Here is a 57671-nt window from a genome sequence, read left to right as displayed (position 1 = left end):
TTTCTTGGTTTTCTTCTCTCCTAGGAAAAGGATTCCACCAATGGTCGAAATGACAACACCCATTTGTGAGAGCGAAAAACCTGTAGCGATTCCAACTAATTTATTTGAGAATAGTAGAGCCAAGTTACCAGTAGCCCACATCACCCCTGGAATCATATTTAACCAGGTTTGCTTTGTAAAACGTTTTTCTTCAGACTTAATAGAAAATAATAATCCTGCGACTACCATCCCAATTGCTTGAGGTAAAATCGCGTCCCACCCACTAATATCAAACCAACGAGTGATAACGACATATCCTACATAACCTACGGATGAAATAAGTAAAGTGATAATTCCTTTTTTCATATTTTGGCCGGAATTTTCGTCTTTATGTTGTTGATAACTTGTTAAGAAAATCCCGATAATAATTAATGCTAATGCGGAAAATCCTAATACTAATTTGGAAGTTGTACCCCATTCATGAAAAGCAAATACACCAAAAAGCGATGTACCTACTAACTGCATTCCTGTCGAAAGTGGCATTGTTTTTGATACGCCTACTTGTGTAAATGCCCGGAACTGATTCATTTGACCTAAGCTCCAAAATGCCCCTGAAATAAAACTAGCAATAATAATGGTTGTTGTATATTCTGGATTTGTAAAAATAAAAACTCCGATTGCGAAAGCTAGTGCGCCGAATGTTGTACCAATGATTTGCTGCCTCGGTTTACCGCCAATTTTTGAAACAACTAATGGCATAATCCCCCACATCACTGCCGGAATTAATGCGATAACTATGTTCATTTTTATTCCCCCTAATTCTTCTGCTTATGGTCTATACCCTTTTCCTCATGAAATCATTCCTATTCCCGTAATTATCTGTTAAAATGAATTAAAATTATCAAGAAGGTGAGAAAATGAAATCAACTGGAATGGTAAGAAAAATCGACGAACTTGGTCGTGTGGTTATACCGATTGAAATAAGAAGAACGATGAACCTAAATGTAAAAGACCCTTTAGAAATATTTACAGATGAAGATGCGATTGTATTGAAAAAGTATTCCGCTGGCTTGGTTTGTGACGTTACCGGAGAATTTTCTGTTGATAACAAGAAATTTGTGGACGGTAAATTGACACTCAGTAAAGAAGGGGCTGCGGAATTAATGGAAGAAATTAAACGCCGCTTTGGTGATACATTATAAAAAAAATCATGCGCGAGTTCCCATTAAAGGATTCGCGCATGATTTTATTTTATTTCATGATAAGCAGAGTAAACTTCTCGTTTTGGTAAATTTCTCGCTTTCATAACCGTTTTAATTGCATCTTTAGAACTAACATTTTCCTGTTCCATTACGGTGCTTACGTGCGTTTTAATATCGAGTTCTTGCCACCAGAGTTGCTCTTCTGCAAGCGGTGGATTGGCATTTCCTTCAATAATCAAGCAAAATTCTCCGCGAACTTCTTCGTCCATTGCCCAGTTTAACGCATCTTCAACCGTTCCACGTAAAAATTCTTCAAATCTTTTTGTGAGCTCTCGACACAAGACAATTTTCCGATCATTTCCAGTGATTTTGATGATTGCTTTTAGTGTTTCTTTTAAACGATGTGGTGATTCATATAAAATCCACGTTTCTTCGCGCGCCGCTAATTTTTCAATCGCTTGAGTACGTTCTTTGTTTTGGCGTGGAAGAAATCCGTAAAAGTAAAACGGCTGCGGGGCAAGACCAGATGCAATCAGTGCAGTTAATGCAGCATTGGCTCCTGGTAGAGGGATGACAGGAATATTAGCATTTAGCGCACTTTGAACAAGTTCGTATCCCGGGTCAGAAATAGATGGCATCCCCGCATCACTAACAAGCGCCACCACTTCACCGTCTAACATCCGCTGAATAATATTATCTTCTTTATTTTCCTTCGTAAACTGATGGTAGCTCGTCATTCGGGTTGTAATTTCAAAATGATTTAAAAGTTTCACGGTGTTCCGCGTATCTTCCGCTGCAATAATATCCGCTTCTTTAAGCATGCGAATTGCACGAAAAGTCATATCTTCTAAATTACCAATCGGCGTTGGCACTAAATATAATGCTCCTTGGCTGGCTCCACTGAAACTCTTTTGACTTTTTATCATTCGGACTCCTCCCGTTGTATTAAATAGGCGTCTTTATTTTTACGTGATAATTTTTTGAACGCAGCTTCTGCTTTTGTAGCTTCACTTCTTGTTTCGAATTTTTCAAAATGAATGACTTTTACCGGGCGACGTGTTTTTGTATATTTACATCTAATTCCCGCATTATGTTCCGCTTCTCGGCGAATAACATCTGTTGTATAGCCACCATAATAGGAATTGTCACTACATTTTAGCACATAAAAGAAATGTTCACTCGCTTTCGCCATATAAAATCTCCTTAATTACTGGTGTATATTCCCCTAGCTCATCATATACGATAACAGGTGGAACATATTTCACGCCAGGTTTCCCGTCTTTGATTCCTTCTACAAGTACCGTATTCGCTTCTCTATCTGAGCGCGGGTGCACGAATTGAATGCGTTTCGGTTCCAAGCGATATTTTCTCATTATATCAATGATGTCTAGTAATCGTTCCGGACGATGAACAAAATTCGCTTTTCCACCTTGTTTTAAAAGGCTTGCGGCTACACGAATAGTATCCTCTAGCGTACACATAACTTCATGGCGAGCAATCCGAAAATGTTCATTGGTATTTTTCAAACTTGTATCCGGGGTTGCAAAATAAGGTGGATTACAGGTAACAATGTCCGCGCGCTCTTTTGGAATAAGATCTGTAATTTTTTTCAAATCATATTCGATTATTTCGATTTGGTCTTCCAGTTGATTATAAGCAACACTTCTTTTCGCCATATCTGCCAGACGTTCTTGAATTTCAACACCAACTATTTTCGCTTTTGTTCGCGTACTAAGTAGTAAAGGAATAATCCCATTTCCGCTACACAAATCAATTATTTTCCCTTTACGGATTGGTAAATAACTAAATTTAGCGAGGAGAACCGCGTCTATAGAGAAAGAAAATACCGATGGGCTTTGAATAATCCGCAAATTTTCTGCTAGTAAATAATCTAGTCTTTCATCACCAATTAATTCGAGTTTTTCCAAATGATTCACCTTTTCTAGCAAAAAGCCCTTCTCTTGAATTGAGAAAGGCCCGTCATGTTATTTTTTATTGAGCAAGGATAAGCAAAATAAACAATCTTCATCATTACCACGCGGGCTGCCGAAATGTACATTGCAAACATGAAATCCTTCCTTGTAAAGTTGGACAAGATTGTCATAACCTTCCCCAAGTTCAATCATTTGCTGCATTGCTTCCTTACGATTAGGCGCCATCACACCGTGTTCCGCCTCTATTTCGGCTTTAGGTTCTGGTGTCGCTTCATCCGTCAAAGAAAGTCTGCGTCGCAAATGTTCGTTTTCAAGGTTTAATCGGTTATTTTCTTCCAACATTTCGCCTAAGTTTGTCTTTAGATCTCCAAGTTGCTGATACAATTCGCCAATTTGCTCCTCCATACTACTGACTGAGTCAAAAATAGCTTTTTTATCCAATTTTTTCACCTCAAGACTTTGCCGGTTGTTTTAGAAATTCGTTATATGGACGTAACTCATCCAACTCGTATTCTATAACCGTCTCTTCTTCGGGCAAACTCACTTGTAGGATTCTAGACAGCAAGTTGATTCCCGAAACACGTGCTTCTATGCCTTCTGGAGTTTTTACTTTTACACCAACATCTGGCATTTCACGTTTAGCTTGCTCATATTCATCGTTCTCATATTTCAAGCAACACATTAATCGTCCACATAAACCAGAAATTTTCGTTGGGTTAAGGGACAGGTTTTGGTCTTTCGCCATTTTGATGGAAACTGGTTCGAAATCACCTAAGAAAGTGGAGCAGCAGAGCATACGACCGCATGGGCCAATCCCACCGAGCAATTTCGCTTCATCACGTACACCAATTTGGCGAAGTTCGATGCGAGTCCGAAAAACAGATGCTAAATCTTTCACGAGCTCCCGGAAATCGACGCGACCTTCTGCGGTGAAATAAAAAATGATTTTATTACGGTCAAATGTGTAATCAACATCAACTAAACTCATTTCAAGTTCGCGCTCGCGGATCTTTTCATCACAAAGTAAAAAGGCTTTCTGACACGAGTCGCCATTCTCAGCAACGCATTTATAATCCGCTTCTGTTGCGATACGCAGTACTTTCTTAAGTGGTAAAACGACATCTTCTTCGTCCACGTAGCGCGGTTCAATGACTGTTTTACCAAATTCAATTCCTTGTGCATTTTCAACAATAACACCTTGGTTTTCTGTGATTTCCAGTTCGCCAGGTGAGAAATAATATATTTTACCAACGTCTTTAAAACGGACGCCTACAATTTTAAGCATAGCGATTACCTCCCTTGGATTTCCAGAACTAACTGCTCCATTAGAAGTTGCGTGTTCATATTGGAATCCAGTTTTGATTTCGCAGCGAGAATCTTCTCGATTTCCCCTGTGGTTTCGGACAGTGATTTACGCAGCGCATCTTGTCCGAGCATTTCTTTTTGCGCAGTACAAATAGGTTCGTAGTTCTCGTCAAGTGTAAGGTGTAGCCGGTCGCGGTACAGCAGTAACAATAATTCGAGCCCAAGCGCCATCTTATCTTTCTCTTTAAAAAGTGGCATCCATGATTCTTGAATGATAATTAATGGGCTGGTTCCTTGATGGTGAATTCCTTCATATAACTTGATGACAACATTTCTTGCCTCACTAAACCACTCACTCTCTTCAAAAGCCTTCGCTTCTTCCACACTCCCAGTAATGCTAGCATAAATCCGCGCTTTTTGTTCGGAAATGCCTGCTGCTGTTAGTGATGCGAGTAAACTATCAAAAGTCAGTGATTTGAATGTGACAGGTTGCAGTCTTGATTGAATCGTTGGCAAAATTTGCCCGGGGTTTGTTGTTAAAAATAATAATAACAAACCGCCTTCTGGTTCTTCTATAAATTTCAGCAGACTATTGGCTGATTGAACAGTCATTTTTTCTGCATCGTAAATGATAACTACTTTTTGATCCGATTCCATTCCGCGTTTACTAAGTTCTTGCTTCAGCGCGCGAACCTGATCAATCTTAATACTAGCTCCATCTGGCTCTAGCAAATGAACATCCGGATGATTATGACTTGCTATTCTCGTGCAATTGGCACACTTCCCACAAGCAAGCTCGGTTTCAGTGCTTTCTAAACAAAAAAGACTCTGAGCTAACCAAAGTGCTGTGCGTTTCTTACCTGTACCTCTTGCTCCTTCGAATAAATAGCCGTGAGATAATCGATTTTCGCGGACACTTTTTGAAAAAATCTTCATGACCACTGGTTGCATCACTGTAAGTTCATCCTGTAATCCCACAAAAAACTTCCTTTCTATCCATATTGTAATATTATACCATGACCAAGCTTAAATAGCTTCGGAATTTTAACAAAAAAATAACGTTGGATTGGTTAACTAATATTACAATTTCAATAAATTAGTTATTTTTCTAAAATTTAATTGGACAGTACAACGTTTTGAGCATAGAATAAAGAAAAGTAGTTATTATACTTAGACTTAAAGGGGTTGTCTGGTATGAATGAATCGAATGGAAGTATGGAGCTATATTTAAGAGAACATACCGAAGAAATTATTAATAAGTGGCTATCCAAAATTTATGAAAACGAAAACACGTATACTAGTTTTGTTTACTCGCCGCGTTACAAAGATGAACTGCGCGCTGACAGTGAACAAACAGCGGACTTAATCATTTCTTATTTCGCTGGTAAAAAAGCATTTTTTGAGAAACTCGACAAATGGCTGGATAACATGTACGCGCGTCGCATGGAAAATGAAGTACCATTACCTGAAGTTATTACCACCCTTGATAAACTACGCCGTGAATTTGTTTCTGCTGTTGGTGATTTTTGTATTCATAATGATGAAGTGTCTAAATGTGATTTCTCATCAAGTCTGTCCATGGTTAATCACGGGTTTGACCGGATAAACGAAGCCTTCTCCGCCATGTATTACAATGATATCGTCAAACATTTAGAACAACAACATCGTTTAATAGAAGAAATTAGCACACCCGTCATTTCTATCACGGACAAATTAGCGATCCTTCCTTTGATGGGGAGCGTCGACCGTGAAAGAGCAGAAAAGTTATCCGAAATCACGGCAAACAAATGCGTACACTTAGGCGTGGAACAATTGTGTATTGATTTATCAGGAATTACTTATTTTGATGATGCACTTGGAGAAATGCTTACCAACTTAGTGACGATGCTTAAACTTCTTGGTGTCGAGGCATTTATTTCTGGCATCCAACCAAAAATGGCACAACAAATTAATCGTGTTGAATTAAACTTATCTATTCCTGCCTATCATTCGTTAAAGGCTGTCTTACAAGATCAAACTAGAACTATATAAGAAAAACCGTAAGCGATTGTATTATCGCTTACGGTTTTTTGATTATTTTCTTCTAAGTGCAATTAATCCACTCGCTGAAATGGCTACGAGCAGTATTCCCCAACCATTAACAAGTGGTGTATCCCCTGTTTTTGGTAAAGTCGTCCGTTTGCTATCTGCGCTTATTATTTTATCTGGTTGTTCTGGTTTATCCGGTTTATCCGGTTTATCCGGTTGTTCTGGTGTTTTTGGTGGTACTGGTACTTTTGGTATTTCTGGTTTTTTCGTGTTCTCTTTTGTTACGGTTACGTTTAGTGCCTCTGTGCTGATTTTAAATTTGACTGGAGTAGCATCTAAAATATAGCCTGTTGGCGCTTTTGTTTCGACAAATTGATACTCGCCTGGAAGTAAATCCGTCACCGTTAGTTTGCCCATTTTGTCTGTTTTAAGGTTTGGTTGTAGTGTGTTGCCATCTTTATCTTGTAGTTCAAATTCGGCATCAGCTAGTAGGTTTTGTGTGTCGTGGTCGACTTTCTCTAGTGAAACGGATCCTTTGATGGCAGAGTTTTCTTTGGATAGAAATAATGATTGGTGCGCGTCATCAATTGTAAATTCTACTGGAGACGCATCAAGCACATATCCTTGTGGAGCTTTTGTTTCGATTAGCTGGTATGTATCATATTTCAGATTTGAAATAGTTAGTTTACCATCGATATTAGTTTTTAGTCCTGTTTGGACTATCGTTCCTGCTCCGTTGACTAATTTAAACTCGGCACCTTCTAATGGATTTTTTTGAGACGAATCATCTGTTTTCGTTAATTCAACAGATCCGGTTGTCCCTTCTCCACCTCCGCCACCACCTGATGTTGGTGTCGCGACTTCGATTTCTTGCTTGATAAAGTTATCTCCTGTCAATTGCCCTTTATTTGTGTAGTTAGGTGATGCTCCGTTATCGGTAGAAGTTGTATAGTATGAAATTTTGACAGAATCTGTTAAATTTCCTAGGTCGACTTTGAATCCTTCCGTTGTTTGAGTAATTGCCGATGATGGTACCTCGGCTCCTGGCGTGAAGTTATCATCCGGATCAAATTCACCGTGGAATGCTTTGATAGAATTAAAATCAACGACTTGTTTTGGTCCAATAAAATCTTCATAAACGGCATTTTGAATGTTTTGTTTCGAATAGTTAACTCGAACGACCCATTGGATAAGCTCAGGATGTTCAGCATTAGCCCAGCCGTATTTATATAAACTTTCATCCGGGTCAATTTGATTTTTACCACCAACGCCCACGTCAATTGTTTCTGTGGTACCATTTACTGGAAATTCAACTGGAACATTTTCATTTCCTTCTACTAATGATTTATCCCAATTAGTCCAAAAATCGAGATATCCACTAATATTGGAATTTTTTTCAACAAAGTCTGTAAATGTAATAACTACTTGCCCAGTCGATTTTTTAGCAATCACGTGACCTACCGTGTTGCCATCGTGATCTTTCAAAGAAAAGTCTAAATCTGTAACTATCTTCAGCTCTGGAGGTAACACAAATTCCATTGTGTCGCCTTCCTTCACATTAGTTGAATTGGGGATTTCCCAAGTATAGTGAACCTTGATGCTGTCGTAATAACCGAAGTCCGTTTGAGGATTGCCATCTGCGTCTAATAATTCCACAGTTTTCAAAAAATCGGAGCCATAATTAGTTGCTGCTTTAACAAAGTTAGTCTGAAATAAAACGTTTACAAGCAAGATAACGCTAAGAAAGGCTAATCCGAATTTCTTTAGATTAGACGTCATTGTCGTGCGTTTCTTCATAAAAACCATCCTTTTTTAATTAATTTCAATCATAATATATTGCTAATTCATAGTGATTATACATTATTTTTTCTAAAAATCGGTTCTCCTTCACAAAAAAAGCCTTCTAATTGTGAACATTTTGTGACAATTGCAATTCTTAAACAACCTAATTAAAACAGGCTTAGATAATTATCTAAGCCTGTTTTTTCTATTTTCGTTTCAGCAGAAGACCACTTAATGACAAGGCTATTAGGATTACTCCTAAGCCAGCAAAACTATTTGTATCTCCTGTTTTAGGAAGACTTTTAGTTATTCTTATCTGGGTCGTTTTTGGACTATCCTCGCTGTTTTCTGATTTCTTAGGCGTAACTGGTACTGCTGGTTTTGTTGGTGGCACAGTTGGTTCGTATGGTACTGGTGGTAACGGAGTAGGCGGTATTGGTGTTGGTGGTACTGGTGTTGGCGGTACTAATGTGTTTTCTTTTGTTACTTTTACCGGCTGGTCAGTCTCACCAGCGATGATTTCAAAAACAACTGGCGTCGTATCAAGTTCATATCCAATTGGGGCTTTTGTTTCGACAAATTGGTATGTTCCTGGTACTAAATCAGTTACGTTTAAAACGCCATTTTCATCCGTAGTTAAACCAGTTTGTAATGTGTTTCCTTCTTTATTTTGTAATTCGAATGTTGCTCCGGCTAGGGTTGCTTTGGTTGCTGAGTCTAGCTTTGTTAGTTCCACGGAGCCAACTTCTAGTGTGTTTTCTTTTGTTACTTTTACTATTTGATCTGTCTCGCTTGCGATGATTTCAAAACTTACTGGACTGTTGTCTAACTTGTAGCCTGTTGGAGCACTTGTTTCGATAAATTGGTAACTGCCGGGTACTAAATCAGTTACTTTTAGAACGCCATTTTCATCTGTAGTTAAACCAGTTTGTAATGTGTTTCCTTCTTTATCTTGTAATTCGAATGTTGCTCCGGCTAGGGTTGCTTTGGTTGCTGAGTCTAGCTTTGTTAGTTCCACGGAGCCTGTGTTAAGCGTATTTTCTTTTGTCACGGTAATTGCTTGATTATTTTCACCAATAGTAAATTCAACTGGTGTTGTATCAAGTTTGTAGCCTGTCGGGGCTTTTGTTTCTATTAATTGGTAGGTGTCAAATTTCAGATCAGCAATGCTAAGTTGTCCGCTCGCATTTGTTGTAATGTTTTCTTGTAGCACAGTGCCTTTTGAATCCACCAACTTGAATTCCGCACCTTCGAGGGTTGCTTTTGTTTTCGCATCTTCTTTCGTGAGTGTTACTGAACCGGTTGTCCCGCCGCCTTCACCGCCTCCGCCTGATGCAGGTGTCCAAGTGGACGTTTGCTTGGGTACAAAATCAGTTCCGGCTAGTTTAGCGGTATTATCGTACTGGGTAGACTTCCCGCCATCTGTTGCGGTTGTTGTATAAGAAATTTGCACAGAATCCGTTAAATCTCCTAGTGCTACACTAAACCCGTCACTTGTTGCGGAAAAATTGGTGCTGGAAATAGCCGCGCCTGCTGTAAATATCCGATCTGCGGAATAAGTTCCATGAAAAGCTTTGATAGAATCAAAATTTAATGTTTGTTTTGAGCCGATGATATCCGTGAAAACGGCATTTGGAATGTTCACTTTGGCGTAGTTCACTCGAATAACCCAATGAATCAGACTTGGATTACTAGCATCCACCCAACCATATTTGAAAAGCGTTTCTGTCGGGCTAACTGGGGTTTTCTCACCAACTTTTACATCTATTTGCGTCGTTCCATTTTCAAGAGGAAATTCTAAATCAACTGTTTCATTTCCAGTAATTACTTTTTGGTTAAAAGTGGTCCAGAAATCCAGTTCTCCTTTAATATCGGAATGTTTTTCTACATAATCACTGAAAACGAGGGTAACTTGATTGGTTGCCCTTTTTACAGTGGCCGTTCCAACTACTTGACCATTACTATCTTTCACGTCAAAAGCGAGATCAGTTGCGAGCGCCAATTGGCTTGGCAGTGTGAAATCCATTGTGTCTCCAGCTTTTACGTTTGTTGAATTCGGAATAGACCATGTGTAGTGCACATCCATATTGTCATAGTAGCCAAAATCTGTTTGCGGCACACCGTCTTTGTCTAAGAGTTCTACTGTGTTTAAAAACTGAGAACCATAACTCGTTGCCGCTTTCACAACTGTTGTTTGGAAGATTGTGCTAGCGACGATTAAAATACTTAAGAAAGCTAACCCAACTTTTTTTAAAAAGTTTCCGTTTTTACTCATTACAAATTCATCCTTTACTAATGAAGTTTTGTTATTATCACATATCATATGACAATTGAGTAACTCCAAGCTATATCACTTTTCGGAAGTACTGCTCCTAAAACACCCACTTTATGAACTTTTAGTGACTTTTTTTAGGGCTATTTATCATAAAGTACTTAATTGAACAAAAAAGCCGAAACTCCTTTATAGAAAGTTTCGGCTTTTTATAGTGACTCGCATGCTTTTTAAATCTCCATTTACACTGTTTGACAATATTCTGTTTTTACTACTATTCACTATTTTTAGCGGTCCAGAATGAGCATTTGTATAGCCTGTGCCACACCATCTTCATTATTAGTAGTTGTTGTATAGTTAGCGATTTCTTTAATATGCTCTGTCGCATTACCCATTGCAACTCCCATACCAGCATACTCAATCATGGTAATATCATTTTCTTGGTCACCAATACTCATGACTTCACTTTGAGACACCCCAAGTTTTTCTGCTAAACTAGCGAGCGCTGATCCTTTATTTACGCCTTTTTGCAAGAACTCTAGGTTATAAGGAACACTCCGGACAACGTAAAATTTTTCTTTGATACTCTCTGGTAATTTTTTTATAACATCGGTAATTTTTTCAGGTGAGTCTAATAGCATAACCTTGGAAACATGAATAGATTCAGGCGTTTCTTCTACAGGTAAATGATATAGTGGCGTACCAAGTAGCAGGGAATCTTGACAAGTGATTTCTGTGATTTTCCGGCTTGGTACATACATGTTTTTCCCATCAAAATAAGTGACGTTAACATTTTCCGCGTGACAAAATGCATAAATTTCTTCTAGTTCAGTTTTATTTAAGGTTATATCTGCTAATGTTTTTTCTGAAGCTGTTTCTAACACGACCGCCCCATTAAACGTAATTGCGTAATCCCCTTCATCTAAAAGATCTAGTTCAATTAAGCTTTTTTTAATTCCTGCAAGTGGACGGCCTGTACATAATACTACTTTTACCCCTTTTGCTTTCGCAGCTTTAATAGAGTCACGCACGGCTAGTGTGATTTCGTGTGCGTCGTTTAATAAAGTGCCATCAATATCTATCGCGATAATTTTATACATAATTTCCTCCCAAAATGACTAATTACTTCTATTCTACTAGAAAATTAGCTATTCCGCCAAAATCCGGCCACTTCTCGGGAGATATCGTCTGTGCTCTTCACTGTTTTCGCATGATTCCAGTGCGTAGGGAACAACGCTCGGTAACGATCGGCAGAAAATCGTTCTTCTATTAACAACACTACGCCACGATCTGATTCTCCTCGAATAACCCGGCCAACTGCTTGAAGCACCTTATTCATTCCTGGTATCTGATATGCATAATCAAATCCCCGACCAATCGTTTCATTATAATAATCTTTAATTAAATCAGATTCGTGATTCAATTGCGCAAGTCCTACACCAACGACAGCCGCACCGACTAATCGGTTCCCGCGAAGATCTACCCCTTCTGAAAAAACGCCTCCTAAAACGCAAAAGCCAATCAAGGTTTCTACATTCTCTGCATGAAAATCTTCTAAAAAATGCTCTCGCTGCTTTTCATCCATAGCAGTCTCTTGTTTTTGCAACCTGATGTTAGGATATTTTTCTTTAAATAAATCATATACCTTTTGTAAATATAGAAATGATGGAAAGAAAAATATATAGTTGCCGTTTTTCCCAGAGACGAGAGCATAGAGAGCATCTACGACAGCTTCCATACTATTTTCACGCATTTGGTATTTCGTACTAATATAATCCGCTACTAGTAAATGCATGTTTTTTTGTTTAAATGGCGAAGAAAAGATCATTCTACTAGTGTCTTCTTGACCACCAAGTACATTTGTATAGTAATCTATTGGTCGAAGCGTTGCTGAAAAAAGCACCGAACTGCTTCCGAGTTTTAGCCTCTCTGATAATAAGAACGCCGGATCCAAACATAGTTGTTTTATTTCTAAATCCCTGTGATTTCTCGTAACTTGTGTGACGTAACGCTCATCATAAAACTCCGCAATGGCAGTATATCTTAAACTTTCAAAATAAAGGTCCAACACATCCACTTGTAATTCTGACTGAGTATTTTGCGGCAACCATTCCTTCGCTACAAAGGTGAATTTTAACACAGCTGCATTCCAATCAACGAGTTCACTTTTTTGGACATAAGTCGTTTTTTCTAAGTCCTTTAGTTTTTTGTTAAGCACAATCATTTCTTTATTCATCACATTTATTGCATTTAGCAATCGTTTGTTCTTTTTTGAATCTAGTCCCCGTTTGACTTGCATAACTGTTGATTTTTTTAATGTCGCCGAATACATCGAGCGCGCACGGTCTACTAAATTATGCACTTCATCTACAAGAAAAGTATATTTTCCCGGTCCTTCTGCAAAAAAGCGTTTTAAGTAAACTACTGGGTCGAATAAATAATTATAATCACAAACTATTACATCACAAAAAAGAGCCACATCCAGCGATAATTCAAATGGACAAAGTGTGTATTTCCGGGCATAACCCTCAACAACTTGACGGGTAATCGCTTCTTCGGATTGCAACATATCAAACAACGCTTCGTTCAAACGATCATAATAACCACGCGCAAATTGGCAATGATCTGGTTCACATTTCCGCTCGTCTAAAAAACATATCTTATCCTTCGCAGTTATTGTAACACTCCTTGCAGCCAGTCCTTTACGACGCATCTCATCTAGTGCATCTTCGGCAACTTGTCGCGTGATTGTTTTTGCAGTAAAGTAAAATAATTTATCCGTTTTCCCTTCACCCATAGCTTTAATACCGGGAAACAAGGTCGACATTGTTTTGCCGATACCTGTGGGTGCTTCACAAAACAAACTTTCTTCTGAAGATATTGTTCGGTACACCGCAATGGCGAGCTCTCTTTGCCCACTTCGATAGTTGTCGTATGGAAACGTTAATTCTTGAATTGTTTTATTTCGTTTCATTTCCCAAGCGGCAGATGCCTTTGCCCAAATAGCATATTGGGAAAGTAAATCGTCCACAAAAACACTCAGTTCCTCGCGACTCATTACACGTTGAAATTGTTTTACTTCTTTGTCAACTACTTGATAATACGTTAATTGCAGAGTAACTTCTGCCAAATCGGACTTTTCTGCAAGCATAAATCCATAACAAATAAGTTGCGCCCAGTGAAGAGGTCGAAAATCTTCGGTAATTTCATCCATTGGCGTCTCTGTTGTTTTAATTTCATCAATCATCCGACTATTTATGATGCCATCTGCGCGTCCATCAAGCGAAAAAGCAATTCCGTCCACTATTCGTTCTAGGTTTAGCCGTACTTCTGCGGCATATTCTTCCCCAGCTTCTTTTTGGAGTAATTGATGAATTTTTGTTCCTTCTAAGGCGCGGTCTGAATTTGTCATCCGGTTATCAATACTACCGCTTCTCCGCACAAACTCTACTAAACGCCTAACTGAAATACGCACTCTCCTCATCAATAGTCCTCCTTTACAATCCAGTTGAATTATAACACAGAACCTACGTTCGTAACAATTCAATAAAAAATACTAATTTTGGACTTTTATGATAAGACATTCTAAACTCGCGCACAAGAGCGACTATACAGCACTTTTCACTAAAAAAAGACTTTTAATGATTTAAATATTTCACATTTTAGAAACATTTACACGTGAAATACTATTAGACTGCGTATAACTGTTCTTTTGCATTCTGATACAATTATGTTTACAAAAGAAGATTGGAGAAGACGTCATGCCAAAAAATTTATATAATTATCAAGAATTTATTCGTTTATCCCATGAAGGAAAAATAGCTTTTGAACAAATTGATGTACCAAAAAACGCCAGCCTATTAACAGAAAAAATCGATATAGATAACCATATTTATCTTGTAGTTGATGGATATATTGCTTTGATTTTAAATGATGGTAGCCAAAATCCCAAAATCTATTCTATTCAAGGTAAAGGAACATTTTTGAACTATTTTACATTACTCGACCGAAGTAATAATCATTTCAATTTTAAGACTCTCTCTGGATGTTCATTATATAAGTATTCGAAAGCAGATATGGAGTATTTTCTTTCAATGTTTCCCGAAAATTTCGGATTCCAATTTTTCATAATGAAAAACCAGACTACTCACATTTACTTTAAAAGCTTAATGGCAAGTAGTCCGGCTTCTGAAAAACTTAAAACGACCTTTTCGAATATGGCTTTGTTACACGGGGTTCTGAGTGATGATGACACAGTAATTCTTCCTCAAGCAATTAAAACAAGTCATCTACTTTCTTATAGTAATCTTTCGAAAAGCTGTTTTTACAAAGATTTGCAGCATCTCAAAACAACCAATCAGATTGAAAAGAAAGAAAAAAGTTGGATTATTCATGACCAAGAGCTTTATGCAATGATACAAAATGGTCAAACATCGTTCTAAAAATCATTTCCGTGCCATTTTTAAAACAACGGTCGAAATAATGAAAAGAATGATAAACATTAAGGTAATTGTTGCGCCAGGTGGGGTTCCTAGTTGGTAGGAAGACACAAGGCCGGAAAACATTCCGACTAAGCCAATCAGAATTGCACTAATAACACACATCAGGAACCCTTTTGAAATTCGCATACCGATTGCAGCTGGTAATATAATAAGTGCTGAAACGAGTAACGCTCCGGCTATTGGCATAATAACAGCAATCGCAATCCCAGTAACCACACTGAATAAAAGCGAAATCAAACGCACAGGGACTCCTTCTGCAACTGCAACATCTTCACTAAAAGTAAGTACAAACATAAACCTTTTAAACACTAAGAACAATACTACGATAGCTATTCCTAAAATTACCAACAGCTGCACTTGCGCCTTACTGATTGTTACAATCGAACCAAATAAGTATTGCTGCACGCTTGTTGTAATTCCACCCTGATCCAAACTCATCAACACTAACGCCACAGCAAGTCCACCAGCCATTAGTATCGCAATGGACAACTCTGAATAAGTTGCATAAACCCCGCGCAAATACTCAATCCCGAGCGCCGCAATAACTACTACAATAAGCGTTGTCACACTGGGATTCACATTTAAAACCAACCCAAAGGCCACACCTGCAAGCGACACATGCGAAAGCGTATCCGCCATAAGTGACTGTCTTCGAATAATCAAGAAAACTCCTAAAAGAGGAGCAATTATAGCAATTATCATTGATGCTTGGAAGGCTCTTTGCATAAATCCATAGAGAAACATTTCCATGACACATCCTCCTTTCTAATAAGGCGAATATGCTTATCGACAAAATCTTCCATTTCTTCACTATCGTGCGTTACCATTAAAATCGCTTTACCATGTACTTGTGCTTCATGCCTTAATAAATCATAAAAACGGATTTTACTTTGTTTATCCATTGCCGTTTGCGGTTCATCCAAAATTAATATATCTGGGTCGGTTGCAAACATTCGGGCCAGGCAAATCCGTTGTTTTTGACCACCTGATAGCTCACCGATACGTTTATGCCGATAATCCCACATTTCTACAGATTTCAATGCTTTTTCAACATGCGCATGATCTTTTGTAGTCAGCCGTTTGAACCATTTACCATTTGGAAAACGACCTGACCGTACTAGTTCGAGAACTGTACTTGGAAAACCCGCATTAAATGATGCTATTTGTTGTGGTACATAACCTGTCAAAAGTCGCCCGCCATCTGCGTTCTTTTTGGCGAAAGTAACGGAACCTTTATCGGGTTGTAAAATGCCCAAAATAATACGGAGCAGTGTTGATTTAGCTGCTCCGTTTTCTCCTGTTAGTATAATAAATTCTCCCGCACTCACTTGAAAAGAAATGTTTTCAAGCACTGGTTCGGATTCGTATTTAAAACCAATATTGGCTATATCGATGTATTTCATTTGATCGCTTCCTTATTTTATTGTTTTTTGCAAGGCTTGTAAGTTTTGTTCCATATAAGCAATATAATCCATGCCTTTTTTCTGTTCTTTATCCGTAATTCCTTCGATAGGGCTTAGTACTTCTAGTTTTGCTCCCGTTTCGTTTGCAAGTGTTTCTGCAACTTTTGGTGAAGCTACTTCTTCAAAATAAATGGTGCTGATATTATTTTCTTTCACGTATTTTTGTAATTCCGCTAATCGTGCTGGGCTTGGTTCTTGGTCAGGTGAAAGGCCGGCGATTGCCACTTGATGCAAGTCATACTCTTTTGCTAAATATTGGAAGGCTGCATGTTGGGTTACGAAATCGCGTTGTTTTGCTCCTTCAAAAGCTGTTTTAAATTTGTTGTCGAGTGTTTTTAATTTCTCTTTATATGTTTCTGCGTTCTTTTTGTATGTATCTGCATTTGTTTTATCTGCTTTTGTAAGACCGTTCTGGATATTAGTCACTTCTTGTTCGGCAAGGACTGGGCTTAGCCATACGTGAGGATCATGTTCATGGTGGTGTCCTTCTTCGTGCTCATGATCATGGTCTTCTTCTTCGGTTCCTTCTACTAGCTCGATTCCTTTACTCGCGTAAATCACGGTTAATTTTTTCGAATCTAAGCTTTTAAGTACGCTCGGCACCCAAGTTTCCATGTCTTCACTGTTATAAACGAAAACATCAGCCGCTTCGATTTTGGCAATATCCTTTGCGCTTGGCTCGTAATCATGCGGTTCTGTCCCCGCATCAATCAACATTTCAATGGAAGCATTATCTCCCGCAACATTTTTCGTAAAATCGTACATTGGATAAAAAGTTGTCACTACCTTGAGCTTGTCCTTATCTCCACTTACTTTATTGTTGCTAGCACCGCATCCGGCCAAAACTAAAACGAACGCCAACACTGTTACAACTAAAAATGACCATTTTTTCATATTACCTCTCCTTTTTCGTAATGATTACGATTTAAAACTTAAAGTTACACTATGTAAATTATGATTGCGTATCGCAAAACGTAATCATTCTTATTTGCACAAAATATCTTATCACGGGATTATTTTTGCGTCAAGCAGTTTTTTTGCCAAATCATTAACTTGACTTATCTTATCGGAATACTTATAATAACGATAAATACACAGATAGAAGGGGAGAAAACCATGCATTTTTTAAAGAAAACATTGCCTATTTTTGCCATTTTGACAGTACTTTTACTTACAGCTTGCGGAAATGACAATGAAAAATCTACGACAAAAACTTCCCCGGACAAAATTAAATTTCTTGAAACCAGTGAATTACTGACTTTAAATACGACAGCTGAGGAAGACTTTGCTAGCTTCACCGCGCAAAACCAAGTCTTCGAGGGATTATACACACTTGATCAAAAAGATAACTTTGTTCCTGGGGTTGCTGATGGAATGCCAGAAATCAGCGCTGACCAAACGAAATACACCATTAAATTAAAGAAAAATGCGAAATGGTCCGATGGTTCTCAAGTAACCGCTGATGATTTCGTCTACGCGTGGCGCCGTGCCGTTGATCCAAAAACCGCACCTGGATACTCCGCGCTCTTCAAAGATTCGATTAAAAACGCCACTGAAATCAATGAAGGCAAACTACCTGTAACTGACCTTGGTGTCGTTGCTACTGACCCAACAACGCTTGAAATCACACTAAAAAAACCAGTTCCCTACTTCATTTCACTTCTTTCTTTTGAAACATTTTTCCCACAAAAAGAAAGCTTTGTGAAAAAACAAGGCGACAAATACGGGACAGATAGTGCGCACACTTTGTACAATGGTCCTTTTGTTATGAAGGATTGGGGCGGCAACATTACGAATAAATGGACTTACGCGAAAAACGACCAATATTGGGACAAAGATAATGTCAAAGTAAATGAAATTGATGTGCAAGTCGCGAAAGATATTAATGCCGGCGTGAACCTTTATAATACAAACGAAGCTGACCGCGTGCCACTTTCAGGCGATTTTGCGAAACAATACAAAGACAAGAAAGATTTCCAAACGGAAAAAGATGCGCTCATCAGTTATTTGCGCATGAATCAAAAACGCGACGGTAAAGCGACTCCACTTGCGAACAATTCCTTGCGTCACGCGCTTAATTTAGCTGTCGATAAGAAACAATTAACGGATCGGATTCTCGGGGACGGCTCATTCCCGGCGAATGGACTGCTTCCAAAAGATTTCGTCCAAAACCCAACAACGGGCGCTGATTTCCGTACAGATAGCGGCGACCATTTAGTTTATAACAAAGAAGAAGCTTTAAAATATTGGAAACAAGCACAAAAAGAACTTGGCACTGACAAAGTAACAATCGAACTTCTCGGCGATGACCAAGAAACAACGAAAACCATTTTCGCTTATTTGAAAGCGCAGTTTGAAGATAATTTGCCTGGTGTGACGATTAAAGTGAAAAATATGCCTTCGAAGAGCGCGACACAGCTAACTTCTGATGGTAATTATGACTTGTCACTGGCTGCTTGGATGCCTGATTTTAAAGATCCGTGGACGTATAGCAGCTTATTCTTATCCGATTACTTTAATAACCATATGAGTTACAACAGCCCCGCTTATGATAAACTTGTAAAATCAACTGATACAACACTTGCGACGAAGCCTGAAGAACGTTGGAATGCGTTCGTAGCTTCTGAGAAAGTTCTGCTTGATGATGACGCGGCGATCTTACCACTTTATCAACATCAAACAGCAGTGTTGCAACGTACGGATATTACCGGCGTGCAGAAACATGCTTTTGGTTCGCCTTATAGTTATAAGTTTATTCGGGTGGAGAAGTAATTCGCCAGTTTGGAAAAAGCCAGCAATTTTAAAAATTGCTGGCTTTTTGATTTATAAATTCTATCTTTGCAAGTAAGCGTGTATCTTATTTACTAACGACACCAATCAGATAATAGAAGAATACCTTTTTATTTAATTTTCAATGTAACCTTCAGCATCATCAATAAAAAATGTTAATTTCAAATCAGGAATTTTTTTATCTAGTTCTCTTAAACAAGAAATAAATTTCCTGCTTTGTATTTTTTCGGAAACATCATCAAAAACCGAACTAATTAACAATACATCTTCCTTTGAACAATTCTTTAAATAATTGATAGTTTCATCTTCGCTCATAGATAAAATATTGGTTAGTTCTGCCCAATTTCTTTCAAGTCCAAAGTCATCTTCTTCATGTATGCTTCTTCGTTGTTCTAAATTCTCTTTAATTTGATTAGATATATTCATAATGTCCTCCCATTTACATATTTATTTTATGTAATTAAGATATCTATATTGAATATAATTCTTGATATTTTTTTAACTCATTATCTACGAGTAATTTTTTTGCGGGGTAGGATTCCACATACCTGTTACATATAATATTCAAATAATAATAAAATTGTTTATAGTCAATCACTATTTCACTTCCAGAGTATAATCCAAACTCTACTCCGCCAAATCCTTCCCCCTGAGCAATATCATATTCATCTAAGTCTCCCGGAAAAAGACATGTACCCGATTCCACTCCAAATCCCTCTCCTTTTGAAACGGAATTTATAATTGAAATAAATTCTTCATCAGAAATTTCATCAAAAACTACTTTTACTGGGTATTGTTTTTCATTAATTAAATCGCTATTTTTGATTCTTTCATGAAACACATTATTTTTCCTCCTACTCATTCAGGATAAGTGGTTAAAAACGAATTCTTAATTGTCACTGTAGTTGTGGACATAGAATTTTTAGTTAAAGCTCTCTCATATGATACCAACCATGTAATAAGGTGCTTTTATTCTACTGCTTATCTTTCCAAAAAAGAGATATTTTTTTGATCCAATTCTTCCACAATAATATCTTTACAAACTACAGAAATTGTCATAATTGATAAATTAAGGAAAGAATCAATAAATTCTTCGTTATCTCCATGCTTTTCCAGAGAAATATCTTGCATAAAGTATCCTAATTGTCCCTAACTCATATCTCTAACTTTCATATTAGTGTCTGGAGCAAAACTGTTTTTGTACGATACCTTGTAACAATTCATAAATTTAATTATATATACTTGGTCCTCTTCTCCCTCAAATATTACATGAAATTCATCACCAAAATAGAGTGTTTACAATCAAATACTCTAGCATCCCAGTATTCTGTATCCTCAATCACTTTTTGTATCATTTCAATTTTTTTCATAGTTCCTCCTACTTTTTATATGGAATATGAGCATCTAAAACTTTCCGCTCGAAATAAACCCGAAACACTAGATTTCTAGGTTCTCCCTTATTCGTAAGATAAATTTGTTGTATTGCTAGAAAATACAACGTAGAATACAATTCCCTGTTGCCCTGTGACTTGTTTTGAACGTCTTTTCCGTTGCCCGAGGAACTCACGAAATAGCTAGTACCTTGACTTGTCCCTCGAGCCTTTTCAGCATAATATGCCCATCGTTTGCATTGATATTTGAATTTGTACTTTCAAACCTACTCTACTTCTCGCATTTCTTTTATTCAAATGAAATTTGTACTGTATTTTCATTTGTGCTCTGTTTTACCTGGTGAATAATTTCTTGCACTTCAGATTCAGAAAGCTTTTTATTTTCATATGGAGGTTCCCAATTCTTCATAGAATCTTTAAATACAACAAATTCACCTCCAACTAACATTTCTCCATCTGCTTTCACTACATATCCATTCTCTAAATCAAATTTCACCTGTGAACTATTACCTGTAATTTTCATTTCACTTACTTCCTTTCAAAAATTATTTTTTCAAGTCCTGTTTTAGGATCAATCGTTGTTATTTTCGTTACGTTAGGATTATTTTTTAATCTAGGTAACTCAACATTTTCCCAAATATTTCCTTTTCTCAAATCCGAACCAACTACTGCACGAACTTCACCAGAAACTTGTTCTGCATAAGAACCAGAAGCCAAATCCCATGCTTTCATTGACTCAGGATTATTAAAATCCCAGTCTGGCATTTCAATATTTTTATTTCCTATTGTTGATTCTAAAGTAACGCCACCTTTACTTTTAGCTATATCAGCCCCACTGGCTTTCTTGGGAGGGAAAGTTTATTGTTTTTATGTACGAAATTTATTATCCTTTCTGTTGCTAAAAAGTTTTAAATATATATTTCAAAAATGGTCAGAGATAATGAATTCATTATCTCTGACCATTTAATGACAATACTAGCTCTTTAGAATCTAAAATTATAATACTTCGTAGAATAAGGTTGCACCATGTTCAATCATACCTATAGCCTGTTTATCATCTGCAAATTCCATGCTCTTCATTGCATTAAAATACTGACTTAAAAAATTCTCAAAAGCTGAATAATCTTCTCTTCTTACAAAAAGTTTAGGAGAAATATTATCTGTAATTTCTTTTGGTAGCTTATTTCCAAAAGGAAAACCTATGATTTCTGTATCATTTTTACTAATTTCTGTTGAAATTTCATAATAATGTAACTCATATTTTAACCCACTATTTACACAAATTAGAAAAGGAGTAATCAACAATTCTAAAACTGTTTGATTTTCTTTTGAAAATAAAACCAAATTTTTAATGTTTTCTTGTGATATATAAATACTGTCATTTTCACTAAAATTATTTGGTAAGCTTTCTATTTTTCCAATTATCTCTTGTTCTTCCATCTTATTATTTCCCTCATTAATTATAGCGCTAAAATTTTTTCAGCTATTTCATCTTCGTTATTTTTAAATATTAAATTTTCTCCAAACGAATCTATGAAAATTTTTCTTATACCTTTAGCTAATACATTCATATCAATGTTATGATTTTCTTGAACAATACTAATTATTTTGTTGATTTCTTGACTATATTCATCTTTTGGAGCTAAGGGAAACAGCTCTATTGGATCCCAATCATTTATTATTTTTTCTACTTTTTCATACATAATGACACCCTACTTTCCATACAATTTTTCTATTATTTTTTCCATTCCTTCATCAAAATCTTTTTTACCCCAAGCAGTAACTAATTTGCCATCTTTGCTGACAATTGCAACACCATTTTCAGTTATAAAAGCAAATTTTTCTCCCCCATTCTGGGATAAAGCTTTTCCACGCTCCACAAAATCGTCAACTTGACTCTTAGAAAGACCACGTTGTTTCAATCTAGACATTCCATGTTCGGAGTGTTCAGACCAATTTATTTTAATATTAGGATGATTAACTAATTTACCTATTTTCCCAAAGTCCGTTCCAACTTCAACGCCATTATTTTTCTTTCTTCTGTGTAACCAATCTTTAGAAACCTTGAACTTCTTCCCTTTATAACCTCCAGCAGTATAGCGGAAAACAAGACCACTTATAATACCAAACCCTTGCGCTTTACTTATCTCTTGCCCAGTAACCGGGTCTATTCCTTCTTTCACCGATTGAATAACTGCCTGCAACAACTCGGCTTCTTCCTGTGCTTCATTGCTTTTATGTGCTAATTCCCCGTTAAGCACGGCGGCATTGTACGCGTTCGTTGCTTCTACGTCTACTATACCATTTTTCATTAACACCCACATTTGACCACGGTACGTTTTTTGATATTCGTCAAAATTGAATGTTGTTTCGTTATTTTTTAGCGCTTTTCCTAAGGCATTTTGCATCCGGGTTACGGTGGTGAAATTCAATTTGCTCATATCATAGGTGCCCGTTTTACTGTTAAACTGAATATTCGACTGGAGTTCGCGAATGGTTTGCTGAATTCCTTGGACTAAATCGGTTAAATTATCAAAAAAACCGCCATGACTTTGTTCAAAAGCCAAGTATTTTTCTAAGATATTTTCTTGTTTGTAGGCGATACTCAGCTGGGAACGGTAACTTTGCATTTGCCCTTCTGTTCCAGTATTCATTCGCTGGGCTAGTGCTTCTTTTTTCGCTTCGATGCGATCAATCATTTTCCCGAGTTCGTATAAGCCGTCCGCATCAATTCTCGCATCAGCAGAACCGTCCACTTGGGCGTGGAAATCAGCTATATATTGCGCTAATCGTTCTTCGCTTTCGTTCATTGCTTCGATTATCGCATCACATAATGGAAAATAGGTCATTTGATAGTAATTTTCGATGCATCAATCGCTTTTCCTTTTAAACTGCCGTCTTCGGTATAGTTTTTCACGGCTTTTTTGATGTCTTTAATGCTTTTTCTTCCGGCTTCATTAGCTGTATGTAGTTGGTGCGCAAAGGTTTGTATTTCTCCGATGTCAATTCGGCTCACTGTAACAACTCCTTTTGTAAATCTTGTTGTTGATTTTCTAATTGGTAGATGTTATTTTGGCAAGCGGTGATTTTTTGTTGGTGTTCTTCTTGGTTTGCTTGGATTTTTTTATGCCACTTCTGTTTTTCTTCTTCCTGTAGATCTGCCAAATAGTAGCCGAAACTTCTTGATTCTGCGCCTTGCCAAACTTCGCGTAGAAGCTCCTGCGACTCCCGTTCTTCTTGATGGACACGTGCAAAATCTTCTGCTAACCACTCTTGTTCATTTTGTTGTCGTTGTAAATCTTGCAAAAAATCTTCGGCCGCGGATTGTTCTTTTTTCAGCAGTTGCAGTTGTGTCTCCATTTGCTGGCTCTTTGCATCCATTTATTTACCTCCCAATCCCATGCCTCGTTCAAGCTCTTGGTCTTTGCGAGTAAATGATACGCCTAATTCTTTCAATCTTTTGGCATCCGTTCCTACCACACCTTGAAAATTGTCCACCGCGTCTACCAAGTCAAACAATGCTGTTCGAAAATGGTTGATGGAATTGGCTTGACTGTAAGCCATATTGCCACCTTTCATTGGTAAATATTCGGTTGATTTACCTTTTGATTCTAACTTTGTCGCGTGTTTTTTTAATGTTGCTTCTTTAACTTTTATTTCACTCATTTCTGCGCCTCATCTCTGTCTATAATAATGAAACCTTATCCTTAATTATAGCACCGCACGCATTCTCGTTTTGTGAGCGTTTTGTGAATTTATGCCTTGGAAATTGGCTAAAACACGTTTTTTACGTTTCTATTTTAAGTACCTTTTCTTTAAAAAACAAAAAAACACTTTGACTGAAAAAATCAAAGTGTTTTTACATTTAATATCTACGTGATAACCCTTTTCTCAGTACATCGCCAAGGACGTTGAATGAAAGGATGGTCATTAAAATTAGTAATCCAGGGAAAAGCGCCAAGTATGTTGCTTCGCCGACGTAACCTTGCGCATTGTTCAGCATGCTGCCCCACGAAGCGTTAGGCTGTTGAACGCCTAAGCCAAGGAAACTTAGTGCTGACTCGGTTAAAATGGCTGTAGCGACGTTTAATGAAGCTGCAACGACGATGGATGGCATCGCATTTGGAATAATGTGCTTGAACATGATGTGGAAAAATCCGCCACCTGATGACTTGGAGTATAAAATGAATTCACGTTCTTTTAATGTTAACGTCTCCGCTCGAACTATCCGCGCCACTTCCATCCAAGAAAGCAATCCGATAATGATAATAATGTTCGAAATTCCCGGTTTTAAGTATGCATTTAAAATCATTAGTAGGAAAAATGACGGAATCGACATGAAAATATCAAGAAAACGCATCACCATATTGTCAATGAATCCACCAAAGTAGCCACTAACTGTCCCAGCAAGCGTTCCAACGACAACGGCAATCATCATCGCAAATACACCGACAAGTAGTGAAACCCGGCCACCGTACAAGACACGCGTCAAGTAATCCCGACCATGGTCATCCGTCCCAAACCAGTGCGACGAATTTGGCGGCATCAGTTTGTCCTGAACGGAAAGAGCATTAGGGTCATAAGGCGAAAGGAACGCGAAAATACAAGCCACCGTAATAAGTATTAGCACACTCGTCGCAAAAACAGCTCGGCGGTCAGCAAGCATAAAACGCCAAAAACTACGCTCTCGTGTTGCGTGAACAACTTCTGCATCCCGCTCGAAATCTTGCATTGTTTTTTTCGAAAAATCTAATCGCATCATGAACTCCTCACCCCATTTCCCTAATCCGCGGATCGACAATCATATAAGCTAAATCGGCCAGCAAGTTTCCGATAATTAATAACAGCGCTGAAAATAGCGTAATCGCCATAATAACTGGATAATCTAATTGGAAAATCGCGTTAATTCCAAGCGAGCCCATGCCCGGCCATGAAAAAATACTTTCGGTAATAAAAGCGCCTGTAATGACTTGCGGAAGTGACATCCCAAGTAGTGTTATAACTGGTAGCAAGGAATTTTTCAAGACATGATGCCCCATAATTTGCACTTTGGATAGACCTTTCGCATAACCAAACAAAACATATTCTTCTTTTAATTGGTTGATGGTATTCGAGCGTACGTAACGATAATATGCCGCACACCCTTGGAAAGTCAGCGTTATAACTGGTAAAATCGCATGCTCCGCCATATCCCAAAAAGAGTCGACCCCAATCGTTCGCATCCCTAGACTTGGAAGCCAACCTAGCTGAATCGAAAATACATCTATTAAAATCATCCCAAACCAAAAAATCGGAATCGAAATCCCAATATATGAAATCCCGTTTAATACTTTATCAATCCACGTATTTTCGTAATTCGCCGCAACTAAACCAAGTGGAATCGATAATAATAGCGTCAGAACAAGCGAAGTTCCCACCAAACCAAGTGTCGCCGGAATTCTCTCTAAAATTTGTTGCAAAACTGGCTGGCTATTCACAATCGAATAACCAAGATTTCCTTGCAACAAGTTTCCAAGCCAAATAAAGTACTGCACATAAATTGGTTGATCAAGTCCTAAACTTTGTCTAATTCGTTCCACATCGTCAGGATTCATATCAGGCGTAACAAAAGAATTCACGGGATCCCCGGGCGCTAATTTTATAAGTGCAAACGAAATAATCGAGATAATAAATAGCATCGGAATAATTTGCAATACGCGTTTTATGATTGTTTTTAGCATAATTTATCTCCTATCTAAAACACTAAAAATGACAAGTAAAAACCTGAACCTGCCAAAAACAAGCATGGCAGGCCAGATTTTTTACGAATGATTTTTAATTATTATTCCGTTAAATATAGTTTAGAAAGATCACGGAACATGGTTACTGGTTGTGGTGTGGCAGCTTTTTGACCACCGTAACGGCTATCAAGAGCTAGCACTGCATTATCATAAGAAATTGGATAAATTACAGCGTCATCAGCAATGGTGTTTTGGATTTTTTCATAGATTTCTTGACGTTCTTTATCGTCTGCAGTTACAGCACCTTTTTCCCAAAGTGCATCTAGATCTTTGTTGTGGTAGTTCGAATAGTTATATGGCGCATCGCTTAGGTATAGGGATTTATACGCATCAGGATCGTTCCCCATGATATAACCATTTAGTGCGATAGAGTAGTCTGCGTTTTTGCGGTCAAGTGTGATGTTGCTTAGTGCATTTGGATCTGTTGGTTTCAAGTCAAGTGTCACGCCGATTTCTTTGTATTGTTGTTGCAAGTAAAGCGCGATACTTTCTTGTGATTTACTGTTGTTTAAATAGTAAACAGTTAGTTTTTGACTTGTATCAAAACCACTTTCTTTTACTAATTTTTTCGCTTTGGCAATGTCTTGGTCGTATGTTTCTACTTTATCCGTGAAATATTTTGTGTTTTCTGTTAGGAACGAGGAAGCTGGTTTTGCGTATTCATCTGAACCGTATGCAGCATCAATGATTTCTTCACGATCAAGCGCATAAGAAAGGGCTTGGCGAAGTTCTTTTGATTTAAGTGCTGGTTGGTTTTCGTTGAATGTTGCATAGCTTAAGCGATTTTCCGGGTAAGTGATAATGTTTACCGCGCTCGCTTTTTCTACTTTGTTTCTATCAGAAGGTTGAATGGATTTTAGGTTGATTTCGCCATTTTGCAGTGCTAAATTAGCAGCGTTTTGGTCTTTTGTGATTCGGAAAGTAACTTTATCCAATTTTGGTTTGCCGTCAAAATAGTCGTTGAATCGTTCTAGGGAAACATATTCGCCTGTTTTGTATTCAACAAATTTGTACGGACCTGAGCCGATTGGATTTTTGTTTTTATCACTTTTCTCGATGTTTTCTACCCCTTCAAAAATGTGTTTTGGAATTGGGAAGAAAGTTTTAATTGTATTTTCAAAGGCTGGAGCAACAGTTGGTAAAGTGAATTTCACCGTTGTGTCGTCTACTGCTTCTACTTTTACAGGTTTATCGTCAAAAACAAAGTTGCCGCGGTTCGGGCTGTTTTGTTTTGTATCTAAAATAGAATTTACAGTAAATACTACATCGTCTGCAGTTAAAGGTTTGCCGTCGTGCCAAGTTAAACCATCTTTTAGTTTCACAGTGTAAGTTAAGTTGTCATCTGAAATATCTAAGCTTTTTGCAAGTGCCGGTTTCCCGTCAACTTCCCAAAATAGCGGTGCGTAAACAGCTTGTTGAATCGTTAATGTTACACGGTCAGAAGCGTAGTTCGGATTGATAACTTCTGGATCCCCAGTAACGCCGATAATTAGAGAGCCGCCGTCTTTCGCTTTGCCTGAACCATTTGCTTTGTCTGAACTAGCGCCAGAGCCTCCGCAAGCCGTTAACACCAAGGCAAAAACCGAGATAACCGCTACTAATAAAAATTTCTTCATCTAACAAAAACTCCCCTCTTTAAGCGCTAAAAAATAACGCTTCCTCTGTTTTTTGGTCAGAATCGAAGCGCCTCATTAAAAGCTACTACTTATCTGCCAGAATATTACTTCTGATCGGAATTAGCATAGAACTTGCGCTCCGCTGCTGGGCTTCACTGGGCCGATTCCCTCCACCGCTCTTGATAAGAAAACGTAATACTATTATTCCTATAAGTTTACTGTGAATTAAAGATACACTGAAACAAAGCAGATGTCAAGAAGAGAAAACCGGAATTCTAAAATTTTTTATAAAAATAGACTAGGCATAAAACCTAGTCTACACTTCTTATTTTGCAGCTTGTACTTCTTGATATTCCGGCTTCTTAGCAAATTCTGCTTTCGCAAACGGACAAAGCGGAACAATTTTCTTTCCTTCTGTTTTCGCTTTTTCGACCGCACGTTTCACAAGTTCTTGCGCTATTCCCTGACCTCGAGCCGCATCATCAACGCCTGTATGGTCAATAATAAACATATCTTCCCCAGTTGGCACAAAAGTCACTTCACCAACCTCGACTCCTTCATCATTTACCGCATAAATTCTATTTTCACCGTTTTTATATTCCATCTGATATCCTCCTATTTTTCGATATATTGAAGCGCTCCACTCGGGCAAGTATGAATCACCCGTTTCGCTTCTTCTTTCGATACATTATCCGGCATAATCCATGGTTTTCTATCCAAATTAAAAAGTTCTGCGTTACCTTTTACACAATTACCCGAATGCTCGCAAATATTTGTATTAAAATAAATATCTACCTCCGCCCCGCGATACTTCCGGTAGCCACGTTCTAGCAATGTTTCTTCGTCCATCTGATTACCTCCTTCGCCAAAGTTTCTCTACCTTTCATCTATTCCACTCTTCCCCCAAAAGAAAACGTCCGAAAAAGCTCCCCCAATCATTGACTTTCCATCCAGTTATTGAAATAATAAAGATATTTTATAAATTCATTTAAAAATAGAAGAAGGAGTGGAAATAATGGCATTTTATTTTGAAGAACCGTCCCGCACATTTAGTGAATTTTTACTTGTCCCAGGCTACTCATCCGCTGAATGTGTTCCAACAAATGTTAGCTTAAAAACACCAATCGTAAAATTTAAAAAAGGGGAAGAATCTGCTATCACAATGAACATTCCGCTTGTTTCCGCAATTATGCAAGCTGTTTCTGATGATAATATGGGGATTGCGCTTGCGACAGAAGGTGGCGTATCATTCATCTTCGGCTCCCAGTCCATCGAAAGTGAAGCTGCAATGGTTTCTCGCGTGAAAAATCATAAAGCTGGTTTCGTTATTAGTGATTCCAACATCAGCCCTGACAAAACACTTCAAGACATCCTTAATTTAAAAGAAAAAACGGGTCATTCTACAGTAGCAGTTACAGAAGACGGCACAGCGCACGGTAAATTACTTGGAATCGTGACAAGTCGCGACTACCGCGTAACGCGCATGAGCCCTGATGAAAAAGTAGCAGATTTCATGACTCCTTTCGAAAAATTAGTTACTGCTAACAAATCGACCACTTTAAAAGAAGCTAACAACATTATTTGGGACAACAAATTAAATGCCCTACCACTTGTAGACGATAACGAGCACCTAGTCCATATGGTATTCCGCAAAGACTATGACTCTAATAAAGAAAATAAATTAGAACTACTTGATTCCTCCAAACGTTACGTTGTTGGAGCTGGTATTAACACGCGCGACTACGAAGAACGTGTTCCCGCTCTAGTTGAAGCTGGCGCAGATATTCTGTGTATCGATTCCTCTGAGGGTTACTCCGAATGGCAAAAACGCACACTTGACTACGTTCGCGGTAAATACGGCGATACGGTCAAAGTTGGCGCAGGGAATGTTGTTGACCGCGATGGTTTCCGTTATCTTGCAGAAGCTGGCGCAGATTTCGTTAAAGTTGGCGTTGGTGGTGGTTCCATTTGTATCACGCGTGAACAAAAAGGTATCGGACGCGGGCAAGCAACTGCACTAATTGATGTGGCTAAAGCACGCGATGAATATTTTGAAGAAACAGGTGTATATATTCCAATTTGTTCTGATGGTGGAATTGTTTATGACTACCACATGACGCTAGCTCTAGCAATGGGCGCTGACTTTATCATGCTTGGTCGTTATTTCTCTCGTTTTGACGAAAGTCCTACTAATAAAGTGAATTTAAACGGCACGTATATGAAAGAATATTGGGGTGAAGGAGCTAACCGCGCGCGCAACTGGCAACGTTATGACCTTGGCGGCGACAAGAAATTATCTTTTGAAGAAGGCGTAGATTCTTATGTTCCTTACGCTGGATCTTTGAAAGACAATGTTGCCATCAGCCTTAGCAAAGTACGCTCTACTATGTGTAACTGCGGCGCGCTCAATATCCCTGAATTACAACAAAAAGCAAAAATCACCCTTGTTTCGTCCACTTCTATCGTAGAAGGCGGCGCGCATGACGTGGTTGTAAAAGATGCTTCAAATAATTTAATCAAATAAAATAAAATTGGTTGGTGTGAATTTGGTAAATTACCATTCTCACACCAACCAATTTTTTATTTATACATCTTACACAAAGGAATATTTTTCTTTAATATCTTCCATCGGTAGTGGTCGACTAAAATAATAGCCCTGGAAATAGTCTACTTTCATTTCCCGTAATTTTTCGACTTGCTCCATGTCTTCTACGCCTTCTGTAACTACTTTCCCGCCTAAATCATGACACAAATTGACAATCGCTCGAATAATAATTTGTTGTTTTCGATCTGTTTTTAAAAGCGCGATAAAGGACATATCTGTTTTCACAATATCAATCGGTAAGCTGCGTAAATACGCAAGCGAACTATAACCTTTCCCAAAATCATCCATACTTACTTTGACACCAAGGTCTTTTATTTTTCGTAAGTTTTTATCCGCTATAGCTAGTTCCGTTATTTCGCCTCGTTCGATAATCTCTATTTCTAAGCATTCCGGATACTTTAAATGTTCTTTCACATAATCATGTAAAAAAGTCATATACGTACTGCTCGCTACATAATGTGCCGGAATATTAATCGAAATTGAAAAACGTCCTCCTAGCTGATTAATCTGTTTTATCGCTGTTTCAGCAACAAAATCTTGCATTTCCCGCGTTGCATTTAAAAGGACAATATCATCAAAGAAATCAATTGGAGCCAAAATGGTTGTTGCCGTTTTTAATCGAATCAAACCTTCAAAGCCAATAATTTTATTCGTTTTCGCGTCTACTTTTGGTTGATAATATAGCAAATAACTATTTCTCCTAATTGCATCCCATATTTCCGTACTTGAGATATCCATCTTATCCCTCCTTTTTCTCTAGTTTACCCTTTTTTCCATCGAAATGAAAATATAGCCAAATATTATCACTACATTTACACAAAATCCATATTTCCTATTGCTAGGGTGATTCCTCTTTGCTACAATTATAGCTAGGCACCTATGAGTTAGCGCTTACAAAATTGCCACTGGCGAAAAAAGGGAGAGTGTGAAAGTGAACAAATTTTTCAAGAAAACTACACATGTTTTACTCGTAGCAGGGCTCACAATCGGACTTACAGCACCATTCACCGGGACAACAGCACAAGCAGCAGCGGATACCGTTCCCATTCAGATTTTGGGAATAAATGATTTCCACGGAGCGCTTGAAACAGCCTCTAAAGATGCATCAGGCTCACCAATTGGCGGAGCAGATTACTTAGCTACCAATTTGGATAATGCCACTAACTCATTTTTACAGGCAAATCCTGGGGCGACAACTGACAATGCTATCCGTGTTCAAGCGGGCGACATGGTCGGCGCAAGTCCAGCAGTATCAGGTTTACTTCAAGACGAGCCAACGATGAAAGTTCTCCAAAAAATGAATTTCGAAGTCGGCACATTAGGTAACCATGAGTTTGATGAAGGATTACCAGAATACAAACGAATTTTGGACGGAGTTTCTACAAACAAATTCGGACCAATCGTAGAAGCTTATCCACGCGTTAAAAGTGACATGAAAATCGTCGCAGCTAACGTGGTCAACAAAGGAACAAACACAGTCGCAGAAGGCTTTTTACCATACTATGTAAAAGAAATTGATGGCGTCAAAGTTGGCTTCATCGGTATCGTTACAACAGAAATTCCTAATTTAGTTCTTGCAAATCATATTAAAGACTACGATTTCCTTGACGAAGCAGAAACAATCGTTAAATACTCTGCTGAACTAAGAGGCCAAGGCGTTAACGCAATCGTTGTTCTATCTCACGTTCCCGCACTTTCTACTGGAAATCCTAACACTGGAACAAAACAAGATGTAGCTGGCGAAGCTGCTAATATGATCACAAAAGCAAATGAATTAGACCCAAATAACTCGGTCGATTTAGTTCTTGCTGGACACAATCACCAATACACAAATGGATTAGTCGGAAAAACTCGTATCGTTCAAAGTTACAACAATGGTAAAGCTTTTTCAGATGTAACTGGCGAACTTGATAAAACTACCGGCGATTTCGTTACACCACCTGACGCTAAAATTACATACAACACGAGAAGCGTCACACCAAATGCCGATATTACAGCTGTTACTGAAGATGCGAAAAGCCGCATTGAAGGGGTTATCAACGAAACTATCGGACTAGCCAATAAAGACGTTATTTCTCGTGACACCAATCCAGACAACAAAGCAATTGATGATAAAGAATCAGAGCTTGGTAACATGATTACAGATGCGCAACGTTACATGGCAAATAAAGCCGGCGCCGATGTCGACTTTGCTATGACTAACAACGGCGGAATTCGTTCTGACCTTACTACTCGTCTTGCAAATGGCCAAAACGAAATCACATGGGGCGCGGCACAAGCTGTTCAACCATTTGGTAACATTCTTCAAGTAGTAGAAATGACTGGTGCTGATATTTTGGAAGCTCTAAACCAACAATATTTAAGCAACCAAACTTATTTCCTACAAATTTCTGGATTAAAATATACTTTCACTGATACAGATGACTTAGATCATGCGTACAAAGTTGCAAGCGTTACAACAGAAGACGGAACTCCTTTAAAAGCCGACCAAAAATACAAAGTCGTAATCAATGACTTCCTATTTGGCGGTGGCGATGGATTTTCTGCCTTCAAAAAAGCAAACCTAGTAACTGCAATCGACCCAGACACTGAAACATTCATCAACTACATCAAAGACCAAAAAGCTGCTGGAAAAGTCATTACAGCTCAAAAAGAAGGACGTAAAGTCTACAAATCCCAAGCTGAAATCGACAAAGAAACCGAAGATGCAGCTATCAAAGCAATCAAAGACGCAACAAAAATCAATAAACTAGCCGAAAAAGACAAAACTCTAACTGGAACAACTTTGCCTGGCGCAACTGTCTCTGTTCAAAAAGCAACTGCTAACGCAAGAATGGCCCTTGCTGCCGGACCTAACGCAACAGCTGACGCAAATGGCAAGTTTTCCGTAGATGTAACATCTTTAAACCTTAAAAAAGGCGACCAAATCACAACAACTATCACTGACCCGAACGGATACAGCACCACTTTCCAAGCAACGGTTCAAGCTGCGGCAACAACTCCTCCAGATAATGGAAACGGCGGCACGGACAATGGTAATGGAAACGGAAATAACGGTGGCACAGATGGAAATGGCGGAACAAATAACGGTAACGGCTCCGGCACAAACGGCGGAACTACTACTACCGAAGATCCGACAACTACGACACCAAACACATCAACAACAGGAACTTCTGCTAACACATCCTTACCAACAACTGGTGATACAGCTGGATTTGCAACTGTATTCGGTATTGTTTTAACGACTACTGCGCTTTATGTTTTGCGGAAGAGAAGTTAATTGAGAAAAAGGAGCAGCCAAATTGGCCGCTCCTTTTTTATCTTTTTCCTGTATTAACTTCTGTTTTTAAAACCCAACTTCCTGGAACACCCTTTGTAGTAGTTAAATTAAGCGTTTTTTCTGTTTCTTTATAAACAAAAACCTTTGTTCCTGCTTCTAAATATCCTTTAATATTTGTGCCTGATATAGCATCATCACTTGTCAAATATTTACCTGCCCTATATTTTGTTACCATAGCCCCAAAAATCTCTTGTACTGCTGCTACAATTCCTAAACAATAATCAGTTTGATAAGCTTTCTTCTCAAGAATTAATGCATCAGTGCTATCACAAAAACCAGCTTCCAGTAAGATAGCGTCCATTGCTGTTTCTCTTAATACAGCAAAATTAGCCTTCTTCATCCCACGATCATTCATTCCGTGTTTAGTAACTTTAGCAATAATATTTTTATGAATGATTTTCTGTATTTCTACCGTTGCAGCCGGGACGGATGTGTAAATATAATCTTCATATCCTTTACCGCCACCAGCATTAAAATGAAGCGAAATAAATAAATCAGCTTTAAAACTATTCGCCTTCTTCGCACGATCACTTAATTCATAGAATGTATCATTTGTCCTTGTCATTCCCACTTCAAAACCAGCTTTAACTAACTCCGTTTGAAGTTGTTTTGCTACAGTTAGTACCCAATTTTTTTCAACAAGTCCATTACCACTCGCACCTGAATCCTTACCACCGTGTCCAGCGTCAATCCATATCTTTGTCATGCTTTTCCTCCTCGTCCCCTGACTTAGAATCGAAAATCAAAATTAAATTTTTCAATACTTCCGGGACCTTCATTCCCATTCGAACAAAATTTTCCAAGATGGAAATCAGCTCATTCGCCAAATAGAAAAAGATAACCGCATCCCGCGTTGTATTATGCGTTCCAAGAATCAAATCTATTTGATGCGCAATAGCCACTAAAATTAAGATAGCGATTTTTTTCGCGATTCCTTTGAAACCCATTTTGCTGCTAAGTTCCCCAAGATACCCTGAAGCGAGTAGCCCAGAAATATAGTCAGCTACAATAAAGCACACCAGCACTTTTACCAATAAATCCACTTCCCCAAACAAGTATCCAAATATCGCGCCAAAACCTAAAATCCCAATTTTTAGTATGACTTCCATGGAAAACCTCCTTTTTAGTTACATTACAGTTAGCTGACGTAATGCCCAAGAAGCATTATTAGTATTATCATTGTGTCCAGCAACTTCTGTTTCAGAAACATATAAATATTTTCTTTCCCCATAAGTTGCTGAGGGCATAGGAACTAACAAACCTTTACCTGCTAATTCTGCTAATTGAGCTTTCGATAAGAAAACAGAGTGATAATAATAATCTAAAGGAGTATTATTTGCTGAATCGTAACGACTGAATAATAAAGTGATTCCAAATTTCAGTTTGGAAGAATTCCATGTATATTTTTGACCAGCAGCCATAATATTGGCCCCTTTAAATATTACTGTTCCTTTTCCAATCGTATCAACATAATCCTTCGCACTATTCAAAGCAGTATTCGCCTTTTGTTCCGCACCCGCAGTAGTTTCTTTCTCGTTCCATGTCGCCTTCTCTTCCTCTGAAACCGACACAAGTCCTTTAACAGCCTCTGCATGTGTTTCTGGATAGAATTGTTCTAGAGTTCCATGTTCGTTTTTCTCTGACATTTTTACAATTTTAGTCATTCTATAACCTCCTTAATAGTTTCCAGCGCGATTATTTGCATCGCGTCTAGTTTTTCTTTGTCCTCTTTTGCCAAAAAACCACTTTCTGTAGTAGTTGCTTCTGCATGCGTGTGGTTTATCTCTGCTGCATCTAAGTCCGCTGCGAATAAATCAACAATCCCTGTTTTGCCATTTATGCTTGTCACGCCAGCTTCTGGTGAAACTAATTGATCAATCTTTTGTTTATCAAAAGAACTCATAAAGCCGTCCGTCGTGTATGTTGCGACTTCGTGGTTGTGGCTCTTTTTGGCAGCGTGGACATCTTCTGCATCTAGCAACACGCGCCCAGCCTTACCATTAACACTAACCACGCCTGTCGGAAGCTGGCCTGACACATATTCCGTCAACCCAACAATCCCCGCAACATGCGTCTCTGGATAAAATTGTTCTTTTGAATTATCTTCTTTTGTCTGCAGCATTCGCTTTATTTCAGTCATTGCTCACTCCTCCTTTATGCACCAACTGGCTCCATTTGGTAGCGTTCATTCGTTCCAATTTTTGCAAAGACTAGACTTGTTAAATTTTCTGAGAAGCTTGTCTCGCCTGTTTTTTCAAGAACAATATCCGCGTCTTCATTAAGGCTTGATATATTTAAAAAACATACGGTTTGCGCTTCCGAGATTGTTTTACTTGTTAGCAGCCCAATATCTTGTTTTTCCATATTTATAATAGTATTCACGTCAAATTGCACCGTGCTTTTTTTATTGTAAATTAGCTGTTCTTGGTTTAAACGTTCTCTTAGTACTGGGTAGCGTGCGCCAAATGCATCCACTCTGGCGTCGACCACTTCACTTAACTGCTCTGTCCCGCTAATCAATTCATTTACCCTTGCATTTACCGCCTTATCCACAGTATCAATTTTGTTATTTAAAGTAGCATCTGCTTTATTTACATAGACATAAATCGCGCTTAAACCTGTTGAAATAAAATCGGACCAATCCATTAATTTTTGCCAGTTGTCATTTGTTTTATTTCTAAATTCTCGACCTTGAAGAAGCATTTCCCATTTCCATAAATCCAACTTCATACGCAACCTCCTTCCTATTCCACTTTTGTTGCCTTTAGTTCACCAGCATTTGTGACAGTTATTTTGAAATTAGAGCCATTTTCAGAAACCAAAATTGCGTCCTGTTTTTTATTCCAATTGGCAATATCGATTGCAGTCACATTATTTTTTTCTGCATTAGCTTCGATTCCATTTAATTTCGTTTTGTCGCTGGCGGGCATTAATCCAGATGTAGTAGTTGTAGCCGAGTCCAAACCTTCCACAGCCGTTACATGTGTCTTCGGATAGAAAACTGTATCATCTACATTTTTTAACACTCTAATTTCAGTCGCCATCTACCACACCTACTACTTCCGTTAAAATTCGTGAATCATAAGCATTCATTGCGATGCTCGAAAACGAATTAATTTTATTTGTATCTACGCTCGCTTTTTTCACTTGATTAGCAATTTGCGTTTGAATTCGGACCATATCTCGTCGCGAATTACTGAAGCCAATTTCTTGAAACTTCTTACTCCAAGGATGACTCGATTTAATTTTCGTTACTTTTACTTCTGTTTCAAACCCCATCGGTTCATGAATGAAATACCAAACATCCCGCTCTGAAACAGGTTCTTTTCCTTTGTAAGAAATAGTAAGCGCTGTTTCTGGAACATCTAGAATTTGTTTCTTTGCAAAAATTAATAAGTCATCATTGTTCGTGATTTTGTCATCACTTTTAGCATTTGCCATTCGTTTCCCGTAAATAGCCTCATTTGGCGAAGTATACGTGACAACCGCCATGTACTTATTATCTCCAGTCAGCTTATCGGCATTCTCTTTTTGCTTGCCGTAACATTTTATCTCCGTCTTCAAATTATCTGTGTTCGTATCCACCGAAACTTCTTCCGTATTATATAAATAACGAAATTGCTTCTCTGTCCTTACATACCAACTTTTTTCATCGTAAAAATAAAGCTTTTTATTATCTGCAAATAAAATTGCTCCGAATTCTTCCAAACATAAATTCACTAGCTCTAAGCCATTTTTATTTCCTAAGTCCTCTAGTTCAACTAAAGGAAAACTCCCTTGAATTTCATAAGAAAATCCTAGTACATTATCTTGTAACGCAAATTCCAATACCGTTTGAATCGAATATTTTTTTCGTCCAGATTTCACGTTATACTGCACATGATCTTGCACTGTATAACAAATATGCTGGGCCGTAATCTGCTTTGAAAGTGTTCCTCCAATAGATTTTGGCGTACATTTTTTAATAACAAATTGCTGCCCTTGATATGTTAAAATTGCTTCATTTCCTACCAAGTCAAAAATTGCTGCATTCTGTTTCGTTTTGTTCACAGTAAACGAGATAGCACGACTTGTATTTTTTTCATAATCGTAGGAAAAGGAGCCGTAATCAATGTCTGTTAGAATCTCTTCCACTTCTTTGTCCATACTTTGAATAATCACATAATCCATATCTATCACCTACCGATAAATGAACGGAAAATTAAAAGCAATCGTTACATCCGTTACACCTTTGATTTCAAAATCGTTCCAGCCTTTTTCAAGGGTGATAATCCCATGATTGGTATCTTTTCCAACACGGCGGTTATTAACAAGTGGATAAATATTGTTCAACAGTAAAACATCTGTTTTTTGTAGCTCTTTCCGATACTCGAAGGATTCTCCCGTTGTAAGATTATGAATCGTTGGTGTCCCATTCGCCGTCATAGCAATATCTAATTCATGTCGCATCAGTGGATTAACACGGTCGCTCCCCGCATTATAGACCCGAAATGTATTTTCTTTAAAAATATAAAATAAATCATCACGGTTCGATAAATTCATTCCCATTTGCCATAAATCCACTTCAAAAGTCATAGGGTCAAGGCTCGTGCCACGTGACTCCGCATAGCCTTTAAATACATCAAATTCTATAGTGAGTAAACCAACACGATCCGATTCTCGACTAAAATCAACTGGTTTAGGATGCACCTCATACCGAATTCCTGGCATTTGATCGCTCCAAATATAATAACTATCGCGCTGGAATAAAAATTCATAAATTTCTCTGACTGCCAAATGATAATCTGGAATATCAAGTGCTTGCAAATTACATTTTGCTGAAAAGATAAACGGTTTAAATTGGGTCATTCCCGGGATAACCCCATCAGTCCCAGCGATTTCAGCAGTTTCCATGCTTAACTGGGGACTTTGTCTGGAAACTTCTTGTACAGAAAGACCTGGAAATGTCTCACTAAGCGAATGCACTTTTCCATTTAATTCTAAAAACAAGTCGCTCATGAATAAGCTGCACCTCCCATTGTGTAATTGTACTGATCAAATGAGTTAGCTTGGTTACGGCTAACTACCTCGGCTACCACTTTGTCATCCATTTTGATTACAGGATTTTTTTGTAGTAAGCGCTCGAGAAGATTTTCAACTCTAGCCAAATCAGCGCCTTGACTCGTGTAAAGCATTGATTTATTTCCGCGCGCACTTTCCCTTGCGTATTTCATCGTTGCATCGTGCGGAATTACTTGCGAACCCGACGGTAAAACCACCATTTCGCCTCGGCCGCCTTCATTCATTCGAGCAAAGCCACCTTGGAAATTTGTTGTACCGGAAATTAATTGTGGTATTTTGCCGATTTCAACGCCTGGAATCTTATTAATTAAACCAATGGCTCCATTAATCCCTCGAATTACGACGTTTACAAAACCTTTGACATTATCTACCACGGTTTGAATTGCACTTGAAACACCATCGAAAATATTTCCTACAAAATCAGTTAAACCACCCCAAGCACTTTTGATTCCGTCAAAAACACCTGTAATAATGCGCTTCACTCCGTTAAACACTGATGAAACCGTAGTAGAAATACCTGTGATGACTGCTTTGATTCCTTCAATAATTCCGGAAATCGTCGTCATAATGGCATTCCAGATTTTGGATGCAACAGTAAATACCATTTGGAAAGCTGCACCAATAATCGTCACGATAGTCGTAAAGATATTAGTAATAAAGCCAATAATTGGTTGCACAATCCCGATAACCGCCGTAATAACACTCGCAATAAAGCTAATAATTTTCCCAATAACACTAGCAATCGTCGTCGCAATAATAACGACGTAACTAATAATCGTTGTGATAATCGAAACAATAACGCCAATAATCGTCATAACAATCGGCATAATTTTACTTATATAAGAAATAATCGTTACAACAATTTGTACAACCACCGTCGCAATTTGCATGATTATCGGAATTAAAAATTGAATAACGCTCATAATGCCTTGAATCACTGTCATGATGCTCGGTAATAGTGCCGAAACAAGTGACATAACAACTTGAACAATCTGCATAATAACAGGCATAAGCATGGAAATCAGCATATTAATAAACGGCATTAATTGGGCTAACAATTGCGCAAAAAAGCTAATAAATTGCATAACCATCGGCATTAACGCGGCACCAATTTGCATAACCGCAGTAACAATTTGCATGATAATCGGCATTAAACTGGCGACAAGTTGACCGAACAGTTGCGCAACCTGTGTTACAACTGACATCACCGTATTTCGGAATGATTCATTCGTCGTCATCAAATACGCAAATGCAGCTACTAACGCTACAATCCCGATAATTACTAACCCCATTGGAGAGGTCAGTTTACCCATAATTCCACCAACGCCACCAATAGATGACATCAAACCGCCTAGATGCTTCTTCAATTCCATAAATCCACTAGCTAGATTTGTAATTCCTTGAACGCCGCCAGATACTCCACCAAGCATTGTACTCATGCCACCAATCCCGGTTGCCAAGCTTGAAAATAACGTACCATTTTGCACACTTGAACCTAGATTTTTAAACGCATCCGTGATTCCACCAACAGAACCAACCGCAGTACCGAATCCGGATGTAATCGCCTCACTACTAGAACCCAGTTGTCCAAACGCCGAACTAATCGTGCCAAGCCCAGACTGCAGCCCACCTAAAGATTCGGAAATTTTCGAACCTGGATCAGCATTTCCAACATCTTCAATAGTCATTTTGAGCTCTGAAAACCGCCGCTCTACAACCATCGCCATCTCATCTAGCCTGCCAACTTGCGCTGTTAAAACGCTCTCGTTCAGTTCAAATGTAAAACTTTTAGAATCCGCCATTCACTTTCCCCCTTTCTTCTTTATTCTTAGGTCTTCGTAACCCATTTGCACCATAAATCCGATCAATCCACGCTTTACCTTCCTTCGCTTCATTATCGGAAATTGCTTGAAGTGCATTTACTGTATAATTAACATCGGCTTTCTTCTGACGTTTTTTATGCAAGTCGATAAAACGTGAATTTCGTTTTCGATTGAGATTTTGTTCCGCATTTAAAACTGCATTTCGAAGCATAGTAGATTCAAAAATCACCTTGTTTTCCCATTCTTTCATGATGAAATTTTTCTCCACTTCAGTAAGTTCTTCAAAATCATGCTTGGACATCTGAAAATTAACTACAAAAAAAGCGAATTGTTTTTCCAAATCAAAATCATGGTTCATTTCACTATCCACTTCTTCGTCCTCAGCACCAAAATACTCAAATTCAATCTGTTTTAACGGAACAAAAAACCCATATCCTCTTGCAATTTCTCAATAACAGCTACATTAAGCGAAATTAAGCCTTGTTCTTCTACTAATTTGTCGAAAATCTCCAAAGCTTCTTTTTGTTTTACAGGTACTAAGCCTTTTTCTTCCACAAGTCCTGAAACAAATAGCGTTTCAATCACTTGGTAGCTCAAAATCCCTTTATTCGCAGTCAAAGCTGCAACTAAACTAATCCCTGATGTTAATTCCACCGTTTTAACTTTTTGTTTATTAAATCGTAAAATATAAGTTGTATCATTCACTTCAAACATTTATTTTCCTCCTAAGGGAAAGCCACTTATTTCAGTGGCTCTCTATTTTATTCTGCTGGTGCTACAGGTGTTTCGCCGGGCATTTGATCTCCGCCCTCAGTAATCGTTAAATCAACAAGCGCACCCATTCCGTCTAGTTTTACAGAGTAAGTCATCGCTTCATCAAAAGGTGCTTCAAAACTATAGTCAGCTACAATTGCCAAACCACCGAAAAGACCTTTTTTAGATGCTTGATTAATGATTTTCACGCAAACCGGGCTATCACTTTCGAAATATTTCGCCAATTCTTTGTGAGACTCTGCATCAGCGACATATAATCCGTCATTTTCAATTGACCATTCTTTCATACCGCCAATTTTGGATTTCCATCCGCCAACTGTATCTTTAGATGTAATTTCAATGCTATCTTTAGAACGGTTTACAGTTAGACCTTGTTGCCCCGCAACCGCTAATAGCTTATCCCCCGCTGCGTTAAAAACTGCTAAAATTACATCTTTCCCCGCGACCGCTTTAGCAGCTCCCGGTGTATAATCACAATATAAATTCTCTTCAAATGCCATTAATATTTCCCCCTAAATTTTTACTTTTAATTCACGACAAATACTTACTTCAAAACTGGTTTTTGCGTGAATTAACGTATTTTCTTTGACTAAATTTTGTTTTCCGTAATGTCGAACAGCGATTAATTTGTATCCTTCAGGCAAAGTGAACCCTGTTTGGATAAGCGTATCTATCATTTCGACTCCCGCTAAGTCCGTTTCATTTGTATAATGATGGATTGCAAAACGGTATTTTTCTTTCCAGGCAGTTTGGCTTTCTTCTTCCTCTTGATCAATCATCTCGATCATCGTTGTAGGCATTTCCACTTGGTCACGCATTACAATAGAAACATCTAGTCCGCCTTTTTCCTGGAGCATTGTTCTCACTGCTTCCAAAACTCTCATGAAGCTTAAACTCTTCACCAAGCGTTCACTCCTTTAAAAACAGAAAGTAAAATTCGGTCGAGACCACATTTGATAATTTATTCCTCCGAACTTTACTTTCCAAAATAGAATATTTGTTTATGTCAACGGATGAAAAATATAATCATAAAAACAAATTTCTTGTACAACCTCTTGTATTATCAGAAAATCGGTGCACCTTCATTCTGATGCAGCTTTTATCGTCATCCGCTTACTAGACAATTAGCTTACTTCTATATTAATCGTAAAATGACGTTTCAAAATATCACGAAAGTATCATCATTTCCTTACTAAAATTCCCATTAGCGTTGCGATTTCTAATACTGCTCGTTTTTTTATCCGTTTAAACTGGGCAATTTCGTACGGTAAATCCATCATTACCGCCACATCTTGTTTTCGTTCCACGTAACATTCCATCAAAATAGTGCGATATAAATCATCCATCTGATTTAACATTTCAGTATATTTCTCTACCAACCATCGCGCTTCCAAAATGACCTCTTTATTATGTCTAGCAGAAAATGCTACCGGCGCAAACTGCGGCTCTTCCAGAAAACCATTTCTAAGTAACTGTGGCTTTTTTGATAACCCCGTAATCATCCGAAACCGCTCAAAATCAGCAAAAAATCGTTTTACTTCTTGGACCGTTTTTATATAATTGATATCCTTATTTTCTGGTAAAACTAAAACCTGCATGTTATCACTCCTTAATTGTGCGCTTCATTAATCACAAAAGCCTCATACTGACATTCAATCGCCGAAGCAGGTAAAGCGCCAATTTCGTCTTTTGTTTTATCTAAATGAAAAGCTAATACATCAATCATTTCCTGCTGAACCGGTTGCGGCTTTTTTCTATTTAAACCTTTTTTTCGCTTCCATTCCGCAAGAGACGATCTCGATACTCCAATTAACCTACTAATTTGCACATCTGATTTAGTTCGTTTATATTCTCGGTACTCACTTGGTGTTAAAATAAGCAACTTTTGCTCCGCCGTTAACAGTCCTTTTTCTCTGTCCCCAAGCGCTTCAAAAAACTCCAACTCTTCTATTAAACGCTTTCGAATAAATCGATTTTCTTCTTGTTCTAGTTGAAAAATTAGTTGGATTTGCTTTTCTTTTAAAAGTTTTCTATCCATCCATTCCCACTTCCATCTCATAAATTAATATAGTAACATTGTCACCAATTCGGTGCTATTGGCGCAAAATCAGCCGCATTTATTTTCTAGCTCTATAAATATTATAGCACCATTTTGGTTACTGGTAAACTTTATCCGACAAATATGTTCGAAAAAGTTCCGTTTTGGTGCTAAAAGTGCTATACTGAAGCCATAAACATGTGGAGGGCAATTATTATGGAGTTAAATAAATTTGTAGGAAATAAAATAAAACAATATCGCGAGGAACGAGGCTTAAATCAAGAAGCATTAGCAGAAAAGCTTCATACAACTCGCCAAACTATTAGCCGTTATGAAAATGGTGATCGAAAAGCAAATCAAGACGTTTTATTTGAACTTGCAAAAATTTTCAACAAACGATTAGATGACTTTTTTCCTGAAAGAAATTTACCACCTGTTGATGAACGCTTGGTAACAATTGCAGCCCATATTGATGATGACGTAACCGAGGAAGAAATGCGGGATATTTTAGCTTATATAGAGATGAAGAAAAAACTCCATCGCGGGATGTGATTTTATTGTACGAAAAATTGGTAAATAAATACCAAGATGAGGTAACAATCAGAGAAGAAAAAATGCCTTACAAATTGCCAGGTCTTTATTTAAATGGGACGATTTTTATTAGTAAGGATCAATCTTCCATTGAAAAAGGCTGTGTTTTAGTAGAAGAATTGATGCATTACAAATACACTGTAGGTAACATCACTAAACAGGAAACAATTATGGATAAAAAACAAGAAATTTTTGCTCGTCGTAAAGGTTATGAGGAACTAATACCGCTTGATGACATCATTGCTTGTTTTTATCTAGGCTTACGAGAATATTTTGAAGTAGCGGAGTTTTTAGAGGTAACAGAAGAATTTTTGCGCCATACAGTTACTCATTACGCAGAAAAATATGGTCCGATGTATGATTATGGTGGATATTTCATTAATTTTGGCAATTCCATTGATGTTTACAAGAAGTTTTGAAAGACTCTCCTATCTATGGAGGGTCTTTTTTTGGTTGAATTTCTCTCCAGGGAAGAAAAAGTAAGTTTTTATTGATAAAACCACTAAATTTGTTGCTAAAGAGTGACTTTTTCATGTCTAAATTGTGAACACGATTTTTATTCGGTATCTTTTTAACACAAATAGCAGTAAAGTAATATGGTAAATACCAATTTTACCTTAGTATAGGAGTTTTGATAATGTTTCACACGATAGATTTTTCAGATATTTTTTCTAGTGATTATTCAAATAAGATTTCTTTTAAAAAAGGCGAAATTATTCATTCATATAGAGATTACGAAGAAAAGACGCCGCAAATAGGTGCTATTTTAGAGGGAACGGCTGTTTTAGAAGGTCCTACAAATGAAGGTCGCTGGATGATAAATGCGTTGATTGGTCAACACTCGCTTTTTGGAATGGAAAGTTTACTCGAAACTAAAACAGCACCTGAACTTACTGAATATCGTGTTCGCGCATTAGAAAATGGTACCGTTCTATTTATTGACCGCGAGTTTCTTCTCAATTATTTATATGCAAACCCACAATTTTTCCATCTTATACTTGATGAAGTTATTGTCAGATATTTATTTACATCAAAAAATTACAAGAATATTAATCAAGCACCCATAGTCAAAGTAACGCGTATTTTGGTGGAAATTATTGAGTTACTTCATTTGCATCAAACAGAGGGGGCAATTGAGCTTCCAGTCTATGTCACGCAAACTTTCTTAGCTGATTATTGTCGTTCGAGTCGAGCTAGAGTAACTGAAGTGTTAGAAGAGCTACGGGAAAGCGGACTACTGCTTTCCAAAAAGCCCATCACCATTAGCTCGCACGAGAATCTACTCAATCAAATAGATAGTTTTCAAACCGGAAACGGCTTATTAACGAGATAACCTTGAAAAATCGAGACGCCATGACTTTCTAGTAGAGTCATGGTTTCTTTCGTTTCAATTCCCTCAACAACAAAATCGAGCTTATTTTTCTGAGCAAAATTTGCCCAAGCTTTAATAAATAGTAGCAAATCTTCTAATGGTATATTTTTGAAATGAATGAGGGAGAATTTAATCTCTATTATGTAAGGTAGGTAGCTCATCACTCGCTCTAGGCTGTTCAATCCGCAACTAACATCGTCTATGGCGATATGGTAGCCGAGACCGTGAATCACTTTAATTTTATTTAGAATAAATGCGTTTTTATCGTTCGCATTAAGGTGGCGTTTATGACCGGGGACATCGAAAATATCTTCGGTCATTTCTACAGTTATACGATGGCTCTCGCTTTTTAATTTGTCTAGCCAGTGGAGTGTTTCTATGTAAAAAAGCTGTTGTGGCGCAATATTTATGGCAAATCGATCATTTGGATATTTCTTTAAAACGTCTAAGAAGGCCTCGCTAAACCACTCGGAAAAAGCTAAGTACAGTTCTTCGTCCGCGAGTACAGCTTCTAATTCTGATAGAGGAAATCTAGGAACTGCACTATCATCACGTAAAAGTATTTCATATTCGACAATATTTCCCTGAAGAACATCTAATTTTGGTTGAATAAAAAGCTGAAATTTCATGAGTCCCATCATCCTTTCTCATTTCTCTTCTCTATTCTAATACATTTTTAGTACTAATCGCAAAATTTAGTCCAAAAACAAACAGGCATTCCGGAAAATGCCTGCAAATTATTCTTTAAAATATTTCTTTCATCATTTGAACAATTTCATCTGCCACGTCTTCCGCTTGAGGGAAAATCCCGTATTTATCAATGAAAGCATGACACATTCCTTGGTAAACGATTACTTTTGTTTGCACACCACTTGCTCGCAGTTCTTTAGCAAAAATATCTGCAAAAGCTCGTAACGCATCAAACTCCGCACTGGCTATAAGTGTAGGCGGATAAATACTTTTATCTACAGCCGATAGTGGAGAATAAATTGGCGATGCGGGATTTTCGTCTCTAACATAGGCCGTCCGCAGTAATTCGCCAGAGCTGTTCATTCCAATGATACCTGGCGCAACGAGCGGAAGTGTCTCTTCTGATGCCCCAAACTTGGAAATATCCCACTGGTACTTATCATTATCTTCATCTACTAACGTTAGCGCTGGGTAAAGTAAAGCTTGAAATCCTACATAATTCGTCTCTGCTTCATAATCCATATAGCTCACCGCTGCTGCTAAAGTTCCACCCGCGCTATCTCCAGAAACACCTATTTTCGAAGCGTCGATACCGAGTTCGTCGCTTTGTTCCACTACCCATTCAAGCGCCCTGTAACAATCTTTTGGAGCTGCTGGTGCCGGGAATTCGGGAGCTAAATGATAGTCCACATTAATAACAACTGCCGGTAACTTTTCCGCAATACCTTTACAAAAGTTCTCCACAACAGCCGGCGTTCCACCAACAAAGCCACCACCATGATAAAAAATGAATGCGGGAACTGGTTTGGTCGCTTCTTCGTGACGATAAATTCGTACCGGAATATCGCCATAGTCCCCTTCAACAACCCGATATTCCGTAGTTACACCGTTTGATAAATCAATATTCGGACTTCCCATCGTTGCTCGCATTTGTAGTGCAGCTGCCGTTGCTATTTCCAAATTAGAAAAATCTGGCATTTGGATTTCTTGCGGCGCTTCTTTTATCGCATCATTCGTACCGCCAAGATGTTGTTTCAGGTCTTTTAATAAAAAAGGATCCAAATTCCCTCGAACTGTTTCTTGTGCCTGTTTAAAAATAACTTCTGTTCCTTCTTCTTGTTCTAGAATGCTATTTGATTTTATAAACGCTAAAGCTTTTTTATATTCCATCCAGTCTTCCTTCTCTCTGTCTTATTTTGGAATTCTAACTCGATTTGCGCCAGTTTTCTGATGGTGGAAACCCGTAATATTTCTTGAAAAGCTTGCTAAAATAATAAGCATCATTATATCCGACCATATTTGCGGCCTGTTTTACGGTAACGTCTTTATTCTTGAGTAATTCTTCTGCACGAGTAAGACGAATTTTGATTAAGTAGTTAATTGGTGATTCCCCGGTTTCTTCTTTAAATACTTTGGAGATATAGGCGGGGCTAATGTACATCGTTTGCGAAAGCGTTGAGAGCGAGACGTCTTCTGTGTGGTGTTTTTCCATATAATGAATAATTTCGTTTACAAGTATCTGTTTTTGCTGCTCGTCGGTAGATAATTTGACGCCGTTATTTTCAAGTTGTTCTGGGGTGGCTTCGCGTAAAACATGGATAATTAATTGCATGACGAAAGCCTTTAAAATCAAGTCATATCCTGGTTTTTCTGCGTCTTTTTCTTCTATAATTTGTTTAGAAATAGATAAAATGGCAGATTCTTCTTCTTTTTTTCGTAAAAAGGCCTTTTTAAACGGGAACGTATTTCGCGTGTATCCTTCCAGTGCAAAGTTCCGAAAACCTATATGGAGTTGCGCATTCGTCATACCTGGTTCGGTTATATCGTAATGATTCACACCAGGATTAAAAATCAGCATATCACCTTTTCCTAGTTTGACTCGCTCGCCTTCAATATCATAAATAACGTTTCCCTCACAAATAATCGAGATCTCCAAAAAATCATGATGGTGATTTTCACCTACGCGCACCTCATTCGTATAACAATTCGCGATATACAAAATTTGCGGATTAAATGTGGTCGTATTTATTTTCAGCATCACTTCACCTCCTCGTTATAACGCTTACATTTATCTTTTAATTATATAACATTGTCCATGCTTACAGCGAATATAAACCATTCTTTTTCGAAATTAGGAGTGTAAACTAAATGGATATATGAATATTAAAGGATGTGAAAAAATGGAGAGTATGAAATGGATTTGGCAATATGTCCGAAAATATCGTCTACTTATGATTGGTGTATTTATTTTAATTTTTATCGCTTCTGGTATTAGTATTATTTATCCGTTACTTGGCGGGAAAGTGATTGACGATGTTGTCTATCAAAATAAAACGAATTTGCTTATCCCGCTACTTTTAATCATGATTATTTCGACAATTATTCGAACTATTTGCCGTTATACCTATCAGATTATGTGCGAACGAATTGGGCAAAATTCCCTTTTCCGAATTCGAGAAGATTTATATAAAAAGTTGCAATCACTCGATTTTGATTTTTTCAATAATACGCGCGTTGGGGATATTATGGCGCGGATGACTGGTGATACGGATGCGATTCGTCATTTTGTTTCGTGGGTATCTTACAACATTTTGGAAAATGTATTTTTATTTAGTTTTGCAATTATCATAATGGCCGCGATTGACTGGAAATTAACGCTTGCGCTTGTTATCGTAACGCCGCTTATTGCTATTTTAACGATGAAAATGTCGAGTAAAGCCCAACCAGTTTTTTATGAAATTCGGGAGAGCTTTTCACGGCTCAATTCGATGGTGGAAGAGAATATTAGCGGGAATCGCGTCGTAAAAGCCTTTGCGCGAGAAGATTTTGAAATGAAGAAATTCCATGAACACAATGAGGATTTCAAAAAACGTAATCTAGATTCTGCCGATGTTTCCAGAACCTATTTGCCAGTGCTTGATTCGCTCGCGGGCATGCTCGTTGTCATCACGCTTATTTTCGGTGGCTATTTAGTAATTAAAGGCCAAATGACGCTGGGAGATTTAGTTGCCTTCAATGGATTCCTATGGATGCTAAACGGCCCGATGCGCATGAGTGGCTGGCTGATTAACGACGTTCAACGCTTTATCGCTTCTTCGTTTAAAATTCAAGACATGATGGCAACTGACGCTAAAATCCCCATCCACGCTGAAAAACCTGCGCCATCACTTCAAGGTCACGTCGAGTTTAAAAATGTCAGTTTTCATTTCGAGGACGACCCAAACACGGACGTACTCAAAAATATTTCACTAAAAGCTTCTCCAGGCCAAACGATTGCTATTCTGGGTGAAACTGGCGCTGGAAAATCAACACTCGTCAACTTAATTTGCCGATTTTACGATCCGACTTCCGGTGAAATTTTAATTGATGGTGTCGATGCGCGAAAATGGCATGTGCGGGAACTTAGAAACCATATCGCCACGGTGATGCAAGATATTTTCCTATTTTCTGATACGATTGAAGGAAATATTGCATTTGGCGCTCCGGATGCAACAATGGAAGATGTCCGGCGTATGGCGCGAATTGCAGACGCGGACCACTTCATCGAAACCATGCCTGAAAGTTATGACACGATTGTTGGTGAACGCGGTGTCGGACTTTCTGGCGGACAAAAGCAGCGGATATCTTTAGCTCGTGCTCTTTTAAAAAATCCATCCATTTTGATTTTGGATGATACCACTTCCGCTGTCGATATGGAAACCGAAGTGAAAATCCAAGGTGAATTAAAGAAAATCACGGAAAATACGACCACATTTATCATTGCGCACCGGATTTCTTCTGTAAAAGAAGCCGATGAAATTTTAATTTTAAATCATGGCGAAATCATCGAACGCGGCACACACTCTAGTTTGCTAGCAGAAAAAGGTTATTATTTTGATATTTACAATAAACAACTTGGAACGGAGGCGAATGTGAATGGCTAGAAATAAATTTGATATTGACGAAGAACTGGAAACAGCATTCAGCGCCGCACATTTAAAACGTATTCTCGTTTACGTAAAACCCTATCAAAAATCCATTTATATTACGCTCTTTGTCATCTTATTAGCAAATGTAGCAACAATGATTGGCCCGTATTTAACCAAAATAGTCATAGATGATACGATTCCAAACAAAAACGTGACACAACTATTCTGGATTGCGATTATTTTCATAGTTTCTGTCGTTGTAACCGGACTTTGTATGCGATACCGCATTAGGTCGATTACGCTTATTGGGCAAGACATTTTAAAAGATATGCGGACAGCGATTTTCGGTCATTTGCAAAAGCTGCCTTTCTCTTATTTTGACAGTCGCCCGCATGGTAAAATTTTGATTCGTGTTGTTAATTACATCAATATGCTCAGTGATTTATTGTCCAATGGGCTGATAAATCTGATTTCCGATATTTTAAGTGTCATTGTAACGCTTGGTTTTATGTTGATGATTGATCCAGTGTTAACGTTGTATAGTTTAGCGCTTATCCCGGTTCTTTTCGTGATTGTTATGGTCATTAAAACCGCGCAACGAAAAGCTTATCAAGTTCTAAGCAATAAACAATCCAACATGAACGCCTATATCCATGAGAGCATCGCTGGGATAAAAGTAACGCAAAGCTTTTCGCGAGAAGAAGAGAATTTTGAGATTTTCACCGAGGTAAGTAATGAGTACCGCCGTTCTTGGATGAAAGCGGTGAAAATTCAATTCTTGCTTTGGCCTGGGGTTCAAAATATCGCCGTAATGACGACTTGTTTAATTTACTTCGTTGGAATCAAAGGTTACGGTGTGGACGTTTCTACCGGGACACTGATTGCTTTCATCGGTTATGTTGGGAATTTTTGGAATCCTGTTATTAATATTGGAAACTTCTATAATTCGCTTATTACCGCAACGACTTATTTGGAGCGAATTTTCGAAACGATGGACGTTGAGCCCGATATTAAAGATGTCCCAAATGCGAAAAAAATGCCACCAATCGTTGGAAATGTTGACTTTAAAGATGTTTATTTCCGTTATGAGGAAGGTGTGGACATTTTAAAAGGAATTAATTTTCATGTGGATGCGGGTGAATCAATTGCGCTCGTTGGTCCGACTGGCGCTGGAAAAACGACCATCATAAACTTGCTCAGCCGTTTTTATAATATAAATTCTGGAGAAATTTTAGTTGATGGGGAAAATGTCGAAGAAGTCACGCTTAGATCACTCAGGTCCCAAATGGGCGTGATGCTCCAAGATACCTTTATTTTTTCAGGAACGATTATTGAAAATATTCGCTACGGGAAGCTAGATGCAACCGAAGAAGAAATTATCGCGGCTGCCAAAGTCGTTCGTGCTCATGATTTCATTTCCGGATTAAAAGATGGCTACTATACCGAAGTAAAAGAACGAGGTAGCACTCTTTCGGCCGGTCAGCGACAACTGATTTCCTTTGCCCGTGCTCTTTTAGCCGATCCGAAAATCCTCATCCTTGATGAAGCAACTTCAAGTATTGATACACAAACAGAAATCCTACTCCAAGAAGGGCTTGAGCGACTGCTGGAAGGCCGAACATCCTTCATTATCGCGCACAGACTTTCGACAATCAAAAACAGTTCGCGCATCTTCTACATTGATAATGGTCGCATTCAAGAAGCTGGCAGTCACGAAGAACTGATGGCACAGCACGGCTACTACTATAATTTATATCAATCACAGTTTGATATGTTGCAAGCTTTATAGAAAAAAGGTAACTAGAGATTCTAGTTACCTTTTATTTTGCGCATCCATTTGTAAAAAGAAATTATACAATGCTCCGTACAAATTCGCATCATTTTGGAAATGACAAGTGACGATTTTCGGTTGTGCGGCATGATAAGGATTAGCATCTTTTATTTCTGCGACAGCTTCGTTTAGTCTATCAACAACAACTGGTTGAGCGCTAATGCCACCACCAATTGCAATAATTTCCGGATCAATCAAATACTGGATATTTAAAATTTGAGATGTTAATTCATAAATATACACATCAAAAATAGCATTCGCTTCTTCATCGCCTTGGTTAATTAATTCGAAAACCTGCTCACCATCTTTTTTATTGGGTAAATTCTTCTTTGATGCAATGCGCTTAATTAACTCCACCGCTGATCCAGTTCTTCCAAAGAATGTACCTCGCAATTTCTTCGTATCAAAAGAAGTCTCCATAAAACTAACTTCTCCCGCCATCAAATGATAGCCAGATTGTAATTTACCATCCATAATAATTCCGCCACCAACGCCACTTCCAAGCGTTAAAATCGCCGCGCTATGTACATTTTTTGCCACACCTAACCAAAGTTCCGCTAAAGCCGCACTCTTCGCATCATTTTGCAAGACAACGGGAACATGACATTCACGCGCTAGCATTTCAGCCAAATTTTTCTCATGCATAAATAATAGCGAGCCACCTTGGTAAATCACGCCTTTTTCCGTATCTACCACTCCCGGACAACTCACAGCTATGCCCTTCACTTCTGTACTATAGGGGCGCCACTTTTCGACCATTTGAGCTACAAGTTCTTCTGCACTTTTGGCAGTTGTAGGGAATTTATCTTTCATTTTCACCGTACCGTTATTTTCCATCAACGCAAATTTAACAAAAGTTCCACCAATATCGTATACAAAATACATCCTTCTGCACCCTCTCTTGTCGCTTTTATTCATTGTAATACGTTTGGTCACTTTTTCAAATAAAAACAGAGATTCTCCGAAAAGAATCTCTGTTTTTGTCTATTAATTTATTAACAACCAAGGACCCCACTGTTCAGCTCCTGGCTCATTTCCCTGAGTCCACCACTGTGCTTCATATGTTTTCCCTTTGTAAGAAACCCTATCTCCCTTATTGTACGTTTTGGCAGCGTCCCATGCTGGAGTTGCTGGTGGTGTTGCCGCATCAAGCGTTGTCACAGTTAAGGCCGAGCTTGCTGCTGAGAAATTCCCAGCCGCATCATATGCTTTTACTGTATAAGAATACGCTGTTTTTGCAGTTAAGCCACTATCTGTAAAAGTAGTTCCTGAAACAGAGCCCACTTCGGTCCCATTTCGGTACACTTTATATCCAGCCACTGCTTTATTGTCCGTTGAAGCTGTCCACGTTAGAGTAGCAGATTTATCGGTTACATTAGAAGATGTGAGTGCTTTTGGTACTGTTGGAGCTTCTGTATCGCTTGGATCAGGTACAACAGTTCCCCCGCCAAAAATCGTTTGTTTACCAAATTCGACACTCGATTTTACCATCCGTTGTGTTAAATCAATTTTAGAAATGTTAGCTACATCCACACTAGATGCACTCGATTTTAAACGGAACGTATAAGATGCGCCTTGCGGAATTTGTTGCGCGTCGTATACAGAAGCTAAATCAACTACTGTATTGCCACCTGAAGTAGTAACTGTACCCGCTTTATAATCGCCAGCAGTTAACGTTTCGCCCGCTTTTACTGGAATATAAAACTTAGGTAATTTCACTGTTTCAAACGATAGCTCAGTTGATTTCAAAACTTCATTGGTTTCGTCCGCTTTTTCATTGTTTGTAATTGTAATTTCGTACCCGACCCCATTTTCGCTATAAGGTTTCACTGTCGCTACCACATTTAAATTCGCATAAGTAATCGCGTTTTGCGGGATAGCGTTTGTGCCGAATAATCCTGATTTAATCGCCTTTGTGAGTTCATCGCGCTTAGTTGAAGTCGTTGTTTTATCCTGCGACTGCATCCAAGAAATCATCCCACCAAGATTATTATCTTTTACATACTGTGCCTTATAGCCAATTGAACGCGTATTGTCATATGTGTAAAACTCCCCAGTCTCCTTACTATAAAGATACGGCGCCTTGGCAGTATCATCCCAATATTCTTTCAATGTTGGCGTTTTAGCTTTTAGCGCATCAATACTTCTATACGCCCAAACTCCGCCAGCACGGCCCCCATCGCCTGTTTTAATTGGGTTTTCGTTGTTTGCCCCGTAAGTAAGCGAGCCATCCGCATCTTTATTCGTTTTTTCAGCAGCTTGGAAAAGCCCTGGCAATGCCGTATCCGTTCCAGCAGCTACTTTATTCCAGCCTCGAGTGTAAAATGCTGCCCCAACAACAATTTTATTCGAAACTGCTCCCTTTTCTTTTAAGTATTTAACGGTTTGGTCGACAGAAAAACCACTATCATAATTCGGATCTTTCGGATTGCCGTAAAGCGCTGTATGATGCGCACTATTCGGTGTCCAAGCACCATTTAAGTCATACGTCATCACATTCGCAAAATCGACTACTTTAAATAAATTCGCTACATCAATCCCATTTTCTAAAGTAGATTTTGCAGCTGGTAAAGCAACCGATAATTCGTATTTCTTGTTAATATCCACGCCTTGTTTATCCAAAGCCGTTCTTAAATCTTGTAAAAGTGTAATAAAGTTTTGCTTATCCGCAGGTTTTGCATTTGGTGTGCCTTCATCGTTTTTATTATCAACAAGGTCAGCGTCCCGTACCGAAGCAGGATATTCCCAGTCCAAATCAACAAAATCCATATTAGTATATTTCACAAACTTCATCACGTTTTTCACAAAGTTAGCCCGTTTTGTTGGATCCGCTGCAACTGTCGAGAAATCTCCCGACTTAGACCAGCCTCCAACTGAAACCCCTATTTTCAAATTCGGATTTTGAGCGCGCAAATCTTGAATCGCATTCAAAACGCCTGCATTTGCTCCGCCCCATTGAACTCCCTCTTGTCCAACAGGCGCCCCAACAGCAGCATCTTTATCAGTAAAAACTAAATCCCCATTACTATTAAAATCCAGAAAAGCAAAATTCAAATGTGTTAATTGATCAGCTGGAATATCTTTCGGATAAAAGTTCCCTTCTCCTCCCCAAATCGACCAATCACCGTAATACATAACATTCCGATACTGTGGTACATTTTCAGCCGCTTTCGCCCGTTTTGGCTCTGCACCAATTGATACAACCACTAACGATAAAACTAACAACACAACAGAAGTAATACTAAAAAGCTTTTTCATCTTCTTATTCATCTCTTCACCCCGATTTTTGATTTATAAACCTCATTTCGGTAGTTCTAAGTTTGTCTCTCTGTACCCCTTTTTGTGTGGTTGCCCGAATGTTCTTCTCTCTAATTTCCTCCCTCCAATTAAAGATTCATTCCGAGCATCTGTATATCATGCAATTATCATGCCAAAAGAAAGCGCTGTCATTCTGCGGTTTAAGACCCCTTCCTAAGATACACAGATGGAATAAAAACTTACACAGATAAAAAAAGCATGAGAACATATCCCACGCTATCCATGAATTATTATTTAATTTTCACAAATTCAAACCAATGCTTTCGCGAATAAAAAAAGGATGCCAAACAAAGTATTAACGCAATGACTGTAGACTCCCAACTAGTGGCCAAAAGTCCGAAAAAAAGAAATGGAAACATTGAATAATTTAATATTAGTGCTTTACGGTTAATCCGCACAATAACATCATTATTATTTTCCAAAACCGCTTCCTGACTCCCATAAAACCAATTAGTCACGCAAACCTTTGTTTTCTCCATCTTAGGCATAAAAAAATGAGACTGATGATTGTCGAGTTTTACAATTTCTTCATTTTCGATTCTAATTTTCACCGGAGTAATACCGCTGCCAATTCCAGTTTTACGAGTTATTTTGATAGTCATAGTTGCTTCTCCTCCTTGGCTGTATGTTATTTTAATTATATCAAGAAAGGAACAAAAAAAGAACAAGGAAATATCAGCTATTTCCTTGCCCTCTTTTAAGCAAAAGTCGTAACATCCGTAATTGGTAATCGATAAGACTGGTAGCCAGAATTTTTAGCTTTACCGATAGAAACAATCATAACCGGTACATAACGCTCTGGATCCATATTGAAGGCCTCAGCAACTTCCTTACGTTCAAAACCACCAATTGGATTTGTATCATAACCATGCGCACGAGCAACTAACATTAATTGCATCGCTACAATTCCGCCGTCAATAAGAACTACACGTTCTGCTTCTGTGCGCGGAATGGATGCAAAGTACTGGCTTAATTTAGCCATTTGTTGTTCTTTCACTTCTGCCGGCATCAAGCCGCGTTCAACTGATTCTCCGTAAATTTTTTCACCGTTTTCAAAATTCTCTAAGTCGCCAAAAACTAGGATCATTGCGGAAGAAGATTCATTTTGACGTGTATTAAAGCGAACTAACGAGCTTAATTTTTCTTTACCCGCATCACTTTCCACGACCACAAAACGCCATGGTTGCATGTTTACAGAGGAAGGAGCCGTTACCGCGTCCTCTAGAATAGCTTTCATTTCTTCTTGGCTAATTTTCACCGTTTCATCGTATTCTCGAATCGAGCGGCGGTTTTTCATTAAGTCTTCAAAATCATTATTTACATAAGTCATATTATGGTCCTCCTTATCGCGCAAGTGGCGTTAATACTGAAATTTCAAGTTCTTTAGCAACAAAATCAGCAGCCAATTTCTGGAATTTTTTGAAATGCTCGCTGTCGTTGTGTTGTTGAATGGCTTCCATATCCGCCCATTTTTCTAACATATAAAAAACTGTTTCGTTTTCTGTTGATTGTACTAATTCATAACCATGATTCCCAGCTTCTGCTCTTGATGCAGCAATAACTTCCTTAGCCGCCTGCAAAAAAGCTTCGGTTTGTTCTTTTTTGACCGTAATTTGCGCTTCAATATGCAACATTTCCCAACAACTTCTTTCAGATTTGATAGTTCGATTAATTTCGAACTATCATAATATAACATAGCAGCAAGTTCCGCGCAATTAAAATGTAAGTTATGATATGATATTTATATGAAAAAGTTAAATGAGCTCTCAAAATCAGATTTATTATTAATTTTCCAAGCATTAAGCGATCCAATCCGTCTTGATATTTTCCTATGTTTACTGAAAAGCAAAGAAAAACGCTTCTCTGGCACAACTTACAATATCTCCAAATCTACCATGTCTCACCACATTAAACTGCTTAAAGAAGCAAAACTTATTAATTTAAGAAAGGAAGGAACCACGCATATTTATTCGGTGAATGAAGCATTAGTGGAAGAAATCGGCTACTTCTTTGATGCATGTAAACATAATCACAAATAAACCATGAATTTCATCTTTAAAATTGTTAACCAGGTTAATATTTTGATATACTTTAAATATTAACTTACTTAAGGATGTGGTTTTTTAGTGAAGCGAATACTCATTAGATCGGGTATGCGACCGACCAATGTCTACACGCCGGAAGACATCTATTTAAAGGATCGAACCGGGTTTAACAATGGTAATCTTGCGTATCAATATAGCATTTATCGAGCTTTGTGGAATGATGATGTAGAA

The 57671-nt window shown here is 38.2% G+C and carries 64 protein-coding genes, 1 pseudogene and 1 riboswitch (2 of these 66 running past the window's edge); of the genes and pseudogenes, 13 read left to right on the top strand and 52 right to left on the bottom strand.

Annotated elements, in window-relative coordinates:
* Window positions 1-783 carry the 5' portion of a GRP family sugar transporter gene (locus tag GL301_RS00885; RefSeq protein WP_010958680.1) on the bottom strand. 75 nt of this gene lie to the left of the window's left edge, so the window shows 783 of its 858 coding nt (coding positions 1-783); the start codon lies at window positions 781-783; the stop codon falls past the left edge of the window.
* Between the two features lie 113 nt (window positions 784-896).
* On the opposite strand from GL301_RS00885, the gene GL301_RS00880 reads away from it, so the two are divergent.
* Window positions 897-1181 (top strand): AbrB/MazE/SpoVT family DNA-binding domain-containing protein, encoded by a 285-nt coding sequence (locus GL301_RS00880; RefSeq protein WP_003725491.1) that lies wholly within the window; start codon window positions 897-899, stop codon window positions 1179-1181.
* Window positions 1182-1225: 44 nt separating this feature from the next.
* On the opposite strand, the gene rsmI is transcribed toward GL301_RS00880, so the two are convergent.
* Genes rsmI through holB form a run of 6 tightly spaced genes read right to left on the bottom strand, consistent with a single transcriptional unit; the run spans window position 1226 to window position 5398 of the window.
* A complete protein-coding gene (gene rsmI, locus GL301_RS00875) occupies window positions 1226-2107 on the bottom strand; it encodes a 16S rRNA (cytidine(1402)-2'-O)-methyltransferase (RefSeq protein WP_003728184.1) in 882 nt (293 codons plus the stop codon).
* Entirely contained in the window at window positions 2104-2373 is a 270-nt protein-coding gene (locus tag GL301_RS00870; protein WP_003725489.1) for a GIY-YIG nuclease family protein, read from the bottom strand. Before GL301_RS00870 ends, rsmI begins: the two co-directional genes overlap by 4 nt.
* Entirely contained in the window at window positions 2357-3109 is a 753-nt protein-coding gene (locus tag GL301_RS00865) for a tRNA1(Val) (adenine(37)-N6)-methyltransferase (protein WP_003728185.1), read from the bottom strand. The genes GL301_RS00870 and GL301_RS00865 overlap by 17 nt, the downstream gene beginning before the upstream one ends.
* Before the next feature lie 57 nt (window positions 3110-3166).
* Window positions 3167-3556, bottom strand: a complete 390-nt coding sequence (yabA, locus tag GL301_RS00860; protein WP_070298329.1) for a DNA replication initiation control protein YabA — start codon at window positions 3554-3556, stop codon at window positions 3167-3169.
* A 10-nt stretch (window positions 3557-3566) separates the two neighbouring features.
* Window positions 3567-4400, bottom strand: a complete 834-nt coding sequence (locus tag GL301_RS00855) for a PSP1 domain-containing protein (RefSeq protein WP_003725486.1) — start codon at window positions 4398-4400, stop codon at window positions 3567-3569.
* 5 nt (window positions 4401-4405) lie between these two features.
* Entirely contained in the window at window positions 4406-5398 is a 993-nt protein-coding gene (gene holB, locus GL301_RS00850) for a DNA polymerase III subunit delta' (protein ID WP_003728187.1), read from the bottom strand.
* 216 nt (window positions 5399-5614) lie between these two features.
* Between holB and GL301_RS00845 the strand changes: the two genes are divergently transcribed.
* Entirely contained in the window at window positions 5615-6451 is an 837-nt protein-coding gene (locus GL301_RS00845; protein ID WP_003725484.1) for an STAS domain-containing protein, read from the top strand.
* A 42-nt stretch (window positions 6452-6493) separates the two neighbouring features.
* On the opposite strand, the gene GL301_RS00840 is transcribed toward GL301_RS00845, so the two are convergent.
* The 4 genes from GL301_RS00840 to GL301_RS00825 form a co-directional block, all read right to left on the bottom strand.
* Window positions 6494-8245 (bottom strand): SpaA isopeptide-forming pilin-related protein, encoded by a 1752-nt coding sequence (locus tag GL301_RS00840; RefSeq protein ID WP_003728190.1) that lies wholly within the window; start codon window positions 8243-8245, stop codon window positions 6494-6496.
* Between the two features lie 190 nt (window positions 8246-8435).
* A complete protein-coding gene (locus tag GL301_RS00835; protein WP_010958677.1) occupies window positions 8436-10505 on the bottom strand; it encodes a SpaA isopeptide-forming pilin-related protein in 2070 nt (689 codons plus the stop codon).
* 284 nt (window positions 10506-10789) lie between these two features.
* The gene (yidA, locus tag GL301_RS00830; protein ID WP_021496244.1) at window positions 10790-11602 is read right to left on the bottom strand and encodes a sugar-phosphatase; all 813 of its coding nucleotides are present in this window, start codon (window positions 11600-11602) and stop codon (window positions 10790-10792) included.
* A 44-nt stretch (window positions 11603-11646) separates the two neighbouring features.
* Complete coding sequence (locus GL301_RS00825; protein WP_003725480.1) at window positions 11647-13986, bottom strand: ATP-dependent DNA helicase; 2340 nt, start codon at window positions 13984-13986, stop codon at window positions 11647-11649.
* 277 nt (window positions 13987-14263) lie between these two features.
* Between GL301_RS00825 and GL301_RS00820 the strand changes: the two genes are divergently transcribed.
* Entirely contained in the window at window positions 14264-14944 is a 681-nt protein-coding gene (locus tag GL301_RS00820) for a Crp/Fnr family transcriptional regulator (RefSeq protein WP_003725479.1), read from the top strand.
* 3 nt (window positions 14945-14947) lie between these two features.
* Here GL301_RS00820 and GL301_RS00815 read toward each other — a convergent pair whose 3' ends face one another.
* The 3 genes from GL301_RS00815 to GL301_RS00805 are packed head-to-tail and all read right to left on the bottom strand — an operon-like array spanning window position 14948 to window position 17361.
* On the bottom strand, window positions 14948-15754 hold the full coding sequence (locus GL301_RS00815; RefSeq protein WP_003725478.1) for a metal ABC transporter permease: 807 nt from the start codon (window positions 15752-15754) through the stop codon (window positions 14948-14950).
* Window positions 15703-16407 (bottom strand): metal ABC transporter ATP-binding protein, encoded by a 705-nt coding sequence (locus tag GL301_RS00810; protein ID WP_003725477.1) that lies wholly within the window; start codon window positions 16405-16407, stop codon window positions 15703-15705. Before GL301_RS00810 ends, GL301_RS00815 begins: the two co-directional genes overlap by 52 nt.
* 12 nt (window positions 16408-16419) lie before the next feature.
* Window positions 16420-17361 carry a metal ABC transporter substrate-binding protein gene (locus GL301_RS00805; protein ID WP_003740369.1) on the bottom strand — a complete coding sequence of 314 codons (942 nt, stop codon included), beginning with the start codon at window positions 17359-17361 and terminating at the stop codon, window positions 16420-16422.
* 222 nt (window positions 17362-17583) lie between these two features.
* Between GL301_RS00805 and GL301_RS00800 the strand changes: the two genes are divergently transcribed.
* On the top strand, window positions 17584-19239 hold the full coding sequence (locus tag GL301_RS00800) for a peptide ABC transporter substrate-binding protein (RefSeq protein ID WP_003728196.1): 1656 nt from the start codon (window positions 17584-17586) through the stop codon (window positions 19237-19239).
* Between the two features lie 132 nt (window positions 19240-19371).
* On the opposite strand, the gene GL301_RS00795 is transcribed toward GL301_RS00800, so the two are convergent.
* From GL301_RS00795 to GL301_RS00730, 14 genes and pseudogenes are all read right to left on the bottom strand, one after another.
* Entirely contained in the window at window positions 19372-19683 is a 312-nt protein-coding gene (locus GL301_RS00795) for a hypothetical protein (protein ID WP_003728197.1), read from the bottom strand.
* A 43-nt stretch (window positions 19684-19726) separates the two neighbouring features.
* Window positions 19727-20098: a ribonuclease toxin immunity protein CdiI gene (gene cdiI / locus GL301_RS00790; RefSeq protein WP_003734702.1), complete on the bottom strand. Its 372-nt coding sequence runs from the start codon at window positions 20096-20098 to the stop codon at window positions 19727-19729.
* An 839-nt stretch (window positions 20099-20937) separates the two neighbouring features.
* Window positions 20938-21171 carry an Imm74 family immunity protein gene (locus GL301_RS00785; protein ID WP_003728200.1) on the bottom strand — a complete coding sequence of 78 codons (234 nt, stop codon included), beginning with the start codon at window positions 21169-21171 and terminating at the stop codon, window positions 20938-20940.
* Window positions 21172-21176: 5 nt separating this feature from the next.
* Window positions 21177-21413, bottom strand: a complete 237-nt coding sequence (locus GL301_RS00780; protein ID WP_003726469.1) for a hypothetical protein — start codon at window positions 21411-21413, stop codon at window positions 21177-21179.
* A gap of 231 nt (window positions 21414-21644) precedes the next feature.
* Entirely contained in the window at window positions 21645-22088 is a 444-nt protein-coding gene (locus GL301_RS00775) for a hypothetical protein (RefSeq protein ID WP_003726468.1), read from the bottom strand.
* A 20-nt stretch (window positions 22089-22108) separates the two neighbouring features.
* On the bottom strand, window positions 22109-22351 hold the full coding sequence (locus GL301_RS00770) for a DUF1871 family protein (protein ID WP_003726467.1): 243 nt from the start codon (window positions 22349-22351) through the stop codon (window positions 22109-22111).
* Between the two features lie 9 nt (window positions 22352-22360).
* A pseudogene (locus GL301_RS00765) lies at window positions 22361-23664 on the bottom strand (T7SS effector LXG polymorphic toxin).
* Window positions 23661-24029, bottom strand: a complete 369-nt coding sequence (locus tag GL301_RS00760) for a DNA double-strand break repair Rad50 ATPase (RefSeq protein WP_274758822.1) — start codon at window positions 24027-24029, stop codon at window positions 23661-23663. The pseudogene GL301_RS00765 and the gene GL301_RS00760 overlap by 4 nt, the downstream one beginning before the upstream one ends.
* Window positions 24030-24314 (bottom strand): DUF3130 domain-containing protein, encoded by a 285-nt coding sequence (locus GL301_RS00755; protein WP_003726462.1) that lies wholly within the window; start codon window positions 24312-24314, stop codon window positions 24030-24032.
* 199 nt (window positions 24315-24513) lie between these two features.
* Window positions 24514-25407, bottom strand: a complete 894-nt coding sequence (locus GL301_RS00750) for an ABC transporter permease (protein ID WP_003724035.1) — start codon at window positions 25405-25407, stop codon at window positions 24514-24516.
* Between the two features lie 10 nt (window positions 25408-25417).
* Window positions 25418-26368, bottom strand: a complete 951-nt coding sequence (locus GL301_RS00745; RefSeq protein ID WP_003724034.1) for an ABC transporter permease — start codon at window positions 26366-26368, stop codon at window positions 25418-25420.
* A gap of 101 nt (window positions 26369-26469) precedes the next feature.
* A complete protein-coding gene (locus GL301_RS00740) occupies window positions 26470-28044 on the bottom strand; it encodes an ABC transporter substrate-binding protein (RefSeq protein ID WP_003724033.1) in 1575 nt (524 codons plus the stop codon).
* A gap of 86 nt (window positions 28045-28130) precedes the next feature.
* A riboswitch (SAM riboswitch) is annotated at window positions 28131-28233 on the bottom strand.
* A gap of 136 nt (window positions 28234-28369) precedes the next feature.
* Window positions 28370-28648 (bottom strand): GNAT family N-acetyltransferase, encoded by a 279-nt coding sequence (locus GL301_RS00735; RefSeq protein ID WP_003724964.1) that lies wholly within the window; start codon window positions 28646-28648, stop codon window positions 28370-28372.
* Window positions 28649-28659: 11 nt separating this feature from the next.
* On the bottom strand, window positions 28660-28893 hold the full coding sequence (locus GL301_RS00730; protein WP_003724961.1) for a (4Fe-4S)-binding protein: 234 nt from the start codon (window positions 28891-28893) through the stop codon (window positions 28660-28662).
* 166 nt (window positions 28894-29059) lie between these two features.
* Here GL301_RS00730 and GL301_RS00725 point away from each other — a divergent pair, with 166 nt between their 5' ends.
* Entirely contained in the window at window positions 29060-30568 is a 1509-nt protein-coding gene (locus tag GL301_RS00725) for an IMP dehydrogenase (protein WP_003724960.1), read from the top strand.
* Window positions 30569-30637: 69 nt separating this feature from the next.
* Here GL301_RS00725 and GL301_RS00720 read toward each other — a convergent pair whose 3' ends face one another.
* Window positions 30638-31387: an EAL domain-containing protein gene (locus tag GL301_RS00720; protein ID WP_003724959.1), complete on the bottom strand. Its 750-nt coding sequence runs from the start codon at window positions 31385-31387 to the stop codon at window positions 30638-30640.
* A 187-nt stretch (window positions 31388-31574) separates the two neighbouring features.
* On the opposite strand from GL301_RS00720, the gene GL301_RS00715 reads away from it, so the two are divergent.
* Window positions 31575-33929, top strand: coding sequence for a bifunctional metallophosphatase/5'-nucleotidase (locus GL301_RS00715; protein ID WP_014929150.1), 2355 nt, complete (start codon window positions 31575-31577; stop codon window positions 33927-33929).
* A gap of 37 nt (window positions 33930-33966) precedes the next feature.
* Here the strand turns inward: GL301_RS00715 and GL301_RS00710 are convergent, their stop codons facing one another.
* The 15 genes from GL301_RS00710 to lmaD all read right to left on the bottom strand — a co-directional run bounded on the left by GL301_RS00710 (window position 33967) and on the right by lmaD (window position 43685).
* Window positions 33967-34695 carry an N-acetylmuramoyl-L-alanine amidase gene (locus tag GL301_RS00710; protein WP_003724957.1) on the bottom strand — a complete coding sequence of 243 codons (729 nt, stop codon included), beginning with the start codon at window positions 34693-34695 and terminating at the stop codon, window positions 33967-33969.
* A complete protein-coding gene (locus GL301_RS00705; protein ID WP_003724956.1) occupies window positions 34676-35098 on the bottom strand; it encodes a phage holin family protein in 423 nt (140 codons plus the stop codon). Before GL301_RS00705 ends, GL301_RS00710 begins: the two co-directional genes overlap by 20 nt.
* 18 nt (window positions 35099-35116) lie before the next feature.
* A complete protein-coding gene (locus GL301_RS00700) occupies window positions 35117-35653 on the bottom strand; it encodes a hypothetical protein (protein ID WP_003724955.1) in 537 nt (178 codons plus the stop codon).
* Entirely contained in the window at window positions 35650-36129 is a 480-nt protein-coding gene (locus GL301_RS00695) for a hypothetical protein (RefSeq protein WP_003724954.1), read from the bottom strand. Before GL301_RS00695 ends, GL301_RS00700 begins: the two co-directional genes overlap by 4 nt.
* 14 nt (window positions 36130-36143) lie before the next feature.
* Window positions 36144-36719 (bottom strand): hypothetical protein, encoded by a 576-nt coding sequence (locus tag GL301_RS00690; RefSeq protein ID WP_003734718.1) that lies wholly within the window; start codon window positions 36717-36719, stop codon window positions 36144-36146.
* A gap of 14 nt (window positions 36720-36733) precedes the next feature.
* A complete protein-coding gene (locus GL301_RS00685; protein WP_003721751.1) occupies window positions 36734-37033 on the bottom strand; it encodes a hypothetical protein in 300 nt (99 codons plus the stop codon).
* On the bottom strand, window positions 37023-38159 hold the full coding sequence (locus GL301_RS00680) for a phage tail protein (protein WP_010958675.1): 1137 nt from the start codon (window positions 38157-38159) through the stop codon (window positions 37023-37025). The genes GL301_RS00685 and GL301_RS00680 overlap by 11 nt, the downstream gene beginning before the upstream one ends.
* A 9-nt stretch (window positions 38160-38168) precedes the next feature.
* Window positions 38169-38987 (bottom strand): phage tail family protein, encoded by an 819-nt coding sequence (locus GL301_RS00675; protein ID WP_003734720.1) that lies wholly within the window; start codon window positions 38985-38987, stop codon window positions 38169-38171.
* Complete coding sequence (locus GL301_RS00670; RefSeq protein WP_003731178.1) at window positions 38984-40852, bottom strand: phage tail protein; 1869 nt, start codon at window positions 40850-40852, stop codon at window positions 38984-38986. The genes GL301_RS00675 and GL301_RS00670 overlap by 4 nt, the downstream gene beginning before the upstream one ends.
* Window positions 40839-41243: a hypothetical protein gene (locus GL301_RS00665; RefSeq protein WP_003740367.1), complete on the bottom strand. Its 405-nt coding sequence runs from the start codon at window positions 41241-41243 to the stop codon at window positions 40839-40841. The genes GL301_RS00670 and GL301_RS00665 overlap by 14 nt, the downstream gene beginning before the upstream one ends.
* 41 nt (window positions 41244-41284) lie before the next feature.
* A complete protein-coding gene (locus GL301_RS00660) occupies window positions 41285-41587 on the bottom strand; it encodes a hypothetical protein (protein ID WP_003721745.1) in 303 nt (100 codons plus the stop codon).
* 47 nt (window positions 41588-41634) lie between these two features.
* Window positions 41635-42147: a protein LmaA gene (lmaA, locus tag GL301_RS00655; RefSeq protein WP_003721744.1), complete on the bottom strand. Its 513-nt coding sequence runs from the start codon at window positions 42145-42147 to the stop codon at window positions 41635-41637.
* A gap of 12 nt (window positions 42148-42159) precedes the next feature.
* Window positions 42160-42549 carry a protein LmaB gene (gene lmaB / locus GL301_RS00650; RefSeq protein WP_003728212.1) on the bottom strand — a complete coding sequence of 130 codons (390 nt, stop codon included), beginning with the start codon at window positions 42547-42549 and terminating at the stop codon, window positions 42160-42162.
* 279 nt (window positions 42550-42828) lie between these two features.
* Window positions 42829-43245: a protein LmaC gene (gene lmaC, locus GL301_RS00645; RefSeq protein ID WP_003724947.1), complete on the bottom strand. Its 417-nt coding sequence runs from the start codon at window positions 43243-43245 to the stop codon at window positions 42829-42831.
* 11 nt (window positions 43246-43256) lie between these two features.
* The gene (gene lmaD, locus GL301_RS00640; RefSeq protein ID WP_003724946.1) at window positions 43257-43685 is read right to left on the bottom strand and encodes a protein LmaD; all 429 of its coding nucleotides are present in this window, start codon (window positions 43683-43685) and stop codon (window positions 43257-43259) included.
* 216 nt (window positions 43686-43901) lie between these two features.
* Between lmaD and GL301_RS00635 the strand changes: the two genes are divergently transcribed.
* The 3 genes from GL301_RS00635 to GL301_RS00625 all read left to right on the top strand — a co-directional run bounded on the left by GL301_RS00635 (window position 43902) and on the right by GL301_RS00625 (window position 45609).
* Window positions 43902-44237 (top strand): helix-turn-helix transcriptional regulator, encoded by a 336-nt coding sequence (locus GL301_RS00635; protein ID WP_003721740.1) that lies wholly within the window; start codon window positions 43902-43904, stop codon window positions 44235-44237.
* Window positions 44238-44242: 5 nt separating this feature from the next.
* A complete protein-coding gene (locus GL301_RS00630; protein ID WP_003728215.1) occupies window positions 44243-44695 on the top strand; it encodes an ImmA/IrrE family metallo-endopeptidase in 453 nt (150 codons plus the stop codon).
* A 218-nt stretch (window positions 44696-44913) separates the two neighbouring features.
* A complete protein-coding gene (locus GL301_RS00625; RefSeq protein ID WP_003724944.1) occupies window positions 44914-45609 on the top strand; it encodes a Crp/Fnr family transcriptional regulator in 696 nt (231 codons plus the stop codon).
* On the opposite strand, the gene GL301_RS00620 is transcribed toward GL301_RS00625, so the two are convergent.
* From GL301_RS00620 to GL301_RS00610, 3 genes are all read right to left on the bottom strand, one after another.
* Complete coding sequence (locus GL301_RS00620; protein WP_003724943.1) at window positions 45579-46286, bottom strand: EAL domain-containing protein; 708 nt, start codon at window positions 46284-46286, stop codon at window positions 45579-45581. The two genes, GL301_RS00625 and GL301_RS00620, sit on opposite strands and share 31 nt — an antisense overlap.
* A 106-nt stretch (window positions 46287-46392) precedes the next feature.
* Window positions 46393-47508 carry an alpha/beta hydrolase gene (locus tag GL301_RS00615; protein ID WP_003724942.1) on the bottom strand — a complete coding sequence of 372 codons (1116 nt, stop codon included), beginning with the start codon at window positions 47506-47508 and terminating at the stop codon, window positions 46393-46395.
* A gap of 34 nt (window positions 47509-47542) precedes the next feature.
* Window positions 47543-48376 (bottom strand): AraC family transcriptional regulator, encoded by an 834-nt coding sequence (locus GL301_RS00610; protein ID WP_003724941.1) that lies wholly within the window; start codon window positions 48374-48376, stop codon window positions 47543-47545.
* Window positions 48377-48518: 142 nt separating this feature from the next.
* On the opposite strand from GL301_RS00610, the gene GL301_RS00605 reads away from it, so the two are divergent.
* Window positions 48519-50261, top strand: coding sequence for an ABC transporter ATP-binding protein (locus tag GL301_RS00605; protein ID WP_003724940.1), 1743 nt, complete (start codon window positions 48519-48521; stop codon window positions 50259-50261).
* On the top strand, window positions 50254-52035 hold the full coding sequence (locus tag GL301_RS00600; protein ID WP_014929148.1) for an ABC transporter ATP-binding protein: 1782 nt from the start codon (window positions 50254-50256) through the stop codon (window positions 52033-52035). Before GL301_RS00605 ends, GL301_RS00600 begins: the two co-directional genes overlap by 8 nt.
* Window positions 52036-52059: 24 nt before the next feature.
* Here the strand turns inward: GL301_RS00600 and GL301_RS00595 are convergent, their stop codons facing one another.
* From GL301_RS00595 to GL301_RS00575, 5 genes are all read right to left on the bottom strand, one after another.
* Window positions 52060-52962 carry an ROK family protein gene (locus GL301_RS00595; RefSeq protein WP_003734723.1) on the bottom strand — a complete coding sequence of 301 codons (903 nt, stop codon included), beginning with the start codon at window positions 52960-52962 and terminating at the stop codon, window positions 52060-52062.
* 102 nt (window positions 52963-53064) lie between these two features.
* The gene (gene chiB, locus GL301_RS00590) at window positions 53065-55335 is read right to left on the bottom strand and encodes a chitinase ChiB (RefSeq protein WP_003724937.1); all 2271 of its coding nucleotides are present in this window, start codon (window positions 55333-55335) and stop codon (window positions 53065-53067) included.
* 290 nt (window positions 55336-55625) lie between these two features.
* The gene (locus GL301_RS00585; protein ID WP_003724936.1) at window positions 55626-55997 is read right to left on the bottom strand and encodes a hypothetical protein; all 372 of its coding nucleotides are present in this window, start codon (window positions 55995-55997) and stop codon (window positions 55626-55628) included.
* Window positions 55998-56092: 95 nt separating this feature from the next.
* Complete coding sequence (locus tag GL301_RS00580; protein ID WP_003724935.1) at window positions 56093-56725, bottom strand: nitroreductase family protein; 633 nt, start codon at window positions 56723-56725, stop codon at window positions 56093-56095.
* Window positions 56726-56738: 13 nt separating this feature from the next.
* The gene (locus GL301_RS00575; protein WP_003724934.1) at window positions 56739-57029 is read right to left on the bottom strand and encodes a putative quinol monooxygenase; all 291 of its coding nucleotides are present in this window, start codon (window positions 57027-57029) and stop codon (window positions 56739-56741) included.
* Between the two features lie 111 nt (window positions 57030-57140).
* Here GL301_RS00575 and GL301_RS00570 point away from each other — a divergent pair, with 111 nt between their 5' ends.
* The gene (locus tag GL301_RS00570) at window positions 57141-57434 is read left to right on the top strand and encodes an ArsR/SmtB family transcription factor (RefSeq protein WP_003724933.1); all 294 of its coding nucleotides are present in this window, start codon (window positions 57141-57143) and stop codon (window positions 57432-57434) included.
* A gap of 114 nt (window positions 57435-57548) precedes the next feature.
* Window positions 57549-57671, top strand: the 5' portion of a protein-coding gene (locus tag GL301_RS00565; RefSeq protein ID WP_117383374.1) for a polysaccharide pyruvyl transferase family protein. Its footprint extends 1395 nt past the window's final position; the window shows 123 of its 1518 coding nt (coding positions 1-123); the start codon lies at window positions 57549-57551; the stop codon falls past the right edge of the window.

This window comes from Listeria sp. LM90SB2, from assembly GCF_028867355.1.
GTDB classification, from domain to species: Bacteria; Bacillota; Bacilli; order Lactobacillales; family Listeriaceae; genus Listeria; species Listeria monocytogenes_B.
This window is presented reverse-complemented; position numbering and strand designations above follow the sequence as displayed.

Excerpts from the sequence above, each read along its gene's own strand:
- GL301_RS00880 (WP_003725491.1), top strand. The coding sequence starts at position 897 with ATGAAATCAACTGGAATGGTAAGAAAAATCGACGAACTTGGTCGTGTG.
- rsmI (WP_003728184.1), bottom strand. The coding sequence starts at position 2,107 with ATGATAAAAAGTCAAAAGAGTTTCAGTGGAGCCAGCCAAGGAGCATTA.
- GL301_RS00870 (WP_003725489.1), bottom strand. The coding sequence starts at position 2,373 with ATGGCGAAAGCGAGTGAACATTTCTTTTATGTGCTAAAATGTAGTGAC.
- GL301_RS00855 (WP_003725486.1), bottom strand. The coding sequence starts at position 4,400 with ATGCTTAAAATTGTAGGCGTCCGTTTTAAAGACGTTGGTAAAATATAT.
- GL301_RS00845 (WP_003725484.1), top strand. The coding sequence starts at position 5,615 with ATGAATGAATCGAATGGAAGTATGGAGCTATATTTAAGAGAACATACC.
- GL301_RS00840 (WP_003728190.1), bottom strand. The coding sequence starts at position 8,245 with ATGAAGAAACGCACGACAATGACGTCTAATCTAAAGAAATTCGGATTA.
- GL301_RS00835 (WP_010958677.1), bottom strand. The coding sequence starts at position 10,505 with ATGAGTAAAAACGGAAACTTTTTAAAAAAAGTTGGGTTAGCTTTCTTA.
- yidA (WP_021496244.1), bottom strand. The coding sequence starts at position 11,602 with ATGTATAAAATTATCGCGATAGATATTGATGGCACTTTATTAAACGAC.
- GL301_RS00825 (WP_003725480.1), bottom strand. The coding sequence starts at position 13,986 with ATGAGGAGAGTGCGTATTTCAGTTAGGCGTTTAGTAGAGTTTGTGCGG.
- GL301_RS00820 (WP_003725479.1), top strand. The coding sequence starts at position 14,264 with ATGCCAAAAAATTTATATAATTATCAAGAATTTATTCGTTTATCCCAT.
- GL301_RS00815 (WP_003725478.1), bottom strand. The coding sequence starts at position 15,754 with ATGGAAATGTTTCTCTATGGATTTATGCAAAGAGCCTTCCAAGCATCA.
- GL301_RS00810 (WP_003725477.1), bottom strand. The coding sequence starts at position 16,407 with ATGAAATACATCGATATAGCCAATATTGGTTTTAAATACGAATCCGAA.
- GL301_RS00805 (WP_003740369.1), bottom strand. The coding sequence starts at position 17,361 with ATGAAAAAATGGTCATTTTTAGTTGTAACAGTGTTGGCGTTCGTTTTA.
- GL301_RS00800 (WP_003728196.1), top strand. The coding sequence starts at position 17,584 with ATGCATTTTTTAAAGAAAACATTGCCTATTTTTGCCATTTTGACAGTA.
- GL301_RS00795 (WP_003728197.1), bottom strand. The coding sequence starts at position 19,683 with ATGAATATATCTAATCAAATTAAAGAGAATTTAGAACAACGAAGAAGC.
- GL301_RS00785 (WP_003728200.1), bottom strand. The coding sequence starts at position 21,171 with ATGAAAATTACAGGTAATAGTTCACAGGTGAAATTTGATTTAGAGAAT.
- GL301_RS00780 (WP_003726469.1), bottom strand. The coding sequence starts at position 21,413 with ATGCCAGACTGGGATTTTAATAATCCTGAGTCAATGAAAGCATGGGAT.
- GL301_RS00775 (WP_003726468.1), bottom strand. The coding sequence starts at position 22,088 with ATGGAAGAACAAGAGATAATTGGAAAAATAGAAAGCTTACCAAATAAT.
- GL301_RS00770 (WP_003726467.1), bottom strand. The coding sequence starts at position 22,351 with ATGTATGAAAAAGTAGAAAAAATAATAAATGATTGGGATCCAATAGAG.
- GL301_RS00760 (WP_274758822.1), bottom strand. The coding sequence starts at position 24,029 with ATGGATGCAAAGAGCCAGCAAATGGAGACACAACTGCAACTGCTGAAA.
- GL301_RS00755 (WP_003726462.1), bottom strand. The coding sequence starts at position 24,314 with ATGAGTGAAATAAAAGTTAAAGAAGCAACATTAAAAAAACACGCGACA.
- GL301_RS00750 (WP_003724035.1), bottom strand. The coding sequence starts at position 25,407 with ATGCGATTAGATTTTTCGAAAAAAACAATGCAAGATTTCGAGCGGGAT.
- GL301_RS00745 (WP_003724034.1), bottom strand. The coding sequence starts at position 26,368 with ATGCTAAAAACAATCATAAAACGCGTATTGCAAATTATTCCGATGCTA.
- GL301_RS00740 (WP_003724033.1), bottom strand. The coding sequence starts at position 28,044 with ATGAAGAAATTTTTATTAGTAGCGGTTATCTCGGTTTTTGCCTTGGTG.
- GL301_RS00735 (WP_003724964.1), bottom strand. The coding sequence starts at position 28,648 with ATGGAATATAAAAACGGTGAAAATAGAATTTATGCGGTAAATGATGAA.
- GL301_RS00730 (WP_003724961.1), bottom strand. The coding sequence starts at position 28,893 with ATGGACGAAGAAACATTGCTAGAACGTGGCTACCGGAAGTATCGCGGG.
- GL301_RS00725 (WP_003724960.1), top strand. The coding sequence starts at position 29,060 with ATGGCATTTTATTTTGAAGAACCGTCCCGCACATTTAGTGAATTTTTA.
- GL301_RS00720 (WP_003724959.1), bottom strand. The coding sequence starts at position 31,387 with ATGGATATCTCAAGTACGGAAATATGGGATGCAATTAGGAGAAATAGT.
- GL301_RS00710 (WP_003724957.1), bottom strand. The coding sequence starts at position 34,695 with ATGACAAAGATATGGATTGACGCTGGACACGGTGGTAAGGATTCAGGT.
- GL301_RS00705 (WP_003724956.1), bottom strand. The coding sequence starts at position 35,098 with ATGGAAGTCATACTAAAAATTGGGATTTTAGGTTTTGGCGCGATATTT.
- GL301_RS00700 (WP_003724955.1), bottom strand. The coding sequence starts at position 35,653 with ATGACTAAAATTGTAAAAATGTCAGAGAAAAACGAACATGGAACTCTA.
- GL301_RS00695 (WP_003724954.1), bottom strand. The coding sequence starts at position 36,129 with ATGACTGAAATAAAGCGAATGCTGCAGACAAAAGAAGATAATTCAAAA.
- GL301_RS00690 (WP_003734718.1), bottom strand. The coding sequence starts at position 36,719 with ATGAAGTTGGATTTATGGAAATGGGAAATGCTTCTTCAAGGTCGAGAA.
- GL301_RS00685 (WP_003721751.1), bottom strand. The coding sequence starts at position 37,033 with ATGGCGACTGAAATTAGAGTGTTAAAAAATGTAGATGATACAGTTTTC.
- GL301_RS00680 (WP_010958675.1), bottom strand. The coding sequence starts at position 38,159 with ATGGATTATGTGATTATTCAAAGTATGGACAAAGAAGTGGAAGAGATT.
- GL301_RS00675 (WP_003734720.1), bottom strand. The coding sequence starts at position 38,987 with ATGAGCGACTTGTTTTTAGAATTAAATGGAAAAGTGCATTCGCTTAGT.
- GL301_RS00670 (WP_003731178.1), bottom strand. The coding sequence starts at position 40,852 with ATGGCGGATTCTAAAAGTTTTACATTTGAACTGAACGAGAGCGTTTTA.
- GL301_RS00660 (WP_003721745.1), bottom strand. The coding sequence starts at position 41,587 with ATGTTTGAAGTGAATGATACAACTTATATTTTACGATTTAATAAACAA.
- lmaA (WP_003721744.1), bottom strand. The coding sequence starts at position 42,147 with ATGGCATTTGAAGAGAATTTATATTGTGATTATACACCGGGAGCTGCT.
- lmaC (WP_003724947.1), bottom strand. The coding sequence starts at position 43,245 with ATGCAGGTTTTAGTTTTACCAGAAAATAAGGATATCAATTATATAAAA.
- lmaD (WP_003724946.1), bottom strand. The coding sequence starts at position 43,685 with ATGGATAGAAAACTTTTAAAAGAAAAGCAAATCCAACTAATTTTTCAA.
- GL301_RS00635 (WP_003721740.1), top strand. The coding sequence starts at position 43,902 with ATGGAGTTAAATAAATTTGTAGGAAATAAAATAAAACAATATCGCGAG.
- GL301_RS00625 (WP_003724944.1), top strand. The coding sequence starts at position 44,914 with ATGTTTCACACGATAGATTTTTCAGATATTTTTTCTAGTGATTATTCA.
- GL301_RS00620 (WP_003724943.1), bottom strand. The coding sequence starts at position 46,286 with ATGGGACTCATGAAATTTCAGCTTTTTATTCAACCAAAATTAGATGTT.
- GL301_RS00615 (WP_003724942.1), bottom strand. The coding sequence starts at position 47,508 with ATGGAATATAAAAAAGCTTTAGCGTTTATAAAATCAAATAGCATTCTA.
- GL301_RS00610 (WP_003724941.1), bottom strand. The coding sequence starts at position 48,376 with ATGCTGAAAATAAATACGACCACATTTAATCCGCAAATTTTGTATATC.
- GL301_RS00605 (WP_003724940.1), top strand. The coding sequence starts at position 48,519 with ATGGAGAGTATGAAATGGATTTGGCAATATGTCCGAAAATATCGTCTA.
- GL301_RS00600 (WP_014929148.1), top strand. The coding sequence starts at position 50,254 with ATGGCTAGAAATAAATTTGATATTGACGAAGAACTGGAAACAGCATTC.
- GL301_RS00595 (WP_003734723.1), bottom strand. The coding sequence starts at position 52,962 with ATGTATTTTGTATACGATATTGGTGGAACTTTTGTTAAATTTGCGTTG.
- chiB (WP_003724937.1), bottom strand. The coding sequence starts at position 55,335 with ATGAAAAAGCTTTTTAGTATTACTTCTGTTGTGTTGTTAGTTTTATCG.
- GL301_RS00585 (WP_003724936.1), bottom strand. The coding sequence starts at position 55,997 with ATGACTATCAAAATAACTCGTAAAACTGGAATTGGCAGCGGTATTACT.
- GL301_RS00580 (WP_003724935.1), bottom strand. The coding sequence starts at position 56,725 with ATGACTTATGTAAATAATGATTTTGAAGACTTAATGAAAAACCGCCGC.
- GL301_RS00575 (WP_003724934.1), bottom strand. The coding sequence starts at position 57,029 with ATGTTGCATATTGAAGCGCAAATTACGGTCAAAAAAGAACAAACCGAA.
- GL301_RS00570 (WP_003724933.1), top strand. The coding sequence starts at position 57,141 with ATGAAAAAGTTAAATGAGCTCTCAAAATCAGATTTATTATTAATTTTC.